The following is a 40,771-nucleotide window of genomic DNA, read 5'->3' as shown; positions in this document are numbered from 1 at the left end:
CAATCAATCAAGGCGGGGTGCGAGATCCCGACGGTCGCTGAGACCTCCCATAAACCTCGCAACGCCCGCCTCGACCCCACCATACGTGAGGCACCCAGACTTACGATCCATACCCCCAGCGAGAAATCGTGGCGCGAGATCGGAGTTAAGAGTCTTCGAACTCAATCCTGTGGTTATGGGCCCCGGGCTCGCGCTGTGCGCGCCCCGGGACGACGATTGAGAGCAATTCACCCGCCGGTCCTTCCCCGCTCTATCCGGCTCGCGCAGTTGGCGCCGGAAAGTCTTCGCGCGAAGACAAGGTAAGGGCTGGATGGTTTCGTGTCCCGGACGCGCTGCAACGCGGAGCGTTGCTGCGCAGAGCCGGGACCCAGACTTGATGTGGCCGAGATGGGCCCCGGCTCAGCAGCGCACCACGCCGCAAGTGCGGCGCGGTGCGCTGCGTCCGGGGCACGAGGTCACCCCCGCGCGGCCCGGTCCTTCTCGTTTTGCGCCTTGATACTCTCGCGGGCGGTGTTCCAGTCGTCGTCGCTCCAGTCGCGGAGCTGGTAGAAATTGCCGCCCATGGCGAGCGCCTGCGCGCCGTCCATGGCGATGGTCTCGCCGTTGATCCAGTCGCAGCCGCCGGAGATCAGGAACACAGCGAGGTTCTGTAGTTCCTCCATGGTGCCGACGCGGCCCATCGGGTTCATCGCCTTGGTGCGGGCGCCGGCCTCATCGCCCGGCTTGATGCGTTTGCTCATGCCCTCGGTTGGAATTTCGCCGGGCGCGATCGTGTTCAGCCGGATGCCGTGGCGGCCCCATTCGGTCGCAAGCGACATCGTCATGGCGTGGATCGCCGACTTGCTCATCGCCGACGGCACGACGTAAGGCGAGCCGTTGCGCACCCAGGTCACGGTGATCGAGACGACGTTGCCCGGCTGCTTCGCGGCGATCCAGCGCTTGCCCACCGCGTGCGTCACGTAGAACGTGCCGTGCATGACGATGTTGGCGACTGCATCGAAGCCGCGCGGCGAGAGCTCTTCCGTGCGCGAGATGAAGTTGCCGGCGGCGTTGTTGATGAGGTCGGTCAGCGCGCCATCGCGAAAGATGTTCTCGATCATCTCCTCGACCGCGAGCGCGTTGCGGATGTCGACCCCGTGGCTGGTGACGCGGCCGCCGTAGAGATCCATCAGCTCGGTCGCGGTCTCGTCGCACACGATCTTGCGCCGGCCACAGATGTGCACCTCGGCGCCGAGCTGGAGAAAGCGCGCCGCCATCGATTTGCCGAGACCGGTGCCGCCGCCGGTCACAAGGATGCGCCGGCCGGCCAGAAGATTTTCCTTGAACATGGCGTTTCCCCTCGGTGGATTTATGAGTTAATTGGTCGATTGACTAAATCCGGCCGCCGCCTTTCTGTAAAGCGGCTGCCGTTCAAGATCAGGGGAGAATTCGTCGATGGAAGAGCGCGTCTCGATTTCGATTTCGGAAGGCGTCGCCGACGTGCGCCTGGTGAGGGCGGACAAGATGAATGCGCTGGATCAGGCGATGTTTCAGGCATTGGTCGACGCAACCGACCGTCTTTCCAAAGAAAAAGGCGTGCGCGCCGTGGTGCTCTCAGGCGAGGGGCGGGCGTTCTGCGCTGGCCTCGACATGGGTCGTTTTGCCGCCATGAAGGAGAAGGGCGGCAACGGAATTCCGGGTGGCGAAAATCGCGATCTCACCGCGCGCACGCACGGCAAGGCGAATTTTGCGCAGCAGGCGGTGTGGGGCTGGCGTCAGCTCCCGGTGCCTGTCATCGCGGCGGTGCATGGCGTCGCCTTCGGCGGCGGCTTCCAGCTCGCGCTCGGCGCCGACATGCGCTTCGTCGCGCCCGATACGCGGATGTCGATCATGGAGATCAAATGGGGCCTCGTGCCCGACATGGCGGGCACGCCGATCCTGGCTTCGCTCGTGCGAGACGACATTCTGCGCGAGCTCACTTACACGGGGCGCATCTTCTCGGCGCAGGAGGCGATGTCATACGGCCTCGCAACGCGTATTTGCGATGATCCGCGCATCGCGGCGCTCGAAGTCGCGCGCGAGATCGCCGGCAAGAGCCCGGATGCGATCCGCGCGGCAAAGCGCATGCTGAATACTCTTTCGGTCGATCCGGCTCCCGCGCTGCTCGCCGAATCCGTCGAGCAGCAAAAACTGATCGGCAGTGCGAACCAGACCGAAGCCGTTCGGGCCAATATGGAGAAGCGCGCACCGAGGTTTGCTGATGAATAAATTGACTCTGTCATTCCGGGGCGATGCGACGGGACCGCGCGAGCGCGGCCCGGAGCATCGAGCCCGGAATCCATAACCACCATCGGGAGTATGGATTCTCAGATGCGCAATTGCGCATCATAGCTCGCGACTTCGTCGCGCCCCGGAATGACGACCGCATTGTGTCCACGCCCTTAAAACCCGACGAAAGATCGGAAAACAACAATGAGCGAAACGTCCCAACTCTTCCTTGGCCTCGCCTCCGGCGAGCGTCGCCGCAGCCACGCCGCAGTCGCCGACCGCGCGAACCGCATCGCAAGCGGCCTCGCCAAGCTCGGCGTCAGACAAGGCGATTGCGTCTGCATGCTCATGCGCAACGACATCGCCTTCCTGGAAGCCGCCTACGCAGCGATGCGGCTGGGTGCCTACGGCGTTCCGATCAACTGGCATTTCAAACCGGACGAGATCAACTACATCCTGCAAGACTCCGGCACGCGGGTTTTGATCGCGCATGCCGACATGCTGCATAGCCTGCGTGAGGCGATCCCTGAAAGCGTCATCGTGCTCAGCGTGCCGACGCCGCCTGAGATATTGAACACCTACAAGATCGATCCCGGTCATCCGGCAACACCGGATTTTGCGATCGATTTCGAGGCATGGCTTGCGCAATTCCAGCCCTATGACGGTCCCGTCGTGCCGCAGCCGATGAACATGATCTACACGTCGGGCACCACGGGCCATCCGAAGGGCGTGCGCCGGCACGCGCCGACGCCGGAGCAGCAAGCTGCCGGAGAGCGCATGCGCGCGATGATCTATGGCCTGAAGCCCGGATCCCGCGCGCTATTGCCGGGACCGCTCTATCATTCCGCGCCGAACTCGTTCGGCATTCGCGCAGGGCGGCTCGGCGGCGCGCTGGTGCTGATGCCGCGGTTCGAGCCGGAAGAGTTTCTGGCGCTGATCGAGCGCTTTTCGATCGACACCATCTTCATGGTGCCGACCATGTTCATCCGCCTGATGAAGCTGCCCGAGGCGGTGCGCGAAAAATACGACGTCTCCTCGCTGCGCCATGTGATCCACGCCGCCGCGCCGTGCCCGCCCGACGTCAAGCGCGCCATGATCGAATGGTGGGGGCCGGTGATCCACGAATTCTACGGCTCGACCGAATCCGGCGCCGTGACCTTCGCCACGTCAGAGGATGCGTTGAAGAAGCCCGGCACGGTCGGCAAAATCTCACCCGGCGCCGAGCTGCGTTTCATTGGCGAAGATGGCCGCGTGCTCGGTGTCGGCGAGATCGGCGAAATCTATTCGCGCATGCGCGAGAGCACGGACTTCACCTATCACAACAAGCCGGACAAGCGCACGGAGATCGACCGCGACGGCTTCATCACCTCGGGCGATGTCGGTTATATCGACGCGGACGGCTACGTCTTCATCTGCGACCGCAAGCGCGACATGGTGATCTCGGGCGGCGTCAACATCTATCCGGCCGAGATCGAAGCCGTGCTGCACGCCATCCCCGGCGTGCACGATTGCGCGGTATTCGGCATCCCCGATGCCGAGTTCGGCGAGGCGCTGATGGCGGTGGTCGAACCGCAAGCCGGCGTGATACTGGATGAGGTTTCCATCCGCGCCAGCCTGAAGGCACACTTGGCCGACTACAAGGTGCCGAAGCACGTGGAGATCCGAGCCCAATTGCCGCGCGAAGATTCCGGAAAAATTTTCAAGCGCCGCCTGCGCGACCCCTATTGGGAGCAGGCGGGCCGGAAGATCTGATGCTGAACGAATGCGAACCGCCAGAATTCGTATTTGAACCAGTCGAAATATTGTTGTGCCCCGAACTTGGTCCCGCTGTCGGGCCACCCCGTGCGCTCTGCAACGGCGGTGCTGGCTATCAACATATCGCGGCGATTGAGCTTGCTCTTGTCTGAGTTCGAGTTGTTTTCGTTGATCGATTTGGGCATTGCTTTCTCCGGCTGCGGGATGGACCTGAACCCGGCATGGCTTATCGAGCCCTTGATCGACGATGTGGCTATCGCAATTGCTCCACCTTTGCAGCCATGTCGGGATATCGGCTGATCCTGTACGTTGCGTTGTCACACGTCAGAACCCAGACCTCGTGATCCGGCTTTGATCGCGCGGTGTCCCGGTTCGCACGCTGAGGCTTGTTGCAAACGATACCTTGGCTGCGGATTTGAGCTGCCAGCATGTCCTTAAAGGTTTCGTCGGCAGCTTTTGCAATTGAGCGGAAAGGCACGCTGTCCGACAGCGGACCTCCAACGAGCAGAAAAGTTGCGATCGAGAGGTACTTGAACCCGCGCATGGCGAAATCTCCTCACGCGCCAAATTGAAACTAGAAGTCGCATCCTGCGATGTTGATTTAGATCAATCGAGATGTGCTTCGCTTCATTTCCGACGAGCCTCGCCGCCACGAGTGGGTGGCGAAAGTTGCGCGTGGTCAAACGGGAGCGGATCTCGGAGATGTCTTCGCAGCGATAGCTTTCGGGCTTATACAAGCACGATCATTGACCGCGGATTATCCCATGGCTCCGGTTTCTATTTTGCTCAACTTGCTCTGGATTCTCATCGGCGGTGCCTGGATGGCGTTCGGCTGGCTGGTGGCTTCCGTCATCATGGCCATCACCATCGTCGGCCTGCCCTGGGCGCGGGCGGCGTTCAACATCGCCGTCTACACGCTGCTGCCGTTCGGCTCAAAGGCGGTGCGGCGCGACGAGGTCACCGGCGCGAGCGATATCGGCACTGGCCCGCTCGGGTTGCTTGGCAATATCATCTGGTTCCTGCTCGCCGGCTGGTGGCTGGCGCTCGGCCACCTCGTTACCGCCGTGATCCTGGCGGTCACCATCATCGGCATCCCCTTCGCCTGGGCGCACCTGAAGCTCGCGGGCATCGCGCTCTGGCCGATCGGCAAAGCGATCGTACCGGCCTAGCGCCGACGGGCCACAATATCTTGTGTTTCTGGTTGGATGCGTCGGGCAAGCCCTACTTTGCATGGGGTTGATTTCGAGGAAATGGAAGTCCGCTTGCACCGTTCGGGCAAGACCTCGCCCGTTTGGCTCCGGTGTGCGCCGCCTCCAAGTTTATCTTGCACCGCGGCAAAAAACTTGCACACTCGCTGGGCCGGGAAGCCAAGGGACTTCGAAGGGAATTTAGCCATGTCCCTCCAGACCGTACCATCGGACGCAGCGATCGACCGTTCCAACCGCGCCGAGGAGGCCCAGGCGCTGGAGGCGGATGTCCGGCTGCGGGACGATATCCGCCTGCTCGGGCGCATCCTCGGCGACACGGTACGTGACCAGGAGGGCGCGGACGTGTTCGACCTGGTCGAGCGCATCCGCCAGACCTCGATCCGGTTCCACCGTGACGAGGACCGGCTCGCCCGCCGCGAGCTCGAGCAGATCCTCGACAGCATGTCGATCCCCGATACTCTGCGCATCGTCCGCGCCTTCAGCTATTTCTCGCACCTCGCCAACATCGCCGAGGACCAGAACAACATCCGCCAGATGCGCGCCCGCAGCGCGGCCAAGGAAACTGGATCACGCGGCGGATCGGGCGTACTGGCCGAGACGCTGGGCCATGCCAAGAGCGCGGGCGTGGGCGCCGACGCGTTACGCAACTTTTTCAAGGAGGCCCTCGTCAGCCCGGTGCTGACGGCGCATCCGACCGAGGTCCGCCGCAAGAGCACCATGGACCGCGAGATGGAGATCGCGGCGCTGCTGGACAGCCGCGAGCGCCTTGCCATGACGGCAGACGAGGCCGCGGCCAGCGACGAGCAGTTGCGGCGCGAGGTGCTGACGCTGTGGCAGACCAATCTGTTGCGCCGGACCAAGCTCACCGTGCTCGACGAGGTCGGCAACGGCCTGTCGTTCTATGACTACACCTTCCTTCGCGAGGTCCCGCGCCTCATCAACGCGCTGGAGGACCGGCTGGAGGAGGGCGGCGAGCAGGCGGCCGCCGAGCTCGCCTCGTTCCTGCGCATGGGAAGCTGGATCGGCGGCGACCGCGACGGCAATCCGTTCGTCACCGCCGACGTGATGCGCGGCACGCTGCGGCTGCAATCGAGCCGGGTGATGCAGTTCTATCTCAACGAGCTGCATGTGCTCGGCTCGGAATTGTCGATCGCGGCGCATCTCGCTGACGTTTCCGAGGAGCTGCGCGCGCTCGCCGAGCGCTCGCCCGACACCTCGCCGCACCGGAGCGGCGAACCCTATCGCCTCGCGGTCTCCGGCATTTATGCGCGGCTGACGGCGACGGCCGAAAAGCTCCAGGTCGAGATCACCCGCAGGCCGGTCGGCAAGGGCGCGCCGTACGAGAGCGTCAGGGAATTGCAGGCCGATCTCGACGTCCTGCACCGCTCGCTGATCTCGAACAATGCTCGCGTCATCGCCCGCGGCCGCTTGCGACTGTTGCGGCGCGCGGTGGATTGCTTCGGCTTCCATCTGGCGCGGCTCGACATCCGCCAGAACTCGGCGGTGCACGAGCGCACCATCGCCGAGCTGATCGATGCGGCAAACCCCGGAATGTCCTATCTCGCGCTCGGCGAGGAGGCGCGCATTGCGCTGCTCACCAACGAATTGCGCAGCACGCGCTCGCTGGTCTCGCAATTCGTCAAATACAGCGACGAGACGATGGGCGAGCTCAACGTCTTCCATGCCGCCGCGGAAGCACATGCGAAGTTCGGCTCGGACGCCATCCCCCAGTGCATCATCTCGATGTGCAAGGGCATGTCGGACATGCTCGAAGTGGCCGTTCTGCTCAAGGAGGTCGGTCTCGTCAATCCGTCGGGGCGCAGCGCCATCAACGTCGTGCCGCTGTTCGAGACCATCGAGGACTTGCAGGCCTCCTCCGGCATCATGGACCGCATGCTCTCGCTGCACGACTACCGCCGTCTGGTCGACAGCCGCGGCAGCGTGCAGGAGGTGATGCTCGGCTATTCCGACAGCAACAAGGATGGCGGCTTCGTCACCTCGGGCTGGGAGCTCTATAAGGCGGAGATCAATCTCGTCGAAGTGTTCGAGCGCCATGGCGTGCGCCTGCGCCTGTTCCACGGCCGCGGCGGCTCGGTTGGCCGTGGTGGCGGACCGAGCTATGACGCCATCATCGCGCAGCCGGGTGGCGCTGTGAACGGCCAGATCCGCATCACCGAGCAGGGCGAGATCATCTCGTCGAAATATTCCAACGCCGAAGTCGGCCGCAACAATCTGGAGATCCTTGCGGCTGCGACGCTGGAGGCGAGCCTGTTGCATCCGCGCCAGAGCGCGCCGCGGCGCGAATATCTGGCCGCGATGGATGAACTGTCGAGCCTCGCATTCAAGGCCTATCGCGGCCTCGTCTACGAGACCGACGGCTTCGTCGATTATTTCTGGTCGTCGACCGTGATCAACGAGATCGCGACGCTCAACATCGGCAGCCGCCCGGCCTCGCGAAAAAAGACCCGCGCGATCGAGGATCTGCGCGCGATCCCCTGGGTGTTCTCCTGGGCGCAGTGCCGCCTGATGCTGCCTGGCTGGTACGGCTTTGGCAGCGCGGTCGAGACCTGGATCGCGGAGCATCCCGACAAGGGCATGCCGTTCCTCAAAGAGCTCTACAAGGAATGGCCGTTCTTCCGCATGCTGCTGTCGAACATGGACATGGTGCTCGCAAAGAGCTCGATCGCGATCGCCTCGCGCTATGCTGAGCTCGTGCCGGACGAAGCCTTGCGCGAAAAGATTTTCGGCCGCATCCGCCGCGAATGGCATTCATGCATCGAGACGCTGCTCGATATCATGGGCCAGGACCGGCTGCTCCAGGGCAACCCGTTGCTCGAGCGCTCCGTGCGCCACCGCTTCCCTTATCTCGACCCGCTCAACCACGTGCAGGTCGAGCTCTTGAAGGAGCACCGCGCGCAGAATCCGGACGAGCAGGTGCTGCGCGGTATTCAGCTCACCATCAACGGCATCTCGGCGGGCTTGCGGAATACGGGCTAGCTTCACCGCCTGTCATTCCGGGTTCGGCTCTGCGAGCCGCCCCGAAATGACAGGCGGATGTTCACACCGGATCCCAGGTGAAGATGTCGGCCGAGCGATCGAGCTTGTAGAACGAGCCCTTGAGCGCCGGCATCGCATGCTCGGCGATCGACTGCGGCGTCCAGCCGTCGCTGCTCTGGACCGAGCGAATGGGACGCGACTGGCTCATCAGGAAGATTTCGTTCATGCGCACGGCAAAGATCTGCCCGGTGACGTCCTTGGCGGCGTCACTGAGGAGATAGGCGACGACCGGCGCGATCAATTCGGGCCCCATCTTCTGGATTTTCGCCACGCGCGCCTTCTCGGCCTCGGTCTCGGTCGGGATGGTGCCGATCATGCGGCTCCAGGCGAACGGCGAGACGCAGTTCGAGCGCACGTTGAAGCGGTTCATGTCGAGCGCGATCGACTTCGACAGGCCGACGATACCGAGCTTGGCGGCGGCATAGTTGGCTTGGCCAAAATTGCCGATCAGACCGGAGGTCGAGGTGAAGTGCACGAAGGAGCCGCTCTCCTGCTCGCGGAACAGCCGTGCGGCGGCGTGGGAGACGTAGAACGAGCCCATCAGGTGCACCTTGATGACGGCCTCGAAGGCTTCCACGCTCATGCGGTGGAAGATCATGTCGCGCAGAATGCCGGCGTTGTTGACGACGCCGTCGAGCCGGCCGAAATGATCGGTCGCGGTCTTGACGATCTTGCTGGCGGGAATGGCTTCCGCGACGCTCTCGAAATTGGCGACCGCCGTGCCACCGCGTTTCTTGATCTCCTCGACCACCTCCTCGGCGGGTGCGGCGCTGGAGCCCGAGCCATCCGATGCGCCGCCGGGATCGTTGACGACGACCTTGGCGCCCTCGGCCGCGCACAGCAGCGCGATCTCGCGTCCGATGCCGCGCCCTGCGCCGGTGACGACGACGACCTTGTCCTGCAGTGAATTCGTCATGTGGGTTCTCCGCTATCGATCCAATTTCCGTCGTCATTCCGGGATGCGCCGCAAGGCGCAGGCCCGGAATCCATACTCCCGATCGTGGTTATGGATTCCGGGCTCGTCACTTACGCGACGCCCCCATTGCGCAATTGCGCAATGTGGAATGACAGATGCCTACCTTTCGTTCGTAAACACGATAGTGCCGCTCGCAGCGAACATGCCGCCGACGCCGTGGCACACCGAAATCTTTGCGTTGGGCACCTGCGCCGGCGCGATGCCGCGCATCTGGCGCACGCTCTCCTGCAGCGCGTACATGCCGTACATGCCCGAATGCATGTAGGAGAGGCCGCCGCCATTGGTGTTGAGCGGCAGCTTGCCGCCCGGCCGCGTGTTGCCGTCGGCAATGAAACTGCCGGTCTCCTCATAGGGCATGAAGCCGAGATCGCCGAGGCCGAACAGGGGCAGATGCGCAAAGGCATCGTAGATCATGAGATGGTCGACGTCCCCATGCGCGATGCCGGCCTCCTTGAAGGCAAGGGGCCCCGCGACCTTGAAGGCACGCGAGGAATTAAAGGTCTCCATCTGGCTGACCATCGGCGTTTCGACGCTCTCGCCGGTGCCCATGATGTAGACCGGCTTGCGCGGAAAATCCTTGGCGCGGTCGGCCGAGGTCAGGATCAGCGCGCCGCCGCCGTCGGTGACGAGGCAGCATTGCAGCAGCCGGAACGGATAGGCGATCATGCGCGAGTTGAGGACATCAGCGACCGTGATCGGCTCCTTCATCATCGCGCGCGGATTCTTCGCCGCCCATTCCCGCTGCACCACCGCCACCATCGCAAGCTGCTCGTGGGTGATGCCGTAGGTCTTCATGAAGCGCAGCACGGGAATCGGGAACATGCTGGGTGGCCCGTACACGCCGAAGGGGGCTTCGAACTGGCCGTTGAGGCTGTCCTGCGCTGTAAAGCGCGGCTGCTTGCCGATCATCGACTTGCCGCTCTCGGCATGGGTGATCAGCACGTTCTTGCACAGCCCGGCCTCGATCGCCGCCGCGGCGTGACGGACATGCAGCATGAACGAGCACCCGCCGACCGAGGTACCGTCGACCCAGGTCGGCTTGATGCCGAGATAATGGCAGACCTGCTGCGGGGTCTCGACGGCGGTGGCAAAGCCGTCGATGTCGGAGAGCTTCAGTCCGGCGTCCGCAATGGCATTGAGCGCCGCATCCGCATGAAGCTGGAGCTGCGACATTGTGGGGATGACGCCGAGCTCGGTTGTTTCGGCTGCGCCCACGACGGCGACCTGGTTCCTGCGCATGGCCTATCCCTTCGCCGGACGGAACACGGGGAGGGTGATGGCGTCGTCGAGCTTCTGGAAGGCGACCTCGAGCTTCATGTCGAGCTCGAGCGCTTCCGGCGTCTGCGGACAGTCGATGATGTTGCTCATCATCCGCGGTCCCTCCGCAAGCTCGACCACCGCGATCGCGTAAGGCGGCGTGAAGCCCGGCGCGGCGGGGCGGTGATTGATCACGTAGCTGTAGAGAAAACCCTTGCCGCTCGCCTTGAAGACAGAGACTTTGCGCGAGGCGCAGGAGGGGCAGAACGGACGCGGCGGGAAATAGACATGCGCGCAGGCGTCGCAGCGTTGCAGGCGCAGCTCGCCCGCTTTCGTGCCGTCCCAGAAATGCTGCGTCTCCGGCGTCGGTTTCGGTCGCGCGCGCTGCGGTTCGGCCATTGCGGCAGATCCTCCCAAGCAAGTCCTCCCCATGGCACAGGCTTCGCGCCTGCCCGTTTCGATCTTGATGCGACAATTGACTATTGGGCGTCAACGGTCCAGCGATGAGTGTGCATGGTAAGTATACCGCCGCGCGCACAATGCTTGTGTCGAACTGAGTCAGCGCGATAGATTGCGCGTGCCAATATTCCGTGAGACAGACATGCCCAACTTTCCGACACTGGCGAAGCTTGCCGAAGACCTCGAGAGCGGCCGTACGACCTCCCGAAAGCTGGTTGAGGAATGCCTCGCCAGGATCGCCGATCCGGCCGGCGAAGGCCAACGTACCTTCGTCCATGTCGACAAGGCAGCGGCGCTCGCCGCGGCTGATGCGATGGATGGCTTGCGCAAGGCCAACGCGGTGCCGTCGCGCTATGCCGGCATTCCGATCTCGATCAAGGACCTCTTCGACATCAAGGGACAGACGACGCGCGCCGGCTCCCGCGCGCTCGACGATTCCGATCCGGCGGAGCACGACGCGGCGGTGGTGGCGCGGCTGCGCCGCGCCGGCTTCGTGGTGATGGGGCGGACCAACATGACCGAGTTCGCCTATTCCGGCATCGGCATCAATCCGCATTTCGGCACGCCGAAGGGCGCCTGGAACCGGGCCGAGGGCCACGTGCCCGGCGGCTCGTCATCCGGCGCGGCAGTGTCCGTGCTGGACGGCATGGCGCATGCTGCGCTCGGCACCGATACCGGCGGCTCCTGCCGCATCCCGGCGGCCTATAACGGCATCGTCGGCTACAAGCCGACGCAGCGTCGCGTGCCGCTCGATGGCTCAGTGCCGCTGTCATTCTCGCTCGACAGCATCGGCCCCCTGGCGCGAACGGTCAGTTGCTGCGCCGTACTCGACGCCGTGCTGGCGGACGAGCCGATCGTTCCGCTCAAGCCGCGGCCGGTGAAGGGCATGCGGCTTGCGGTGCCGACCACCATTGCGCTCGACGACCTCGACACGGCCGTCGCGCAGACCTTCGAGCGGGCGCTGGAAGCGCTCGCCAGTCACGGCGCTACCATCGAGCGCATCGAGATGTCGGAATTCCACGACATCGGCCCGATGAACGCCAAGGGCGGCTTTGCGGCCGCCGAAAGCTACGCCTGGCACCGCTATCTCATCACGGCCAAGGGCGACGTCTATGATCCTCGCGTCGCGGTGCGGATCATGCGCGGCGAGGCGCAAAGCGCGGCCGACTACATCGATCTCCTCAACGAGCGCCGCTCGCTGATCGCGCGGGTCAATGCGCGGATCGCGCCCTATGACGCGTTGGTGCTGCCGACCACTGCCAATACGCCGCCGAAGATCGCCGACCTTGCTGACGACAAGGCGTTCACCACGGCTAACTTGCGTGCCCTGCGCAACTGCACCCTGATCAACATGATCGATGGCTGCGCTATCTCGTTGCCTGCTCATCGCGAGGGTGATGTTCCCGTCGGCCTGATGCTGGCGGGCGCCGGCGGATCGGACCATCGCATTTTCGAGCTTGCTGCCGGCATGGAGGCCGTGATCCGTGTTTGACCTGACCTTCACCGTCGACGCCCAGGACACGACAACGCCGCTGACGCTTGCGATTGACCAGGCCGTTATTGCCGGCTGGACCGGCCGCGATCCCGTCGCGCGCGACAAGCACATCGCGGAGCTCGAGGCGGTCGGCGTTGCGCGGCCCGCGTCGACGCCGATCTACTACCGCGTCTCGGCGCGGCGGCTGACGATGGAAGACAGCATCGAATGTTCCGGCGGCGAGTCCTCCGGCGAGGTCGAGTTCGTGCTGATCGGCTGGCAGGGCCGCATCTTCGTCGGCTGCGGCTCCGACCACACCGACCGCAAGGTCGAGGCCTACAGCGTGACCGTCTCGAAGCAGATGTGCGACAAGGTCGTCGCGCCCGTGTTGTGGGAACTCGAGGACGTGATCGGCCACTGGGACAAGATGGTCCTGCGCTCGTACGCTTGGATCAACGGCGAGCGTGTGCTCTACCAGGAGGGCACGCTGGATGCGATGCTACCGGTTGCCGAGCTGATCGCGCGCGGCTTCGACGGCAAGAATCTGCCTGACGGTTGCGCCATGTTCGGCGGCACCTTCGCCGCCAAAGGCGGCATCCGCCCCGCCGACCGCTTCGAGTTCGAGCTGGAGGATCCCGTGCTGGGGCGCACGATCAAGCACGGGTATGACGTGGTGACGTTACCGGTGCAGGGCTGATCGATCGCGCCGTCATTGCGAGCGCAGCGAAGCAATCCAGAATCGCTCCGCGGTGGCAGTCTGGATTGCTTCGTCGCAAGGGCTCCTCGCAACGACGGGGAGAGACAGTCGGAAATCGGGTGGCGGCGGGCGGACCAGTCCTGCGAAGGTCGTAGCCATGACAGCAACAGCACGCAAATCACCTCATAAGCCATCCGTCGACCTCGCCGCCCACGTCGATACCCTCGACTGGTCCCAGATCACCGCTGAGCTCGACACCCAGGGCTGCGCCGTCCTCAAGGGCCTGCTCACGCCGGACCAATGCCGCGCTATCGCCACGCTCTATCCGGACGACTCCAACTTCCGCAGCCGCATCGTGATGAGCCGCCATGGTTTTGGCCGCGGCGAGTACAAATATTTTTCCTATCCGCTGCCCGATCTCATTACGCAGCTCCGGCCGGCGCTGTATGCGCATCTGCACGGCATCGCCAATCGCTGGAACGAGGCGATGGGAATCGATATCCGTTATCCCGCGGCGCATTCGGCGTTCCTGAAGCGCTGCCACGATGCCGGCCAGAGCCGGCCAACGCCGCTACTGCTGCAATACGAGGCCGGCGACTACAACTGCCTGCACCAGGATCTCTATGGCGAGCACGTGTTTCCGATCCAGGTCGCGATTCTGCTTTCCGAGGCCGGGCGCGATTTCACCGGCGGCGAGTTCGTGCTGACTGAGCAGCGTCCGCGCATGCAGTCGCGCGCCGAGGTCGTGCCGCTATTGCAGGGCGATGCGGTGGCTTTTGCCGTGCATCATCGCCCGGTGCAGGGGACGCGCGGCACGTATCGGGTTAATCTGCGCCATGGTGTCAGCCGGATTCGGTCCGGACAGCGCCACACGCTGGGTGTGATCTTCCATGATGCAAAGTGAGCGCGATCGTTGACGGCGGATTTGTTCGATATTCTCGCCGAGGCGCAGCCGTCGCGCGAAGACGTCGGGGACGGAGCCGTGCTGCTGCGTGGATTTGCGGGGACGATCGAGCACGAGCTGATCGCCGCCGTCCGCGCGATCACGGCGCAGTCGTCGTTTCGGCAGATGACGACGCCCGGCGGCTACCAGATGTCGGTGGCGATGACGAATTGCGGCGAGCGCGGCTGGATCACCGATCACACCGGTTATCGCTATGATCCGATCGATCCGTTGTCCGAAAAGCCGTGGCCGGCGATGCCGCCGATATTCCGAGACCTGGCGAGACGCGCGGCCGAGGAGGGAGGTTTTCCCGGCTTCGCGCCCGATGCGTGCCTCGTCAATCGCTACGAGCCGGGCACGCGGCTGTCGCTGCATCAGGACAAGGACGAGCTGGATCTCTCAGCGCCGATCGTGTCGGTCTCGCTCGGGCTTCCCGCGATCTTCCTGTTCGGCGGCATGGCACGTAGCGACAAGCCGCGCCGCCTCCGTTTGGTGCACGGCGATGTCGTGGTGTGGGGCGGATCCTCCCGGCTCGCCTATCACGGCGTCGCGCCGCTTGCCGACGGCGAGCATGCGCTGCTCGGCCGTCAACGGATCAATCTGACCTTCCGCAAGACGCGCTGACGGTTCCGTTGTCATTCCGGGGCGCGCGTTAGCGCGAACTATGGTGCGCGATTGCGCACCTGAGAATCTCGAGGTTCCGGGTTCGATGCTACGCATCGCCCCGGAACGACATCACGGCTTCGGCGGATGAATGAACGCCCAGGGGCTGACTTCCGAGTCGCGCGGCACTTCGATCGACAGCAGATACGGCCCGCCATGGACGAGCGCCTTTTCCAGTGCGGCCTCGAAATAATCCGGTGAGGTCACGCGCGCGGCCGCGACGCCAAAGGACTCCGCGAGCTTGACGAAATCCGGGTTGACGAGGTCGGACGCCACCACGCGGCCGTAAAAGCGCTCGCGCTGGTCGCGCCGCACGTTGCCATAGGCGTTGTTGTTGAACACCAGCGTCACCACGGCGATGTTGAACTGCACGGCGGTGGCAAGCTCTTGCACGCCGAACATGAAGCCGCCGTCGCCGGTGATCGCAACGACCGGCCTGTCGGGATTGGCGACCTTGGCGCCGAGCGCAGTAGGGAAGCCGGAGCCGAGCGTGCCCTGATAGCCCGAGGTGATGAAGGTGCGCGGCTCGTAGATCGGAAAGCCGTACCAGGAGGCGAAGCCGACCTGCGACAATTCATCGGTGACGATCGCGTTCGCCGGCAGCACCTCGCGCAGGATGTTGAGATACGCCATCTGCGGCTGGATGCGCTGGATCTCCACTTGCGCGGAGGCGGAGGCCTCACGGATCGCGGCGCGGCGGCGATTGGTCTTGCTGTAGCCAACTTTGCGCACGGCAGCGACGAGATCTGCGGTCGCGGCCTTGGCATCGGCAATGACCGGCGCGTCGGCCGGATAGCGTCGCATCTCGACCGGGTCGATATCGATCCGGATGCTCTTCAATCTGTCCGGACGATAAGGCCAGCGCGACATGGTCGGCAACTCCAGGCGCGTGCCGATGCCGATCATGAGATCAGTGTTCGGCCACAGCTTGTAGGCGGCCGCCATGGTGAGCCCGAGCTCGTGCGCATTGGAGACGATGCCGCGACCGCTTCGGAACGCGACGACGGGGGCATCGATCATCTCGGCGAGCTCGAGGATCTCCTCGCGCGCATCGATTGCGCCGCTGCCGACGAAGATCATCGGCGCCTTCGCAGCCTTGATCAGGCTAGCGGCCTGCTTCACGGCGTCAGGATCGGGTTGCGGTGGAGGCAAGGGCGCAAACACCTGCGCAGACGCCGTGTCGGCGCGCTGCGTAAAGATGTCCCAGGGCATCTCGACCGAGGCGGGGCCGCGACGTCCCGACAGCATCTCCTGGAACGCGCGCGCGACGACCGTCGGCGCGTTGGCCGGCGCTTCGATTCTATCAGCCCATTTCACATAGCTGCGCAGGGTCGCGAGCTGGTCCGGCATTTCATGCAGGTGCCCGCGGCCCCTGCCGAGAAAGGCCGTAGGCACCTGGCCGGTGACGCACAGCACCGGCTCGTTGCAGCCGAAGGCGGTGAGGAGCGCAGCGCTCGCATTGAGCACGCCGGGGCCGGGCACCACGCTGAACACGCCGGGCCTGCCGCTCGCGCGCGCATAGCCGAACGCCATGTAGCCGCAGGCCTGCTCGTGCCGCGCGCCGATCACCTTGAGCTGTGCCTGGTGGAAGGCGTCGAACAGCCCATAGACCTGCGCGCCCGGCAGGCCGAACACGGTGTCGACGCCATGCGCGACAAGGCCGCTTACGATCGCTTCGCCGCCGGTGAGGGTGGTCATGGTTGTCTTCCAATCCAGATGTCAGGCTTCGTCGACGACGCCGTTGCGCAACAGGCCGATGCCGTCGGCTTCGACTTCGATGACATCGCCGGGCTTCAGATAGCGCGGCGGATCGAAGCGCGCGCCGGCGCCGGTCGGCGTTCCCGTGACGATGATGTCGCCGGGGACGAGCGTTGCGAACGTCGAGATGTAGTTGATGAGGTAGCGGAACGGGAAGATCAGCCGGCCGGAGCGGTCGTCCTGCCGGAGCTCACCGTTGACGCGCGTGGTCAGACGCACATCGGCAAGCTGGGATTCCTGCGTGTAGGGCACGAGCCACGGGCCGAGGCTGCCGCTGGAATCGAAATTCTTGCCTTGGGTGACGTTGAACTTGGCGTGCCGCAGCCAGTCGCGCACCGAGCCCTCGTTGCAGAGCGTGATCGCCGCGACATGGTCGAGCGCCGCGGCTTCCGGGATGTGCCGGCCGGCCTTGCCGATCACCAGCACGATCTCGCCTTCATAGTCGAGCTGCGCGGATGCGCGTGGGCGCACCAGTGGGGTGTCGTGGCCGACGAAGGAGCGGGGCGAGCGCATGAACATGCTCGGATATTTCGGTGCGTCCTGGCCGTCCTTGTACTCGGCATTGCGGTCGGGATAGTTGACGCCAATGCAGATGATCTTTTCCGGCGCAGGCACGGGCGGCAGCCAGGTGATGTCGGCGATCGCATGATCCGGCGTACGGCCGGCAGCTTCTTCTGCAAAGCTTGCCAGCTTGCCGGCTGCGATCACCTCGCGCAGCGTCGGATAGTCCTTGGCGTGGCGCGCGGAGAGATCGACGATGCCGCCGTCGACGACGGCACCATATTTGGTTGCACCCTTGACGGAATAGGTGGCGAGGCGAGGGGCTGTCATCACTCAGTCCGCCACCAGCACGTCGGCGACGAATTTGGGCTCCCGCACGGCCTGTCCCGTGAATGGCGAGCCCTGCTCGAACCACGAGCGCGGGGCGGGCGCGCCCCACAGCGTCTGCCGGCGCGGATCGCGCAGCGACCAGCGCAGCGGCTCATGGTCGTGATCGCCCGTAAAATAGTCGCTGGTGTAGAGCTCGAGGCGATGGCCGTCGGGGTCGCGGACATAGAGGAAGAACGCGTTCGAGATGCCGTGGCGGCCTGGACCGCGCTCGATGTTCTTCACGAAGCCCGCCGAGGCCATCACGTCGCAGAGATGGATGATGTTCATTGCCGTCGGTGTCCAGTAGGCGAAGTGATGCAGGCGCGGGCCCTTGCCGTTGGTGATGGCGAAGTCGTGGACGTTGCCCTTGCGATGCATCCAGGCGGCGGCGATGCGGCCGTTCGGCCCATCCTCTTCGGCATATTCGGTGAGGCGGAAGCCGAGCCGCGCGTAGAAATCGACGGTGTCCTGCACTTCGGCTGCGAAGACGTTGAAATGATCGAGCCGCTGCGGGTGGCATCCCCTGTAGAGATCGTAGCGCCGGAGCAGATGTGGCCGCTTCTCCATCGATGCGTAGAGCTCGATCTGGAAGCCGAAGGGATCGGTGAATTGCAGCGTGCGACCCTGGAAGGGCTGGTCGACGAAGGCGTGCTTGAGGCCGTTCTCGGCGAGGAACGCCGCCGCCTTGTCGAGATCCTTCTCGTTGCCGACCTTGAAGCCGAGGCGGTTGCAGGCTGGCACGGCGGCCTTTCGCAGTACCAGCGAATGATGCTGATGCTCTTCCGCACCGCGCAGGTACACGACGTTGTCGTCGGCATCCTCGACATGCAGTCCGACGGTGGTCTCGTAAAACTCGCGGCTGAGCTTCAGATCGGTCACGTCGAGCACGGCGTGGCTCGAGCGGATGATGTTGAACGGCGGCTCGAAGACGTGTTGCGGTGCGGGCATTGCGTTTCCCCTCTCTAAGCCAGTCATTCCGGGGCGGTCCGTCAGGACCGAACCCGGAATCTCGAGGTTCCCCGATGCGCAATTGCGCATCTGTGGTTCGACGCTTTGCGTCGCCCCGGAACGACGGTGGTTCTAAATTCCCAGTTTCTGAATCTTGTGCGTGCCCCGCGCGAGCGAGACGTGCTTGGTTTCCATGTAGAAGTCGAACGAATAGTCGCCGCCGTCGCGGCCAATGCCTGAGGCCTTCATGCCGCCGAACGGCGTCGGCAGATGGCGGACGTTCTCCGAGTTTAGCCAGATCATGCCGGCTTCGAGCGCGTCCGCGACGCGCAGCGCGCGGCCCATGTCGTTGGTCCAGACATAGCCGGTGAGGCCATAGCGGATGTCGTTGGCGATCTCGATCGCGTCGGTCTCGTCGCGGAAGGGGAGTACGGTGAGGAACGGGCCGAACACTTCCTCCTGCGCGACACGCATCTTGCTGTGTGCGCCGGTCACCAGCGTCGGCTCGACGTAGTGTCCGCCGCCCGGGCCGTCATAGGCCTTGCCGCCGACGGCGATCACCGCGCCGTCCTGCCGCGCGACGTCGAAATAGGAGCAGACCTTTGCGAGGTGTCGCTCGTGGATCAGCGGCCCGATTTCGGTTGCGGGATCGAGGGGATGACCGACCTTGAGTGCCTTCACGCGCGCGGTCAGTTTCTCCACGAACTTCTCCGCGATGTTCTGCTGGATCAACAAACGGCTCGACGACGTGCAACGTTCGCCATTGAGCGAGTAGATCATGAACACGACGGCATCGAGCGCGCGGTCGAGATCGGCATCGTCGAACACGATCACCGGGTTCTTGCCGCCGAGCTCGAAATGCACGCGCTTCAGGGTCGGTGCGCCCTGTTTCATGATCGCCGAACCCGTCGCGCTTTCGCCGACGAAGCCGATCGCCTTGATCGCGGGGTGCTCGGTCAGCGCCTTGCCAGCCTCTTCGCCGAAGCCATGCACGGTGTTGAGCACGCCATCGGGGATGCCGGCCTGCGTTGCGAGCTTGGCCAGCAGATCGGCGGTGACCGGCGACCACTCGGCCGGCTTGTGCACGACGGTGCAGCCGGCCGCGAGCGCAGGGGCGATCTTCCAGGTCGAGAGCATGAACGGCGTGTTCCAGGGCGTGATCACGCCCACGGGGCCGATCGGCACGCGCGTGGAGACGTTCCAATGCTCATCGCTCGGCGTGTTGAGGCCGTCGCGAGCCTCTGCGCATTTGTCGGCGAAGAAGCGGAAATTCTCGGCCGCGCGGATCGCGGCCTTCGCCATGAAGCGATAGGCCTGGCCGGTGTCGATGCATTCGAGCACGGCGATGTCGTCGGCATTGTCCTCGATCGCGTCGGCGACCCGATGCAACAGCTTGCGCCGCATCGCAGGGCCCATGTCGCGCCAGGACTTGAAGGCAGTCGCGGTTGCGGTCGCGGCGTGGTCGATATCCTCGGCATTGCCGCGGGCAACGCTCGCAAGCGTGGCGCCATCGACCGGCGACTTCGTCTCGAAGGTCTCGCCCGAGATCGAGGCGACGGTCTTGCCGCCGATCATGTGGCCGATGCCGTCGGCCCGGAGCTTCTTCAGCAGCGGCGCCGCGCGCTCGCGGTTGGCCTGAAACACATCGGCTTTCGGCGCGGGCTTATCCATGGGCAGCCTCCACTTTCAGGGCGTCGTGGATGTTGTTGCGCTTCCAGCTCGTCTCTTTGTCGTTGATCTGCATGTCGAACGACAGGGCGAGCTTCGAGCTTGCGAAGACGGGATCAAGATGCCTGGAAAGCGCCTGGAAGACGTGCTCGCCGGCTTTCTTGCGTGTCGGCAGGTCGCGGCCCTCGCCGATGCGCAGTACGATATCGAGAAAGGCAAAGTCCTTTCGACCGTCTGCGATTGCATAAGACTCACATCTGATCGCGCGGACGCGGATGCCGCCGAGCGGGAAGATGCCGGTCTCGACCGCCGCCTTGCGCGCGACCTCGCACAGCGCGCTCATATCGACGCGGTCGTCGAGATTGGCCGAATATTCGATCGTGAAATGCGGCATGGCGATTTCGCTTCCTGTGCTTCTTGTTTGTCAGGCGAAGTAGCAGCTCACCGAGCCGTAGGCGCCATAATCGGCTTGGATTGTGTCGCCCTTGCGGGTCTCGATCGGACGGATGAAGGAGCCGGCGAGCACGACCTGCCCCGGCTCGAGCGCAAGGCCGAGCGGCGCGAGCTTGTTGGCGAGCCAGGCAACCGCAGTCGCGGGATGATTGAGCACGCCGGCCGCAAGGCCGGTCTCCTCTAACTGGCCGTTCTTGAAACAGAGCGCGCCGACCCAGCGCAGGTCAGCCTCCAACGGGCGGATCGGCCGGCCCCCGAGCACGATGCCGGCATTGGCCGCATTGTCGGCGACGGTGTCGAAGATTTTTCGCGTTGCCTTGGTCTTGGGATCGACACGCTCGATCCGCGTGTCCAGAATTTCCAGCGCGGGCACCACGAAGTCGGTGGCGTTGAGCACGTCGAACATCGTGCAGTCGGGGCCGGAAAGCCGCTTGCTCATGATGAAGGCAAGCTCGGCTTCCACACGGGTGCCGATGAAGCGATCCGTCGGCACCAGCCCGCCATCGGCAAAGAACATGTCATCGAGCAGCACGCCGGAATCCGGCTCGTCGATGCCGAGCGCGCTCTGCATCGCCTTCGAGGTCAGGCCGATCTTGTGGCCTTTGACGATACGCCCCTCGGCGAGCTTGATGTCGACCCACGCCTTCTGAATCGCGTAAGCATCGGCGATGGTGATCGCGGGATAGTCCTGCGAGAGCTGCCTGATTTGCGTGCGCGTCTTCTCCGCCTGGTGCAGACGCCTCGCGCAGCTCAGAATATCGTCGTTGGAAAGCGCCATCTGTGATCTTACAAATCGTGGTGCCAAGAGATACTTAACATGTTAAATGAATTCGTCAAACCCAATTCGGGTTTGCTGCAGTGCAAACATTTTGGGACTTGAGCGCGGGCGTCATGGCGAAGAAGAAACCGACTGATCCTGCGAACGGAAGCGGGCCTGCCGCCCGACAGGTGCCGATGCGCGAGTTCTCGCGCTCGCTGCCGATGTCGTTGTTGAGGGCGCGCGAGGCGGTCATGCGGCAGTTCCGTCCTTCGCTGCGCCAGCATGGCCTCACCGAGCAGCAATGGCGCATCCTCCGCGCGCTCGCGGCCATCGGCGCGGTCGAGGTCACGGAACTCGCGCGTACGGCGTTTCTCCTCGGGCCCAGCCTGTCGCGCATCCTGCGCGATCTCGAAGCCCGCCACTTGATCGAGCGGAAGACGGCGAAAGAGGATCAGCGCCGCAGCATGGTGTCGATCTCCGAGAAGGGCGTGAAGCTGATGGCGGTCGTGGCGCCGACATCGGAAGCGATTTACGCCGAGATCACGCGACGCTTTGGCACACGCAAGCTCGCTGATCTTCAGGAGATGCTGGGCGAGCTCGAGCAGAGCCTTGCAGGATTTGGAAGCGCGGACGAGGCAATAGCCGAGGAGTGAAACCAGATATGCGCGCGCAAGCGGCGAGAACCATGGACACGGCCGCTTTTTTTCGCTCAAAGTGCCGCCCAAGCCGATCTGCCCAAAATCGGCGCCGCCACTGATGCCGCATCTCAGCGGTTTCATCCGGCAGGGAACAAGGAAGAGGCAAACAGGCCCGTTATGGTCACCATTCAGGTTCAGAAGCTGATCGACTTCGTCACGGAGGTGTTTTCGCATGCGGAGTCGTCGCCGGATGAAGCCAGGCGCATTGCGACTTATCTGACGACGGCCAATCTTACCGGCCATGACAGCCACGGCGTGATCCGCGTGCCCGTCTATATCCGCTGGAAGAAGACTGGGAATGTGGTGCCAAACCAGAGCGCCGAGGTTGTGCTCGATACGCCCTCGCTCGCGGTGGTCGACGGCAAGTTCGGCTATGGCCAGACGGTTGCGCCGCAGGCGGTGAAGATCGGCATCGAGAAGTGCAAGAAGGCGGGCCTCGCCGCGGTCGCCCTGCGTAACGCCGGCCATATCGGCCGCGTCGGCGACTGGGCCGAGATGGCCGCGGCTGAGGGGCTGGTCTCGGTCTATTTCGTCAACGCTGCCGGCTCGCTTCTGGTCGCGCCGTTCGGCGGCGTTCAGAAGCGGCTGTCGACTGCGCCTTATTGCGTCGGCATTCCGCGCGAGGGCCAAGATCCGATCGTCCTGGACTTTGCGACCTCGATCGTCGCCGAGGGCAAGGTGCTGGTCGCAAGCCGCGGCGGCAAGAAGCTGCCCAAGGGCGCGCTGGTCGATTCCGACGGCAGCTTAAGCGAGGACCCGGTCGTGCTCTATGGGCCCTATACGCCCGACGGCCAGCGCGATCACACCCAAGGAACGGGCGCGATTCGCGCCTTTGGCGAGCACAAGGGCTCGGGCCTTGCGTTCATTTGCGAGCTGCTCGGCGGCGCGCTGACCGGAACCGGCGCCACCTCAGGCGGCCGCCGCTTCGCTAACGGCATGCTTGCGTTCTTTGTCGACCCCAAGGTGATCGACACGTCCGATGTTTTCGACGCCGAAGTGTCGCGCTATATCGACTTCATCCGGGCCACCAAGCCGATGGCCGGCGTCGAGCAGGTCCTGATCCCCGGCGACCCCGAACGGAAGACCCGGGCCGAGCGCACCAGGAACGGCGTGCCCTTGCCGGATGACACCTGGGCGGCGATAGTCAATACCGCCCGCGATGTCGGTGTCAGCGAGGTCAGCATCCAGAGGGCGACGAGCTAGTTCAATTTCGTCATTGCGAGGAGCGCCAGCGACGAAGCAATCCAGAGTGTTGCCGCGGACGGATTCTGGATTGCTTCGCTTCGCTCGCAATGACGGCGAGTAAGACCAACAGGGAAGGAAGGCAACGTGGCGAATAAAGTCAAAGAGATCTGGAAGTCGGGCAAGGCCGTGGTCAATGCGTGGCTCGCGATCCCCTCCGGCTTCTCGGCCGAGGTGATCGCGCAGTGCGGCTTCGACAGCGTCACCGTCGACATGCAGCACGGCGTGCAGGACTATCTGTCGATGGTTCAGTGCTTCCAGGCGATGGACAAGCATCCCGTGACGCCGATGGTGCGTGTGCCCTGGAACGAGCCCGGCATCATCGGCAAGGTGCTCGATGGCGGCGCCTATGGTGTGATCTGCCCGATGATCAATACGCCGCAGGAGGCCAGGAACCTCGTCTCCTATTCCAAATATCCGCCGAAGGGTGTGCGCTCCAACGGGCCGATCCGCGCCGGCATGTATGGCACCGCGGGCACTTACCAGAAGACGGCGAACGACGATACCGTGCTGCTGCCGATGATGGAGACCAGGACCGCGGTCGAGAACATGGAAGCGATCCTCGACGTCGAGGGCATCGACGGCGTCTATATCGGCCCGTCCGACCTAGGCTTCTCCTACGGGCTCGAGCCGAAGCTCGACCGTACCGAGCCGGAGATCCTCGCGATCTACGAGAAGATCATCAAGGAATGCGGCAAGCGCGGCCTCAACGCGGGCATCCATTGCAGCGGCGCGGAAGGTGCCGCGCGCGCGATCAACATGGGCTTCAAGCTGGTGACGCTGTCGAACGAGGTCGGTCTGATGTCGACCTACGCCAAGATGCAGGTGAACCAGACCCGGAAGGATTCCGGCGGCAAGGCTTGATCTCGCGAGTCCCGGACGCGGTGCAGCGCCATAAGCGGGTCGTTGCACCGCAGAGCCGGGACCCAGTTGCCGACGTCATGCGTGGGCCCCGCATCAGCAGCGCACCGCTTGCGCGCTGCGCAGCATCCGGGGCACGATACTTTTGAAGACCAAGGAGAACGATCATGACCCCAGCCCCCGTCATCCGCCTGCATCCCGATGATGGCGTGGTGATCGCGCGTGCCAGTCTGCCACCCGGAACGGTGGTGGCTGACGGCGTGACGACGGTCGACCGCATCCCGTCCGGGCACAAGGTTGCGATCAAGCCGATTGCGGTGGGCGAGCCGGTCAAGCGCTACGGTCAGATCATCGGCTTTGCCACCGCGCCGATTGCGCCCGGCCAGCACGTGCACACGCAGAATTGCGGCATGGGCGATTTTTCCAAGGACTATGCCTATTGCGCCGACGTCAAGCCGACGCCGAATTTCGAGCTGCCGGCGACCTTCGAGGGCATCCGCCGCCCCGACGGCCGCGTCGCCACGCGCAACTATATCGGCATCCTCACCTCGGTGAATTGCAGTGCGCATGTCGCTGGCCTCGTCGCCGACGTCTTCAAGAAGAATCCTTTCACCGGTGAAAATCCGCTGGCCGAATTCCCCAACGTCGATGGCGTCGTTGCGCTGACCCACAAGACCGGTTGCGGCATGACGCAGAACGAGCCGCTGGCGCTGCTTCGCCGCACGCTCGGCGGCTACGCGCGGCACGTCAATTTCTCGCACGTGATCGTGTTGGGCCTTGGTTGCGAGGTGAACCAGATCGGCGGCTTGATGGAGGAGCAGAAACTCGCCGGGCGCTTGCGCGCGATGGACATCCAGGAGGTCGGCGGCACCCGCAAGACGGTCGAGGCGGGCGTTGCCTTCGTGCGGGAGGCGCTCGCTGACGCCAACAACGTGAAACGTGAAGCGGTACCGGCGAGCGAGCTGACTGTGGCGCTGCAGTGTGGCGGCTCGGACGGCTATTCCGGTGTATCAGCCAATCCCGCGCTCGGCGCGGCCAGCGATCTCATCGTGCGTCACGGTGGCACCGTGATTTTGTCGGAGACGCCGGAGACCTATGGCGCAGAACATCTGCTCACGCGCCGCGCGGTCAGCCGCGAAGTCGGCGAAAAGCTCGTCGATCTCATGCGCTGGTGGGAAGAATATACCGAGCGCGAAGGCGCCGAGATGAACGCCAATCCGAGCCCCGGCAACAAGGCGGGCGGCCTCACCACGATTCTCGAGAAGTCACTCGGCGCGATGGCCAAGGCGGGCACCACCAATCTCGTCGACGTGCTGCGCTATGCCGAGCCGGTGACGAAGAAGGGCTTTGTGTTCATGGACACGCCCGGCTACGACCCGGTTGCCGCGACCGGCCAGGTTGCAGGCGGCGCCAATCTCGTTTGCTTCACGACGGGCCGCGGCAGTGTGTTTGGCTGCAAGCCCGCGCCGTCGATCAAGCTTGCGACCAACACGCCCATGTACAAGCGCATGGAAGAGGACATGGACGTCAATTGCGGCACCGTCCTCGAAGGCTCCGAGACGGTCGAGCAATGCGGCCAGCGCATCTTCGATCTCATTCTGAAGACGGCCTCGGGACAGCCGACCAAGAGTGAGAGCTTCGACTTCGGCGGCGCCGAGTTCGCGCCCTGGGTGATCGGCGCGACGATGTGAGAGAGGCGAATAGCGAATAGGGGTAGGGAATAGAGCATTTACTCGGCTATTCGCCATTCGTCACTCGCCATTCGCACGCCTTGTAGGCACGCGCTGCCCGTTGTTAGTGCTTGATCGCGATGACATCAGGTGTTCTGCTTAAAAAAGCTGCTGGAGCACCGCATCCGTGTCGATCTACGTCGCATTACACCACGTCACGCACTACAAGTATGACCGTCCGATCGATCTCGGCCCGCAGACCATCCGCTTGCGGCCGGCGCCGCATACGCGGACGCCGATCCTGAGCTATTCGCTCAAGGTCACTCCGCCCAATCACTTCGTGAACTGGCAGCAGGACCCGCAAGGCAACTGGCTGGCGCGCTACGTCTTTCCGGAAAAGACGACGGAGCTGAGGATCGAGGTCGATTTCACGGCGCAGATGACCGTGGTCAACCCGTTCGACTTCTTCGTCGAGCCCTATGCCGACAGCTTTCCGTTTCAGTACCCCAAGGATCTGAAGACCGAGCTCGCGCCCTATCTCGAGACCATCACGCCCGGTCCGCTGTTTGCCGAATATCTTGCGTCGATCCCGCGCGAGGCCAGCAACACCGTCAACTTCCTGGTCGAGCTCAATCGCAAGCTCCAGGAGCGGGTGCGCTACATCATCCGCATGGAGCCAGGCGTGCAGACGCCGGAGGAGACTTTGTCCTCGGGTGCCGGCTCTTGCCGCGACTCCGCCTGGCTCCTGATTCAGACGCTGCGCCATCTCGGCCTCGCGGCACGCTTCGTCTCCGGCTATCTGATCCAGATCCGTCCCGACATCGATCCGATCGAGGGACCGCCCGAGGTGGAGAACGATTTCACCGACCTGCACGCCTGGGCTGAGGTCTATCTGCCGGGCGCGGGCTGGATCGGATTTGACGCGACGTCCGGCATGCTGGCAGGCGAGGGGCACATTCCCGTCGCCGCGACGCCGCATTACCGTTCGGCCGCGCCGATCTCCGGCAGCGCCGGCTTTGCCGAGGTCGAGTTCGCTTTCGAGATGAGCGTGAAGCGCATCCGCGAAGCGCCTCGCATTACAAAGCCTTTTTCTGATGAAGCCTGGGCCCGGCTTAACGAGCTCGGCGAGCAGGTCGACGGCGACCTCGCCGCGCAAGACGTGCGGCTCACCATGGGCGGCGAGCCGACCTTCGTCTCTGTCGACGATCTGGAAGCGCCGGAGTGGAATACCGAGGCTGTTGGTCCGACCAAGCGCTCGCTCGCCGATGACCTGATTCGGCGCCTGCGCATGCGCTTCGCGCCAGGCGGCCTTTTGCATTACGGCCAGGGCAAATGGTATCCGGGCGAGAGCCTGCCGCGCTGGGCCTTTGGCTTGTATTGGCGCAAGGACGGCGTGCCGATCTGGAAGAATGCCGACCTGATCGCGAAGGTCGAAACTCCCCGCCGCGCCGAGGTCAGGGACGCCGAAGCCTTCATGGAGGGCACGGCGGCGCGGCTCGGGCTCGATCCCGGCTACATCATGCCGGCCTATGAGGATCCCGCCTATTGGCTGCAGAAGGAAGCCGACCTTCCCGTCAGTGTCGATCCCTCCGATTCCAAGCTGTCGGATCCGGAGGAGCGCGCGCGCATGGCGCGGGTGTTCGACCAGGGGCTCGGCACGCCGCGCGGTTTCGTGCTGCCGGTGCAGCGCTGGAATGCGCCGCCGCGCTGGCGCAGCGAACGCTGGGGGCTCCGGCGCAGCCATCTGTTCCTGACGCCGGGCGACTCGCCCTTGGGGCTGCGGCTGCCGATGGGCTCGCTCGGTTACGTCCCGCCCAATCAATATCCCTACGTCATCGAGCAGGACCCGATGGAGGTGCGCAAGCAACTGCCGGTGTTCAGCCGCATGCCGCGGCCGCCGTCGCCGCCGCGGGTGGCGCCTGAATATCTCAATATGACGATCCCAGTGCGCACCGCGATGGCGGTCGAAATCCGTGACGGTGTGCTCTGCGCCTTCATGCCGCCCGTCGAGCGGATCGAGGATTATCTCGAGCTGATCGCCGCGCTCGAAGACACCGCCGAGGAGATGCAGCTTCCGGTCCATGTCGAGGGCTATCCGCCGCCGTTCGATCCGCGTATCGACGTCATCAAGGTGACGCCCGATCCCGGTGTGATCGAGATCAACATCCAGCCGGCGAAGAACTGGCGCGAGGCGGTCGACATCACGTCCGGTCTTTATGAGGACGCTGCGAAGGTGCGGCTCGGTGCCAACCGCTTCCTGGTCGATGGTCGCCACACCGGCACCGGCGGCGGCAATCACATCGTGGTCGGCGGCTCGAGCCCGCAGGACTCGCCGTTCCTGCGCCGGCCCGACCTGTTGAAGAGCCTCGTGCTGTACTGGCAGCGCCACCCGTCGCTGTCCTATTTCTTCTCCGGCCTGTTCATCGGCCCGACCAGCCAGGCGCCGCGCATCGACGAGGCGCGCCATGACAGCATCTACGAGCTCGAGATCGCGCTCTCGCACGTGCCGCCGCCGGGCTACCAGACGCCGCTCTGGCTGGTGGACCGTCTGTTCCGGCACCTGCTCGTCGACATCACCGGCAACACCCACCGCGCCGAGATCTGCATCGACAAGCTCTATTCGCCGGAAGGCCCGACCGGGCGGCTCGGCCTGGTCGAATTCCGCGCGCTCGAAATGCCGCCCGATCCGCGCATGTCGCTGGCCCAGCAGCTCCTGATCCGCGCGCTGATCGCAAAGCTCTGGCGCGAGCCACAAGCCGGCAAGTTCGTACGCTGGGGCACGGCGCTGCATGACCGCTTCATGCTGCCTCACTTCATCTGGGAGGATTTCGTTGACGTACTTTCTGAGTTGAAGCAATCCGGCTATCCCTTTGAGCCGGAATGGTATCTGGCCCAGCTCGAATTCCGTTTCCCTGCCTTCGGCCGGGTCCATCATGGCGGCGTGACGCTGGAATTGCGCCAGGCGCTGGAGCCCTGGCATGTGCTCGGCGAGGAGGGCTCGGCCGGCGGCACCGTGCGCTACGTTGATAGTTCAGTTGAGCGGCTTCAGGTGAAGGCGGAAGGCTTCATCGAGGGCCGCCATGTCGTGACCTGCAACGGCCGCCGCCTGCCGATGACCCCGACCGGCCGCTCGGCGGAAGCCGTGGCCGGCGTCCGCTTCAAGGCCTGGCAGCCAGCCTCCGGCCTGCATCCGACGATACCCGTCCACGCGCCCCTGACGTTCGACCTCATCGATACCTGGAACGGCCGCTCGCTCGGCGGGTGCGTCTATCACGTCGCCCATCCCGGGGGCCGCAACTATGACACCAAGCCGGTCAACACTTACGAGGCCGAGGCGCGGCGGCTTGCGCGCTTCCAGGACCACGGTCATACGCCAGGTCCCAGCCAGCCGCCGCCGGAGGAACGCACAATTGAGTTTCCGCTGACCCTCGACTTGCGCACGCCGCTCCTGCATTGAGTATGGTGATGCTGCAGGGAGTGGTGCATGGGCGAAGGCGCGACCGACGGAGAAGGCCAGGCGGGCAGGCGCCTCAGCCAGCGCCGCGTCGCGCAATGGGTCCGCGACTATAGCCGTCTGCCCGGCATCCCCGACGAATTCCTGGGTCCCGATGGCGCTCCGCGCGCCGTCTGGAGCCGTTTCTTCGACGCCTTTGGTGCGCTGGCGCCCGACGAGATCGAGCGGCGCTTTGCCATGGCCGACCGCCATTTGCGCGAGGCCGGCGTCACCTATCGCGCACCGGGCGACAGCGCCGACCGGCCCTGGTCACTCAGCCACCTGCCGCTCCTGATCGACGAGGCCGACTGGCAGCAGCTCTCGGCCGGCATCAAGCAGCGTGCCCAGCTACTCGAACTCGTGCTGCGTGACATCTATGGCGAGGGCAGGCTGGTCGCCGAGGGTGCGCTCCCTGCCGCCGCGATCGCCGGCAGCCCCGAATATCTGCGGCCCGTCTGCGGCGTGGCGCCGCCCGGCGGGCGGTACCTGTCGATCTACGCCGCCGATGTCGGCCGCGGGCCCGACGGGCGCTGGTGGGTCCTCGGCGACCGCACGCAGGCGCCGTCCGGGGCGGGCTACGCGCTGGAGAACCGCCTCGTGCTGTCGCGTGCCTTCGCCGACCTCTACAAGTCGATGAACGTGCCGCGCGTTGCGCCGTTCTTCGAGGCGTTTCGGGACTCACTTCGCGCCAGCGCCGATCGCGACGAGCCGCGCATCGGCGTGCTGTCGCCCGGCAGCTTCAGCGAGACCTACTTTGAGCACGCGACGCTGGCGCGCTATCTCGGCTTCCTGCTGGTCGAGGGCGACGATCTCGCGGTCAGCGACAACCGCATTCACATCCGCACCGTCGCAGGCCTCAAGCGGCTCGACGTGCTCTTGCGCCGGGTCGATTCCAATTCGCTCGATCCGCTCGAGCTCGATGCGTCCTCGCGGTTGGGTGTGCCCGGGCTGGTCGACGTGTTGCGCAAGGATGGCGTCGTCGTCGCCAACATGCCCGGCTCGGGCGTGCTGGAGGCGAGGGCGTTGCTCGGCTTCCTGCCGGCGTTGAGCCGTCGCCTGCTCGGCGAGGAATTGAAGATGCCGCATATCGCGACCTGGTGGTGCGGCCAGCGCTCGGCGCGCGAGGAGGTTTTGGCACGGCTCGACGAGGTCGCAATCGAGGGCGCCTATCGCCGTGGCGTTCCCGGCTTCCACAGCACGGGACCTGTGCTTGCGAGCGAGCTCGACGCATCCGAGCGCCAGCGCCTGATCGACGCCATCGGCGGGCGCGGCATGGATTATGTCGGCCAGGAGGTGGTGCGGCTGTCGACGATGCCTGTGTGGGAGCAGGGGCAACTCACGCCGCGCCCCTTCGTGCTGCGCGTGTTCGCTGCCGCCACGCCCGACGGCTGGACCATCATGCCCGGCGGCTTCTGCCGGATCGCCGAACAGGCCGACGCGCGCGCCGTCTCGATGGGCGATGGAGCGCGTGCCGCCGACGTCTGGGTCGTTTCGGAGAAGCAGGTCTCGACCGCGACGCTGCTGCCGGCAACTGACAAGGTGCGGATCCGTCGCATCGCGGGCGTGCTGCCGAGTCGTGCGGCGGACAATCTGTTTTGGCTCGGCCGCTATCTCGAACGCGCCGAGGCCACGCTGCGGCTGGTGCGCGCGCTCGGCTCGCCGATGCGCGGGCCCAACAACAAGGGCGCATCGGCCGCGATGCAGTCGGCCGAGCGCATCCAGCGCATCCTCGTCGCCTGGGGCGCGATCTCCCAAGCCTCGCGCACGGCTCCTGGACGGATTGCCGCCGAAGCACTGCAAAGCCCTGACCGTTTCGGCTCTGCGCTGTCGCTGGTGCGGGCCGCGCAACGCACGGCAACCGGCCTGCGTGAGCGCTTGTCGCCCGATGCCTGGCAGGTGATCACCGAGATGGCCGAGCGGCTCGCCTATGAGGTCGAGGACGACGACAGCGTGCTCAGCGCTGCCGAGCTCACCTTGCAGGAGCTCGCGAGCTTCGCCGGCCTTGCGCAGGAGAACATGAATCGCGCTGCCGGCTGGCGTTTCCTCGACATGGGGCGCCGCGCCGAGCGCGCCATCAACACCACGCGCTTCGCGCGACAGTTCGCCTATGACGAGGCGGGCGATGAGGACCTCGACGTGCTACTGACGCTGGTCGATTGCCAGATCACCTATCGCTCGCGCTATCTGCTGGCGCCGGTGCTCGCGCCGGTACGCGATCTCGCGGTGCTCGACACCTACAATCCGCGCTCGGTCGCCTTCCAGGTCGCAAGCCTGAACGAGCACATCGCAGCGCTGCCGAGCCTGAAGGAGTACGGCCTGATCGAGAAGCCGCAACGACTTGCAGTCGCCGTGCAGGCGATGCTCGCCACAGCCGAGGCGGAGAAGCTCGAGGTCAAGTCGCTGTTCTCGCTGGAGCAGGACTTGCTCAACCTGGCGGAGGCGATCGGGCTGCATTACTTCCCGCATGGCCCCAATGCCAGCCGGCCGGAAAAGCTGACGGGGCTGGCGTGATCTACGACATCCGTCACGTCACGACCTATTCCTACGAGAGTCCGGTCAGCTTCGCCCGCTGCACGCTACGGCTGGAGCCGAAGAGCGGCGACGGGCAAGAGCTGATCTCGCACCACGTCGAGATCCGGCCGCGGCCTGCGGACCGCCATGCCAGGCGCGATTTCTTCGGCACGCTGACCGAGAACGTCGTGATCGAAGTTTCGCATCGCAATTTGCGCATCGATTCCCGCTCCCGCGTGTCGGTGTCGCGAAATCCGCCGCCGCGCGATGCCTTCAGTCCGCCCTGGGAAAGCATCCGTGACATCGCTTTCGAGGCGACGAGCCTCGGGCCATCGTCACCGGTCGGCTACGTGTTTGCGAGCCCTCTGGTGCCGGTGCTGCGTCCCGTCAGCGCCTATGCTGCGATGAGCTTTGCGCCCGGCGGCGGTATCCTCGCCGGCGCCGTCGATCTGATGCATCGTATCCGCAGCGAATTTCGCTACGACCCGAAGGCGACGGTGATCTCGACGCCGCTCAACGAGGTGTTCGACAAACGCCACGGCGTCTGCCAGGACTTTGCCCATGTGATGATCGCCGGGCTTCGCGGGCTCGGGCTGCCGGCGGCCTATGTCAGCGGCTATTTGCGCACCATCCCGCCGCCCGGCCAGCCGCGCCTGCAAGGCGCCGATGCCACGCACGCCTGGGTGTCGCTATGGTGCGGGTCTGAGCTCGGCTGGGTCGGGCTCGATCCGACCAACGATCTCCTGGTCGCCAACGATCACATCGTGCTCGCGGTTGGCCGCGACTTCTCCGACGTCTCGCCGGTCGACGGCATCATCGTCGGCTCGCCGAAGCAGAAGCTCGGCGTCGCCGTGGACGTGCTGCTGGTGGAGTAGGAATTGTCACCAGATGCACCGCTGACCACGGGAAGACCGTCGCGCAACACAAATCTTTTCGCTACGTCTCCATTGGAGATTTGGTCAGCCGGGCCGAGATGGGCTATGCTGCCCCCGGGGCGAGGAGAAACGAGGCGTCAGGAGTTGGCGTGGGAACACCACCGACGACGGGGCTGCATCCATGATCACGTTACCGAGACTGGCTGCCGAATCTCTGGAAAAGCTGCTCGGCTCGTTCATGCGTCGCCGGTACGACGAGTCCTCCGCGAGGACGATCGAGGGCGCGACGCGTACCGCGATGGAATGTATCGGCAACAGCGATGCGCTCTATCACAATATCGAGCATACAATGCTCGTGACACTGGCGGGCCACGCCATCCTGAATGGCCGATATCTCCATACCCACATGGAGGCGGAGGATTTCATCCACGTCCTGATCGCCTGCCTTGCCCATGACATCGGCTATGTGCGCGGCCTGTTCGAGGAGGATGATAAGGATGGCTTCCTGATCGACGCCGCCGGCACCAAGATCGCGCTGCCGCGTGGTTCCTCCGATGCCAGCCTGATGATGTATCACGTCGACCGATCGAAGCTTTACGTGATGCGGCGGCTGCAGCACATTCCGGGGCTCGACCCGGAGCGCATTGCGCGCGCCATCGAAGGCACGCGGTTTCCGGCCCGGGACGGCCAGGACTACGATGCCGACGCCTCGATCCTGCGCGCTGCTGATTTTATCGGCCAGCTCGGCGATCCCAACTACCTGCGCAAGGCCAACGCGCTCTACTATGAATTCGAGGAGGTCGGTATCAACCGCCAGCTCGGCTACGACTCGCCCGCCGACATCGTGCATCGCTATCCGCAATTCTATTGGGACAGCGTCGCTCCGCATATCCAGACCGAGATCGGCTATCTCAACCAGACCGACATCGGCCGGCAGTGGATCGCCAACCTCTACAGCAACGTGTTCCGCGCCGAGCGCGACATTCCGCTGTCGGGACCGCAGAAGTAGGTCGGAGCCTTGTAGCCGCGTAGCCCGCATGAGCGGAGCGACATGCGGGTTGCTCGCTCCGCGGTCCCGGATATCGCTACGCTCATCCGGGCTACAATATCGTTTTTTTGCAAGAGGGTTGTCGCAAGAATGCAACCGAAAACAGTGATCGCCGGCGTTCTCGAAATCGCCTATCTCGAATTCGGCGCGCCGGATGGCTGGCCCTGCATCATGGGCCATGGTTTTCCCTACGACGTCCACGCCTATGCGGAGACCGCGCCGCTGATCGCGCAATCCGGTGCGCGGGTGCTGGTGCCGTCGCTGCGCGGATACGGCGGGACGCGGTTTTTGTCCGACAAGACGTTGCGCTCGGGCGAGCAGGCGGCGCTCGGCGCTGACCTCCTGGCGTTCATGGATGCTCTGAAGATCGAGCGCGCAATGGTCGGCGGTTATGACTGGGGCGGGCGCGCGGCCTGCGTGGTCTCGGCGCTCCATCCGGAGCGCGTGGTCGGGCTCGTCTCCGGTAATTCCTACAACATCCAGAACATCGCGCGATCGATGGAGCCGGCTTCGCCGCCGGAGGAAGCCGCGCTCTGGTATCAATATCTCTTTCACAACGAACGCGGCCGGCGCGCGCTGGAGCGCAACCGGCGCGGCTTTGCCCGCCAGCTCTGGTCGATGTGGTCGCCGACCTGGGCGTTCGATGATGCGACGTTCGACCGAAGCGCAGCTGCCTTCGACAATCCGGACTTCGTCGACGTCGTGATCCACTCCTACCGGCATCGCTATGCGCTGGTCGAGGGCGATCCCGCCTATGCGGCAATCGAGGCACAGCTTGCCATGCAGCCGCCGATCCGCGTGCCGACGATCGCGATCGACGGCGATCACGACGGCGTCATTCGTGGCACCGCCCATCACGCGCACAAGTTCGAGGGCTCTTTCGAACGGCGCGTGTTCAACGGGGCAGGTCACAACCTGCCGCAGGAGCGGCCCGCCGAATGGGCGCAGGCCGTGCTCGACCTGCGCAAGGCCGCAAACAGGTAAGCCTGGTTCCGAGCCGCGCTGATTTTTCCCCTATCCCCGGAACCTTTTTCCGTTGGCGCCGTCCAAGCCTTGGTACCGCGCCGCAATTGCCAGCGGCTAGTCAGGGGGAGGAGTTCATATGGAACGACAAGCGCGACGGCTGGAACGCGTTGCACTCGCGCAAGCGCCGGCGGAGGTCCCGAGCCAGGCGGAGGTCGAGGACGCCGTCCGCACCATGATCCGCTGGGCGGGCGATGATCCCGCACGTGACGGCCTGCGCGAGACGCCGGACCGGGTGGCGCGTGCGTTTCGGGAATACTTTGCCGGCTACGCGCAGGACCCGACCGAAATCCTGCAAAAGACTTTTGAGGAGATCGAGGGCTATGACGAGATGATCGTGCTGCGCGGCGTTCGCTTCGAGAGCCATTGCGAGCACCACATGGCGCCGATCGTCGGACGTGCCTGGGTCGCCTATATTCCGCAGGGGCGCGTCGTCGGCATTTCCAAGCTCGCGCGGGTGGTCGACATCTACGCCAGGCGCCTCCAGATCCAGGAAAAGATGACGGCGCAGATCGCCAACTCGATCAATGACGTGCTGAGGCCGCAAGGCGTCGGCGTGATTATCAAGGCCACGCATCATTGCATGACCACGCGCGGCGCGCACAAACCGGGCACCGATCTCGTCACCAGTCGCATGCTCGGCGTGTTTCGCGATAACGCGTTGACGCGGCAGGAGCTGCTGGGCCTCGCCAACTCGGACGATTGAGACGCAAAGCCACGGGAGACGGCGCATGAGCGATGAGAAGAAGCCGAGTGGACCCGATCTAGCCAAGGGCGTGAACCTCGCCGATTTCAACAACGGAAAGCTGCTCGGCCATGTCGGTGGCGAAGACGTTCTCCTGGTGCAGCTCGGCGCCGAGGTCGTGGCGATCGAACCGGCTTGCACGCACTATCATGGTCCGCTCGCCGAGGGGCTCGTGGTCGACGACACCATCCGATGCCCCTGGCATCACGCCTGCTTCTCGCTGCGCACCGGCGAGGCGGTCGCAGCGCCGGCGCTGAATGCGCTGGCGGTCTGGGAGGTCGAACGCGAGAAGGACGAGATCATCGTGCGTCGCAAGCGAGAGGCGCCACCACGGGCCGCGCCGCATCGCTCCGCGCCGACGCCGGACCGGTTTGTCATCGTCGGTGGCGGCGCGGCGGGATTTGCAGCGGCCGAAATGCTTCGCCGCGAGGGCTTTGCCGGCAGCATCACCGTGCTCAGCAACGACAGTGCCTTGCCGGTCGACCGGCCGAACCTGTCGAAGGACTATCTGGCTGGCAATGCGCCGGAAGATTGGCTGCCGCTCCGGCCAGAGGATTATTACGCGGACGCAGGCATCGAGCTCAGGCTCGACACTTCCGTCGCCGCGCTCGATCCGAAACAACGTCATGTGACGTTGGGCAACGGCGACAAGGTGCCGTTCGACCGGCTGCTGCTGGCGACCGGCGCCGAGCCCGTGAAGCTACAGATTCCTGGTGCCGACCAGCCGCATGTCCACACCCTGCGATCGGTCGCCGACAGCCGTGCCATCATCACGGCAGCGGGCAGCGCCAAACGCGCGCTGGTGATCGGGGCGAGCTTCATTGGCCTCGAGGTCGCCGCCTCCTTGCGGGCGCGCAAGCTCGAGGTTCACGTCGTCGCACCGGAGGAACGGCCGATGGAGCGCATCCTGGGAGCCGAGATGGGCGATTTCGTCCGTGCTCTTCATGAAGAGAACGGCGTCCATTTCCACCTCAGGGACACCGTGGAAAAACTCGATGGCCGCCGCGCGCACCTGAAAAGTGGCGGCGTGATCGAGGCAGACCTCGTGGTGGTCGGCATCGGTGTCAAGCCGCGCCTCGAACTGGCCGAGCGGGCCGGGCTTGCGATCGATCGCGGCGTGACGGTCGATGCTTACCTCGAAACCAGCGCGCCCGGCATCTTTGCGGCCGGCGACATCGCGCGCTGGCCGGACCCGCATTCTCGGACCAACATTCGCGTCGAGCACTGGGTGGTTGCCGAGCGGCAGGGGCAGACCGCGGCGCGAAACATGCTCGACCGGAGCGAACGCTACGACGCCGTGCCGTTCTTCTGGAGCCAGCATTATGACGTGCCGATCAATTATGTCGGCCATGCCGAAGGCTGGGATGACATCAAGATCGACGGCAGCATCCCGAGCAAGGACTGCCTGCTCCGGTACCGGAAAGGCGGCCGCGTGCTCGCGGTCGCGTCAATTTATCGCGATCTCGACAGTCTGAAGGCCGAGCTTGAGATGGAGGGGTCGCGCGCCTGAAGCGCGCCTTGGCGGCCTTGACCTGTATCAACGGTGGCGCCTGCGGCGGCTGCTCTTCTGGCTGTCGCCCCCGCCGGGCTCATGCTATCCTGACGTGTGCCGTGGGGGCTCGCATGTAGGAGTGGCCGTCATGACAACTGCTTCGGATATGTCTCACAGACTAGGCTTGGGCTCCGGCATCGCGGCGTTGCGCCCGAAATGGGGCTGGATCGTCGCGCTCGGCGTCGTCTACGTCATTGCCGGCTTCATTGCGCTCGGCAGCGTGGTGATCGCGACGGTCGCGAGCGTGCTGGTGGTCGGCGTTATGATGATCGTGGCTGGCGTGACCGAGGTGATCGGCGCTTTCCAGATGAAGAGCTGGGGCAAGTTCCTGATCTGGGCGCTGCTCGGCGTTCTCTACGTCATCGCGGGCTTTTTGACCTTCGAGAACCCGCTGTTTGCTGCGGTGCTGCTGACCCTGTTCCTCGGTGCCTCGCTGATCGCTTCCGGCGTCGTCAGGCTGTTTCTTGCCTTCAGCATGAAGCGGGAGAGCCCCTGGATCTGGGTCGCGCTCTCGGCCGTCATCACGCTGTTGCTCGGCCTGTTGATCCTGGCTCGCTGGCCGGTCAACAGCGTCTACATCCTCGGCCTGTTCCTCGGCATCGACCTGATCTTTGCCGGCGCGGGCTGGCTGAGCCTCGGCTTCAGCCTGCGGCGCGGCACTTAAGGCGCGCGAGGAAGGGCTGATTTTCAAGTCGCGGTTGACCGCGCGATCCTGCGCGCGGCCGAAGGGGAGTGCTTCATGCGTTGGGTCTATCTCGCCATCATCATCCTGTTCGCGGTCGCGATCGTGGTGTTCGCCGCGCAGAATTTCGAGACCGTGACGGTCTCGTTCTTCAGGGTGAACCTCAGCCTGCCGCTCGCGGTGCTCACCGTCGTCGTCTATCTGCTAGGCGCGGTGACCGGCGGAAGTCTGTTCGCGCTGCTGCGACGCTCCTACAAGGGCTCCTGGCGCAGCGTCGAATGATGCGGGGAGCTAGCTCGCCTTGGCGATGTGGCGCTCGGCCGGGCCCGAGCGCAAATTCTGGAAGAATTTTTCCACCTCGCGCGACAGGGTTTCGGCCGTTGCGGTCAGGCTGCCTGCCGCGGTCAGCACGGAGGTTGCCGCGGTGTCGGTCTCGCCGATGGCGTCGCGCAGCGAGGTGATGTTGGCGACCAGGGTCTCGTTGCCTTGCGCAGCGGATTGCGCGTTGGCGGAGATTTCGCGGGTCGCGGAGTCCTGCTGGCCGATGGCGCCTGCGATGGCCGAGGTGACGTCGTTGATCTCGCGCACAGCGCCGCCGATCTCGCGCACGGCCTCGACCGCGTTGCGGGTCGAGGACTGGATCATGCCGACGTTCTCGCTGATCTCCGCGGTCGCCTTCGCCGTCTGCCCCGCGAGCGCCTTGACCTCATGGGCGACGACGGCAAAGCCGCGGCCGGCGTCGCCGGCGCGCGCCGCCTCGATGGTGGCGTTGAGCGCGAGGAGGTTGGTCTGCTCGGCGATCGCCTGGATCAGATTGAGCACACCGTCGATGCGCTGTGTGGCGGCTGCCAGGCTCTCGATCTCGGAGATCGATTTCTCGGTGCGCTGGCCGGTCTGCTCGACGGCGCTCGCCGATTGCCGCACCTGACGGCCGATCTCCTCGACGGAGACCGACAGCTCTTCCGCCGCACCCGCCACCGCCGTGACGTTGTGCGAGGCCTGCTCGGTGGCGCTCGCCGCCGTGCCGGCGCGCGTGCTGGCATCTGCCGTGACGCGGGTGATGGTCTTCGCGGTCTCGCGCATGGCGGACGCGTTGTCGGCAAGGCCCCGCATGACCGCGCCGATCGCTTCGCGGAAGGCCTCGACCGAGGTCTCGATGTGGCGGGCGCGCTCGTCGCGGGCCGCGGAGTCCTGGGAGACCTGAGAGGCGAGGTTGCGATTGCGGTCCATCGCCTCCTGAAAAATCCGGATCGCGCGCGCCAGCGCGCCGATCTCGTCGGCGCGCTCGGTATGCGGCACCACGACATTCTCTTCGCCGTCGGCGACCCGCTTGATGGTCGCGGTGATCGCCGAGAGCGGACGGGCGATCGAGCGCGCGATGATGACGATGCCGATGACGACGAGCGCCAGCGCGACGCCGCCGAGGCAGGTCAGCACGAATGAGAGCGTGCGATTGGTCTCGGTCTCCTGCGCAATCTGCCTGGCGCGCTGGGCGTAGACCTTGGACAGCGCCTCGAGATCCTTGTTCAACGCCAACCGCACGCTGCGATTGGCGTCGTTGTCGCCCCATTCGCGGCCAGCAGCCGGACCGATCTCATAGGCGCGGCGAACCAGTTCTTTCCGGAAGTCGATGAATTGCTCGATGCGCTTCTTGAACGTTGCGAACTGCTCGGCGTCGTCGGTCCTGACGATGGCTTCCCAGCCCTTCACCACGCCGAGGATCTCGTCGTTGAACTTGAGCAGACCGTCCCCGAACTTCTTCACGGCCTTTGGATCCGTCGACATGTAGACGCCGCGGGATTCCATCACCACGGCGTAAACCAGCGAGTTGACACGCTCGACGTTGAGCGCCGCCGCGTTCGCGGTCTCGATCGCAGCCGTGAGCTCGGCACCGCGGCGGCTGTTGTAGTCCGACAGCACCGCGATCCCTGCGGTGAGCAGCGCAAACAGTGCGAAAATCGAATAGAGCCTGGTGGCAAGGGTGAAACGGCCTGCCAGGCCGGCGGCATTCCCAGTGCGGTCAGTTGTCATGGCTTCCAGCGATCCGAATGGCCTTTAGGTGCGATCGGCAAGCACGAACGGTAAAATTGATACAAAACTATGCAGAATGAAGGTGGACGCGCCGTTAACGCGCCCGGGTTGCGTGTCCGTCCTTTGTCTTAGAAAATACAAGGGATATCAGTCTGTTGGAGACGCTGTCGGTTTTGGGCAATGCGCGTCCGGGGATCGGCATGCCATGCTGCAAAGATCGGCATGCACGGCTGCCGTCAGGCACGTATTCCTCGGAGCTGGATTAGTCTGCATCGGCCGTTGGCCGACTGACGCCGGAGGGGCTTTTGGTCTACCGCCACACCATCGATGCCACGAACTATGTTTTCGCCGATCTGCGCGACCTCCTGGCCAAGGCGACCCCGCCTCGCTCCGGTGACCGGCTGGCCGGGATCGCGGCTGCCAGCGCCGAGGAGATGATCGCGGCGCGGATGGCGCTCGCCGACGTTCCGCTTGGCCAATTCCTCCAGGAAGTGGTGATCCCCTATGAGGCCGACGAGGTCACGCGCCTCGTCATCGATACCCACGATAAGAAGGCCTTCGCGCCGGTGGCCGCGCTTACCGTCGGCGGCTTCCGCGACTGGCTGCTGTCGGACGCCGCGACGACGGAAGGTTTGCGAAAGCTGGCCCGCGGCATCACGCCGGAGATGGCGGCCGCGGTGTCGAAGCTCATGCGCAACCAGGATCTGATCCTGGCGGCCCGCAAATGTGAGGTGATCACATCGTTCCGCAACACCATCGGGCTGAAGGGGCGGATGAGCACGCGGCTCCAGCCCAACCATCCCTTCGACGACGCCAAGGGCATCACCGCCTCGATCCTTGACGGCATTCTGCTCGGCGCGGGCGATGCCTGCATCGGAATCAACCCGGCGAGCGACGACCCCGCGACCATCGGCCAGTTGCTGCGGCTGCTCGACGAGATCATCTCGCGGCTCAACATCCCGACCCAGAGCTGCGTGCTCACCCATGTGACGACGACGCTGTCGCTGATCGGGCAGGGCGTGCCGGTCGACCTGGTGTTCCAGTCGGTCGCCGGGACCGAGGCCGCCAACCGCAGCTTCGGCATCGATCTCACTTTGCTCGGCGAAGCCCACGAGGCCGGGCGGTCGCTGAGGCGCGGCACGGTCGG

General features: G+C 64.7%; 35 protein-coding genes (1 of these 35 running past the window's edge). 22 read left to right on the top strand and 13 right to left on the bottom strand.

The window, feature by feature from the left end; translation table 11 throughout:
* Window positions 1-455: 455 nt before the first annotated feature.
* Window positions 456-1,328 carry an SDR family oxidoreductase gene (locus tag Q2941_RS18415; RefSeq protein ID WP_027528237.1) on the bottom strand — a complete coding sequence of 291 codons (873 nt, stop codon included), beginning with the start codon at window positions 1,326-1,328 and terminating at the stop codon, window positions 456-458.
* 106 nt (window positions 1,329-1,434) lie between these two features.
* Between Q2941_RS18415 and Q2941_RS18410 the strand changes: the two genes are divergently transcribed.
* Window positions 1,435-2,247, top strand: coding sequence for a crotonase/enoyl-CoA hydratase family protein (locus Q2941_RS18410; RefSeq protein ID WP_458193346.1), 813 nt, complete (start codon window positions 1,435-1,437; stop codon window positions 2,245-2,247).
* Window positions 2,248-2,451: 204 nt separating this feature from the next.
* On the top strand, window positions 2,452-3,999 hold the full coding sequence (locus Q2941_RS18405) for an acyl-CoA synthetase (RefSeq protein WP_458193345.1): 1,548 nt from the start codon (window positions 2,452-2,454) through the stop codon (window positions 3,997-3,999).
* Here Q2941_RS18405 and Q2941_RS18400 read toward each other — a convergent pair.
* Entirely contained in the window at window positions 3,969-4,187 is a 219-nt protein-coding gene (locus tag Q2941_RS18400) for a hypothetical protein (RefSeq protein WP_458193344.1), read from the bottom strand. The two genes, Q2941_RS18405 and Q2941_RS18400, sit on opposite strands and share 31 nt — an antisense overlap.
* 68 nt (window positions 4,188-4,255) lie before the next feature.
* On the bottom strand, window positions 4,256-4,546 hold the full coding sequence (locus Q2941_RS18395; protein WP_458193343.1) for a hypothetical protein: 291 nt from the start codon (window positions 4,544-4,546) through the stop codon (window positions 4,256-4,258).
* 220 nt (window positions 4,547-4,766) lie between these two features.
* Here Q2941_RS18395 and Q2941_RS18390 point away from each other — a divergent pair, with 220 nt between their 5' ends.
* Window positions 4,767-5,171 (top strand): YccF domain-containing protein, encoded by a 405-nt coding sequence (locus Q2941_RS18390; protein WP_027528233.1) that lies wholly within the window; start codon window positions 4,767-4,769, stop codon window positions 5,169-5,171.
* A gap of 225 nt (window positions 5,172-5,396) precedes the next feature.
* Window positions 5,397-8,207: a phosphoenolpyruvate carboxylase gene (gene ppc / locus Q2941_RS18385; RefSeq protein ID WP_027528232.1), complete on the top strand. Its 2,811-nt coding sequence runs from the start codon at window positions 5,397-5,399 to the stop codon at window positions 8,205-8,207.
* A 61-nt stretch (window positions 8,208-8,268) separates the two neighbouring features.
* On the opposite strand, the gene Q2941_RS18380 is transcribed toward ppc, so the two are convergent.
* The 3 genes from Q2941_RS18380 to Q2941_RS18370 all read right to left on the bottom strand — a co-directional run bounded on the left by Q2941_RS18380 (window position 8,269) and on the right by Q2941_RS18370 (window position 10,899).
* Window positions 8,269-9,183: an SDR family NAD(P)-dependent oxidoreductase gene (locus Q2941_RS18380; RefSeq protein ID WP_027528231.1), complete on the bottom strand. Its 915-nt coding sequence runs from the start codon at window positions 9,181-9,183 to the stop codon at window positions 8,269-8,271.
* A gap of 159 nt (window positions 9,184-9,342) precedes the next feature.
* Window positions 9,343-10,482 carry a thiolase C-terminal domain-containing protein gene (locus tag Q2941_RS18375; RefSeq protein ID WP_458193342.1) on the bottom strand — a complete coding sequence of 380 codons (1,140 nt, stop codon included), beginning with the start codon at window positions 10,480-10,482 and terminating at the stop codon, window positions 9,343-9,345.
* A gap of 3 nt (window positions 10,483-10,485) precedes the next feature.
* Window positions 10,486-10,899, bottom strand: a complete 414-nt coding sequence (locus Q2941_RS18370; RefSeq protein ID WP_254106978.1) for a Zn-ribbon domain-containing OB-fold protein — start codon at window positions 10,897-10,899, stop codon at window positions 10,486-10,488.
* A 202-nt stretch (window positions 10,900-11,101) separates the two neighbouring features.
* Here Q2941_RS18370 and Q2941_RS18365 point away from each other — a divergent pair, with 202 nt between their 5' ends.
* From Q2941_RS18365 to alkB, 4 genes are all read left to right on the top strand, one after another.
* Window positions 11,102-12,451, top strand: a complete 1,350-nt coding sequence (locus Q2941_RS18365; RefSeq protein ID WP_027528228.1) for an amidase — start codon at window positions 11,102-11,104, stop codon at window positions 12,449-12,451.
* Window positions 12,444-13,130, top strand: a complete 687-nt coding sequence (locus tag Q2941_RS18360) for a DUF2848 domain-containing protein (RefSeq protein WP_458193341.1) — start codon at window positions 12,444-12,446, stop codon at window positions 13,128-13,130. The genes Q2941_RS18365 and Q2941_RS18360 overlap by 8 nt, the downstream gene beginning before the upstream one ends.
* Window positions 13,131-13,287: 157 nt before the next feature.
* Window positions 13,288-14,034, top strand: coding sequence for a 2OG-Fe(II) oxygenase (locus Q2941_RS18355; RefSeq protein ID WP_458193340.1), 747 nt, complete (start codon window positions 13,288-13,290; stop codon window positions 14,032-14,034).
* 9 nt (window positions 14,035-14,043) lie between these two features.
* Window positions 14,044-14,697 (top strand): DNA oxidative demethylase AlkB, encoded by a 654-nt coding sequence (alkB, locus tag Q2941_RS18350; protein ID WP_458193339.1) that lies wholly within the window; start codon window positions 14,044-14,046, stop codon window positions 14,695-14,697.
* A 111-nt stretch (window positions 14,698-14,808) separates the two neighbouring features.
* Here alkB and Q2941_RS18345 read toward each other — a convergent pair whose 3' ends face one another.
* From Q2941_RS18345 to hpaH, 6 genes are all read right to left on the bottom strand, one after another.
* Window positions 14,809-16,434: a thiamine pyrophosphate-dependent enzyme gene (locus Q2941_RS18345; RefSeq protein WP_458193338.1), complete on the bottom strand. Its 1,626-nt coding sequence runs from the start codon at window positions 16,432-16,434 to the stop codon at window positions 14,809-14,811.
* A 21-nt stretch (window positions 16,435-16,455) separates the two neighbouring features.
* Window positions 16,456-17,325, bottom strand: a complete 870-nt coding sequence (locus tag Q2941_RS18340; RefSeq protein WP_458193337.1) for a fumarylacetoacetate hydrolase family protein — start codon at window positions 17,323-17,325, stop codon at window positions 16,456-16,458.
* A gap of 3 nt (window positions 17,326-17,328) precedes the next feature.
* Window positions 17,329-18,312, bottom strand: coding sequence for a 3,4-dihydroxyphenylacetate 2,3-dioxygenase (hpaD, locus tag Q2941_RS18335; RefSeq protein ID WP_027528222.1), 984 nt, complete (start codon window positions 18,310-18,312; stop codon window positions 17,329-17,331).
* 132 nt (window positions 18,313-18,444) lie between these two features.
* Window positions 18,445-19,983 (bottom strand): 5-carboxymethyl-2-hydroxymuconate semialdehyde dehydrogenase, encoded by a 1,539-nt coding sequence (gene hpaE / locus Q2941_RS18330; protein ID WP_458193336.1) that lies wholly within the window; start codon window positions 19,981-19,983, stop codon window positions 18,445-18,447.
* Window positions 19,976-20,374: a 5-carboxymethyl-2-hydroxymuconate Delta-isomerase gene (locus Q2941_RS18325; protein ID WP_458193335.1), complete on the bottom strand. Its 399-nt coding sequence runs from the start codon at window positions 20,372-20,374 to the stop codon at window positions 19,976-19,978. Before Q2941_RS18325 ends, hpaE begins: the two co-directional genes overlap by 8 nt.
* Before the next feature lie 30 nt (window positions 20,375-20,404).
* The gene (gene hpaH, locus Q2941_RS18320) at window positions 20,405-21,211 is read right to left on the bottom strand and encodes a 2-oxo-hept-4-ene-1,7-dioate hydratase (RefSeq protein WP_458193334.1); all 807 of its coding nucleotides are present in this window, start codon (window positions 21,209-21,211) and stop codon (window positions 20,405-20,407) included.
* 113 nt (window positions 21,212-21,324) lie between these two features.
* Here hpaH and hpaR point away from each other — a divergent pair, with 113 nt between their 5' ends.
* The 13 genes from hpaR (at window position 21,325) to Q2941_RS18255 (ending at window position 37,875) form a co-directional block, all read left to right on the top strand.
* Window positions 21,325-21,846, top strand: coding sequence for a homoprotocatechuate degradation operon regulator HpaR (gene hpaR, locus Q2941_RS18315; RefSeq protein WP_458193333.1), 522 nt, complete (start codon window positions 21,325-21,327; stop codon window positions 21,844-21,846).
* A 162-nt stretch (window positions 21,847-22,008) separates the two neighbouring features.
* The gene (locus Q2941_RS18310) at window positions 22,009-23,094 is read left to right on the top strand and encodes a malate/lactate/ureidoglycolate dehydrogenase (protein WP_458193332.1); all 1,086 of its coding nucleotides are present in this window, start codon (window positions 22,009-22,011) and stop codon (window positions 23,092-23,094) included.
* A 126-nt stretch (window positions 23,095-23,220) separates the two neighbouring features.
* Window positions 23,221-23,997 (top strand): HpcH/HpaI aldolase family protein, encoded by a 777-nt coding sequence (locus tag Q2941_RS18305; protein WP_027528216.1) that lies wholly within the window; start codon window positions 23,221-23,223, stop codon window positions 23,995-23,997.
* 164 nt (window positions 23,998-24,161) lie between these two features.
* Entirely contained in the window at window positions 24,162-25,685 is a 1,524-nt protein-coding gene (locus tag Q2941_RS18300; RefSeq protein WP_458193331.1) for a UxaA family hydrolase, read from the top strand.
* A 166-nt stretch (window positions 25,686-25,851) separates the two neighbouring features.
* Entirely contained in the window at window positions 25,852-29,121 is a 3,270-nt protein-coding gene (locus Q2941_RS18295; protein ID WP_458193330.1) for a transglutaminase family protein, read from the top strand.
* A gap of 27 nt (window positions 29,122-29,148) precedes the next feature.
* A complete protein-coding gene (locus tag Q2941_RS18290; protein ID WP_027528213.1) occupies window positions 29,149-31,668 on the top strand; it encodes a circularly permuted type 2 ATP-grasp protein in 2,520 nt (839 codons plus the stop codon).
* Window positions 31,665-32,543, top strand: coding sequence for a transglutaminase family protein (locus tag Q2941_RS18285; protein ID WP_458193329.1), 879 nt, complete (start codon window positions 31,665-31,667; stop codon window positions 32,541-32,543). The genes Q2941_RS18290 and Q2941_RS18285 overlap by 4 nt, the downstream gene beginning before the upstream one ends.
* A 181-nt stretch (window positions 32,544-32,724) precedes the next feature.
* Window positions 32,725-33,552, top strand: a complete 828-nt coding sequence (locus tag Q2941_RS18280) for an HD domain-containing protein (protein WP_254106964.1) — start codon at window positions 32,725-32,727, stop codon at window positions 33,550-33,552.
* A gap of 129 nt (window positions 33,553-33,681) precedes the next feature.
* A complete protein-coding gene (locus tag Q2941_RS18275) occupies window positions 33,682-34,575 on the top strand; it encodes an alpha/beta fold hydrolase (RefSeq protein WP_458193328.1) in 894 nt (297 codons plus the stop codon).
* 118 nt (window positions 34,576-34,693) lie between these two features.
* The gene (folE, locus tag Q2941_RS18270) at window positions 34,694-35,320 is read left to right on the top strand and encodes a GTP cyclohydrolase I FolE (protein WP_458193327.1); all 627 of its coding nucleotides are present in this window, start codon (window positions 34,694-34,696) and stop codon (window positions 35,318-35,320) included.
* A 25-nt stretch (window positions 35,321-35,345) separates the two neighbouring features.
* On the top strand, window positions 35,346-36,869 hold the full coding sequence (locus Q2941_RS18265) for an FAD-dependent oxidoreductase (protein ID WP_458193326.1): 1,524 nt from the start codon (window positions 35,346-35,348) through the stop codon (window positions 36,867-36,869).
* Between the two features lie 130 nt (window positions 36,870-36,999).
* Window positions 37,000-37,575: an HdeD family acid-resistance protein gene (locus Q2941_RS18260; protein WP_027528207.1), complete on the top strand. Its 576-nt coding sequence runs from the start codon at window positions 37,000-37,002 to the stop codon at window positions 37,573-37,575.
* 75 nt (window positions 37,576-37,650) lie between these two features.
* Window positions 37,651-37,875: a lipopolysaccharide assembly protein LapA domain-containing protein gene (locus tag Q2941_RS18255; RefSeq protein ID WP_027528206.1), complete on the top strand. Its 225-nt coding sequence runs from the start codon at window positions 37,651-37,653 to the stop codon at window positions 37,873-37,875.
* Between the two features lie 9 nt (window positions 37,876-37,884).
* On the opposite strand, the gene Q2941_RS18250 is transcribed toward Q2941_RS18255, so the two are convergent.
* Window positions 37,885-39,624, bottom strand: coding sequence for a methyl-accepting chemotaxis protein (locus Q2941_RS18250; protein WP_458193325.1), 1,740 nt, complete (start codon window positions 39,622-39,624; stop codon window positions 37,885-37,887).
* Between the two features lie 305 nt (window positions 39,625-39,929).
* Between Q2941_RS18250 and Q2941_RS18245 the strand changes: the two genes are divergently transcribed.
* Window positions 39,930-40,771, top strand: the 5' portion of a protein-coding gene (locus Q2941_RS18245; RefSeq protein WP_458193324.1) for an ethanolamine ammonia-lyase subunit EutB. 541 nt of this gene lie beyond the right edge of the window; 842 of the gene's 1,383 nt are visible here — the first part of the coding sequence; it begins with the start codon at window positions 39,930-39,932; its stop codon lies beyond the right edge, outside the window.

The organism is Bradyrhizobium sp. UFLA05-153, from assembly GCF_054185185.1.
The sequence above is the reverse complement of the archived record's forward strand: the minus strand, read 5'-3'. Positions and strand labels throughout refer to the sequence as shown.

Coding starts and splice junctions, on each gene's coding strand:
- Q2941_RS18415 (WP_027528237.1), bottom strand. CDS start 1,328: ATGTTCAAGGAAAATCTTCTGGCCGGCCGGCGCATCCTTGTGACCGGC.
- Q2941_RS18410 (WP_458193346.1), top strand. CDS start 1,435: ATGGAAGAGCGCGTCTCGATTTCGATTTCGGAAGGCGTCGCCGACGTG.
- Q2941_RS18405 (WP_458193345.1), top strand. CDS start 2,452: ATGAGCGAAACGTCCCAACTCTTCCTTGGCCTCGCCTCCGGCGAGCGT.
- Q2941_RS18400 (WP_458193344.1), bottom strand. CDS start 4,187: ATGCCCAAATCGATCAACGAAAACAACTCGAACTCAGACAAGAGCAAG.
- Q2941_RS18395 (WP_458193343.1), bottom strand. CDS start 4,546: ATGCGCGGGTTCAAGTACCTCTCGATCGCAACTTTTCTGCTCGTTGGA.
- Q2941_RS18390 (WP_027528233.1), top strand. CDS start 4,767: ATGGCTCCGGTTTCTATTTTGCTCAACTTGCTCTGGATTCTCATCGGC.
- ppc (WP_027528232.1), top strand. CDS start 5,397: ATGTCCCTCCAGACCGTACCATCGGACGCAGCGATCGACCGTTCCAAC.
- Q2941_RS18380 (WP_027528231.1), bottom strand. CDS start 9,183: ATGACGAATTCACTGCAGGACAAGGTCGTCGTCGTCACCGGCGCAGGG.
- Q2941_RS18375 (WP_458193342.1), bottom strand. CDS start 10,482: ATGCGCAGGAACCAGGTCGCCGTCGTGGGCGCAGCCGAAACAACCGAG.
- Q2941_RS18370 (WP_254106978.1), bottom strand. CDS start 10,899: ATGGCCGAACCGCAGCGCGCGCGACCGAAACCGACGCCGGAGACGCAG.
- Q2941_RS18365 (WP_027528228.1), top strand. CDS start 11,102: ATGCCCAACTTTCCGACACTGGCGAAGCTTGCCGAAGACCTCGAGAGC.
- Q2941_RS18355 (WP_458193340.1), top strand. CDS start 13,288: ATGACAGCAACAGCACGCAAATCACCTCATAAGCCATCCGTCGACCTC.
- Q2941_RS18345 (WP_458193338.1), bottom strand. CDS start 16,434: ATGACCACCCTCACCGGCGGCGAAGCGATCGTAAGCGGCCTTGTCGCG.
- Q2941_RS18340 (WP_458193337.1), bottom strand. CDS start 17,325: ATGACAGCCCCTCGCCTCGCCACCTATTCCGTCAAGGGTGCAACCAAA.
- hpaD (WP_027528222.1), bottom strand. CDS start 18,312: ATGCCCGCACCGCAACACGTCTTCGAGCCGCCGTTCAACATCATCCGC.
- hpaE (WP_458193336.1), bottom strand. CDS start 19,983: ATGGATAAGCCCGCGCCGAAAGCCGATGTGTTTCAGGCCAACCGCGAG.
- Q2941_RS18325 (WP_458193335.1), bottom strand. CDS start 20,374: ATGCCGCATTTCACGATCGAATATTCGGCCAATCTCGACGACCGCGTC.
- hpaH (WP_458193334.1), bottom strand. CDS start 21,211: ATGGCGCTTTCCAACGACGATATTCTGAGCTGCGCGAGGCGTCTGCAC.
- hpaR (WP_458193333.1), top strand. CDS start 21,325: ATGGCGAAGAAGAAACCGACTGATCCTGCGAACGGAAGCGGGCCTGCC.
- Q2941_RS18310 (WP_458193332.1), top strand. CDS start 22,009: ATGGTCACCATTCAGGTTCAGAAGCTGATCGACTTCGTCACGGAGGTG.
- Q2941_RS18300 (WP_458193331.1), top strand. CDS start 24,162: ATGACCCCAGCCCCCGTCATCCGCCTGCATCCCGATGATGGCGTGGTG.
- Q2941_RS18290 (WP_027528213.1), top strand. CDS start 29,149: ATGGGCGAAGGCGCGACCGACGGAGAAGGCCAGGCGGGCAGGCGCCTC.
- Q2941_RS18280 (WP_254106964.1), top strand. CDS start 32,725: ATGATCACGTTACCGAGACTGGCTGCCGAATCTCTGGAAAAGCTGCTC.
- Q2941_RS18275 (WP_458193328.1), top strand. CDS start 33,682: ATGCAACCGAAAACAGTGATCGCCGGCGTTCTCGAAATCGCCTATCTC.
- folE (WP_458193327.1), top strand. CDS start 34,694: ATGGAACGACAAGCGCGACGGCTGGAACGCGTTGCACTCGCGCAAGCG.
- Q2941_RS18265 (WP_458193326.1), top strand. CDS start 35,346: ATGAGCGATGAGAAGAAGCCGAGTGGACCCGATCTAGCCAAGGGCGTG.
- Q2941_RS18260 (WP_027528207.1), top strand. CDS start 37,000: ATGACAACTGCTTCGGATATGTCTCACAGACTAGGCTTGGGCTCCGGC.
- Q2941_RS18255 (WP_027528206.1), top strand. CDS start 37,651: ATGCGTTGGGTCTATCTCGCCATCATCATCCTGTTCGCGGTCGCGATC.
- Q2941_RS18250 (WP_458193325.1), bottom strand. CDS start 39,624: ATGACAACTGACCGCACTGGGAATGCCGCCGGCCTGGCAGGCCGTTTC.